The organism is Aeromonas crassostreae (assembly GCF_054052445.1).
The window spans coordinates 1-52,660 of record NZ_JBSTYM010000010.1 but is presented as its reverse complement, the minus strand read 5'-3'; the positions used below and the strand labels follow the sequence as shown (position 1 = coordinate 52,660).

Sequence of the window (52,660 nt, the reverse complement as noted above, 5' to 3'; positions counted from 1 at the left end):
GGTATCCGGGTGCAGGCTCTTGGCCTCGACGTTGAGCTCCTTGGCGGCCCGCAGCAGGAAGTGGTGGGCGAGCTGGGGGATATCTTCCCGCCGCTCCCTGAGGGCCGGAATGTGGATGCGGATGACGTTGAGGCGGTGAAACAGATCTTCCCGAAACTCGCCGTCGGCGACCCGCTTCTCCAGATTCTGGTGGGTGGCGGCGATGATGCGCACGTCCACCTGCACCGGCTGATGGCCGCCGACCCGGTAGAACTGGCCGTCCGCCAGCACCCGCAGCAGCCGGGTCTGCACGTCCAGCGGCATGTCGCCTATCTCGTCGAGAAACAGGGTGCCGCCATCGGCCTGTTCGAAGCGGCCGTGGCGTATGTTGTTGGCACCGGTGAAGGCTCCCTTCTCATGGCCGAACAGTTCGGATTCGATGAGGTCTTTCGGGATGGCCGCCATGTTGAGGGCGATGAAGTTCTTGTGGGCCCGCGGGCTGTGGCGGTGCAGGGCGTGGGCAACCAGCTCCTTGCCGGTACCGCTCTGGCCGTTGATGAGCACCGAGATGCTGGAGCGCGACAGCCGGCCGATGGCGCGAAACACCTCCTGCATGGCGGGAGCCTCGCCGATGATCTCCGGGCTGCTGCCGGCCTCCTGCTGGCGGGCCTTGCGCTTGGTGCGCTGCTCCTTGAGGTGATTCTCGGCCCGGCGCACCAGGGTGACCGCTTCCTCGATGTCGAAGGGCTTGGGCAGGTATTCGAAGGCGCCGCGCTGGTAGGCGTTGACGGCGGCGTCGAGGTCGGAATGGGCGGTCATGATGATGATGGGCAGGTCCGCCTGACGACGGTGGATCTGCTCCAGCAGGCTGAGGCCGTCTATGCCGGGCATGCGGATATCGGACAGGATCACATCCGGGGTGCGCGCTTCCAGGGAGTGCAGCAGGGCCTCGCCATCGGCGAAGCTCTCGCACTCGAACCCTTCGCTGCCGAGGGTGCGCTCCAGCACCCAGCGGATCGAGCTGTCGTCATCGACGATCCATACTTTTGCGGTCATGAAGATCCCTTATTTGCGAAGCGGTAGATAAACGGTGAACTCGGTGTGGCCCGGCCAGCTGATGCAGTCGATGCGGCCCTTGTGCTGATCGATCAGATTCTGGGCGATGGAAAGACCCAGACCCGTGCCCCCCTCCTTGCCGGTGATCATGGGGTAGAAGAGGGTGTCGCGGATGGCATCCGGGATGCCGGGGCCGTTGTCGATGATCTTGATCTCGGCCGCCAGGCGGTAGCGCTTGCCATGGATGGTGATCTGGAACACGGTGCGGGTGCGAATGCTGATGAGACCGGTCTGATTGCCCAGGGCCTCGGCGGCATTGCGCACCATGTTGAGAAACGCCTGTTGCAGCTGATCCGGCTCCATCTCGAACTCGGGGATGCTGGGGTCGTAATCCCGCTCGATGCGGATCCCACCGGGCAGCTCCAGCTCCACCAGGCGGCGCACCTGCTCCAGCACCGAGTGGACATTGTGCACCTGATGGCGGCCGGGGCGCTGGGGGCCGAGCAGCCGGTCGACCAACAGCCGCAGCCTGTCGGCCTGCTCTATGATGATGCCGGTGTATTCGCGCAGCGCCGGGTTGGGCAGCTCCTTTTGCAGCAGCTGGGCGGCGCCACGCAGGCCGCCGAGGGGGTTCTTGATCTCGTGGGCCAGGCCGCGCACCAGCTCTCTGGCCGCCTGTTGCTGGGCGTGTTGCTGCAGTTCCTGACTGATCTTCTTCTGCTGGTCTATCTTGCGCAGCTCCACCACGATCAACCTTTGTTCATGGTCGGCCAGCGGGCTGGCACTGAGCTCGACCAGGCGCGGCTCTCCTTCCACCACCAGGGTGACCTCGCTGTCGGTGAAGCCCTGACCCGATGCCAGGCACTGACGAAAGCGGTTCAGATCGAGGGAGATGTGCTCCAGCAGATGGGGCAGTTCCAGCCCGATCAGCCGACGCTGGCTGAGGGAGAGCAGCTGTTCTGCCGCCGGGTTGACGAACTGGATGCAGAGGCGCTCATCCATCAGGATGACGGCGGTCAGCAGGTTGTCGAGTAATGTCTTGGCTTGATCCGAGCGGACTGGCACAGGTTTCTCCCTAAAACGGTGCTACACACCGGCAATGCACCAATATAGTGCATTCAGTCTACCTGCATCGGTGCAAAGGATCACCCCTTGTGAGGCGTGGCGCTGGCGGCAGCGGCCTGATTGACTCTGGTCCTGTGCAGGTAGAAAGTCACTATCTCTGATTTAGCAAGGATCGTACCGTCTTTTGCCAGCAGCTCGAGTTGCACCTTATGGGTGCCCCGATCCAGGTTTTCCAGGCGGAGCATCAGGGTGTTGCTGACCCGGGCGCGTGCCTTGCCGTCGAGCAGCAGGCGCAGATCGAATTGGGGGGGAGGGGTGGGGGTGACGCGCGCCTCGAAGACGATGTTGCCCGTGTTGTCGCGCAGCGTGCTCTCCGCTTCGGGAGAGATCAGGGTGATGGTCAGTTCGGCCTGCTTGAGATCGGTGCCGGTCAGGTGGTGGTAATTGGCGACCTGTACCGACTGGGGAACCGTGCCGACCAGGGGGGCCACCCGCAGGTCGATCACCTGGCTCTGCTGGCCCGCGGGGGGGGCATTGGTGTAGTGGGTGATGCCCCGGCTATCCACCCAGGAGTAGATCTTGGCGCCATGGACGCCCAGGCTTGTCAGCAACAATAATCCGGCCAGGTGGCTGAGGTTCATGCCTCTCTCCTCGATGGGATCCCGCTTAAAGCCTAACAGAGAAAAAACCCGCCATGAGGCGGGTTTTATTATCCATTTGGTACTGACTGCGCCGATTAGACGGAGTAGTAGAGTTCGAACTCCAGCGGGTGCGGGGTCATGCGCACGCGGTCCACGTCCTGCTGCTTCAGCTCCAGGTAGGAGTTGATGAAGTCGTCGCTGAACACGCCACCACGGGTCAGGAACTCGCGATCGCTGTCCAGTGCAGACAGGGCCTCGTCCAGGGAACCGGCAACGGTCGGCACTTCGGCGGCTTCTTCCGGCGGCAGATCATACAGGTTCTTGTCCATGGCATCGCCCGGATGGATCTTGTTGATGATGCCGTCCAGGCCGGCCATCAGCTGGGCGGCGAAGGCCAGGTAGGGGTTGGCCGCCGGGTCCGGGAAGCGCACCTCGATGCGGCGAGCTTTCGGGCTCGGTACCACAGGGATACGGATGGAGGCAGAGCGGTTGCGGGCGGAGTAGGCCAGCATGACCGGTGCTTCATAGCCCGGCACCAGACGCTTGTAGGAGTTGGTAGTCGGGTTGGCGAAGGCGTTGATGGCCTTGGCGTGCTTGATGATGCCGCCGATGTAGTGCAGCGCCATCTCGGACAGACCGCCGTACAGGTCACCCGCGAACAGGTTGACGCCATCTTTGGCCAGGGACTGGTGGCAGTGCATGCCGGAGCCGTTGTCACCGAACATGGGTTTGGGCATGAAGGTGACAGTCTTGTTGTAGGCGTGGGCCACGTTGTGGATCACGTACTTCAGGACCTGCACTTCGTCAGCCTTCAGCGTAAGAGTGTTGAAGCGGGTGGCGATCTCGTTCTGACCGGCGGTGGCCACCTCGTGGTGGTGAGCCTCGACGACCTGGCCCATCTCTTCCAGCACCAGGCACATGGCGGCGCGGATGTCCTGGGAGGAGTCGACCGGTGCAACCGGGAAGTAGCCACCCTTGACGAAGGGACGGTGACCCTTGTTGCCGTGCTCGTAGGCGGTGCCGGAGTTCCAGGCCGCTTCTTCGGATTCGATCTTGACGAAGCTGTGACCCATGGTGTTCGAGAAGGTGATGTTGTCGAACATGAAGAACTCGGGTTCCGGTCCGAACAGCACGGTATCGGCGATGCCGCTGGACTTCAGGAAGTCTTCGGCACGCTTGGCGATGGAGCGCGGATCGCGGTCATAGCCCTGCATGGTGGCCGGTTCCAGGATGTCACAGACGATGTTCAGGGTGGTCTCTTCGGTGAACGGATCCAGCTTGGCGGAGGCCGGATCCGGCATCAGCACCATGTCAGACTCGTTGATGCCCTTCCAGCCGCCGATGGAGGAGCCATCGAACATCTTGCCGTCTTCGAAGAAGTCTTCGTCGATCTGGTGGGAGGGAATGGAAACGTGCTGCTCTTTACCCTTGGTGTCGGTAAAGCGCAGGTCGACAAACTTGACTTCATGTTCCTGGATCAAGGCCATTACGTTCTGAGCTGACATGCTAAGTAACCTCCGGTGTTAAAACTCTTTGGGTGAATGCGTCATCAGATTCACATAAGCGAGTATCGTGCCAAGTTTGTGACAGCTTGATTTCAGGGCAGTTGCCGCATCTTGGCGTCCCAAAACCAGCTGCTTTCGTGCCGTCGTGCATCATGTTGGTGCATTCAGGGATCTTTTTGGTGCACCAAACCAGTGCGACGGCGACTAAGCCCCATATAAACAGGCTTGTTGCCCCGGGTCCATGATCCAGATCCACTCTCGTGCGTGAATCTACTGCGATTCTGCTAGGCAGATCACAAAGGCGAGAGTACAATTAGCGCCCAATTTTACCCGGTGATTGAGGCGAGAATGTTAGAGAATTTACGCAATATTGCGATTATTGCGCACGTTGACCACGGCAAGACGACCCTGGTGGATAAGCTGCTGCAGCAGTCCGGTACTCTGGACCGCACCAGCGAAGGTCAGGAACGGATCATGGACTCCAATGATCTGGAACGGGAACGTGGCATCACCATTCTCGCCAAGAACACTGCCATCCGCTGGAACGACTACCGCATCAACATCGTGGATACCCCGGGTCACGCCGACTTCGGCGGTGAGGTTGAGCGTGTACTGTCCATGGTTGACTCCGTGCTGCTGCTGGTCGACGCCGTTGACGGCCCCATGCCGCAAACCCGTTTCGTGACCCAGAAGGCGTTCGCCCAGGGTCTGAAGCCCATCGTGGTCATCAACAAGATCGACCGTCCGGGCGCGCGTCCTGACTGGGTAATGGATCAGGTCTTCGATCTGTTCGACAACCTGGGTGCCACCGATGAGCAACTGGACTTCAAGGTTGTTTACGCCTCTGCACTGAACGGTTGGGCCACCCTGGATCAAGACGTACCGTCCGAGAACATGGAACCCCTGTTCCAGGCCATCGTCGACAACGTGGAAGCGCCTGCGGCCGATGCCGAGGGTGGTTTCCAGATGCAGATCTCCCAGCTGGACTACAACTCCTATGTGGGCGTCATCGGCATCGGTCGCATCACCCGCGGCCGCGTCAAGACCAACCAGCAGGTCACCATCGTCGGTGCCAACGGCAAGAGCCGTACCGGCAAGGTCGGTCAGGTCCTGGGCTACCTGGGTCTGTCCCGTACCGAAGTGACCGACGCGCAAGCGGGCGACATCATCGCCATCACCGGTCTGGGCGAGCTGAAGATCTCCGACACCATCTGTGACAACAACGCCGTTGAAGCGCTGCCGCCCCTCTCCGTCGACGAGCCGACCGTGAACATGACCTTCCAGGTCAACACCTCGCCGTTCGCCGGTAAAGAAGGCAAGTTCGTCACCTCCCGCAACATCCTGGAGCGTCTGAACCAGGAACTGGTCCACAACGTGGCCCTGCGCGTGGAAGAGACCGAAGATCCGGACAAGTTCCGCGTCTCCGGCCGTGGTGAACTGCACCTGTCCATCCTGATCGAAAACATGCGTCGCGAAGGCTACGAGCTGGCGGTATCCCGTCCGGAAGTTATCCTGCGCACCGTGGATGGCGTTCTGCAAGAACCGTTCGAAACCGTCACTGTCGACGTGGAAGAAGCCCACCAGGGTTCCGTCATGGAGCAACTCGGCCTGCGTAAAGGCGAGATGACCAACATGACCCCGGATGGCAAGGGCCGTGTCCGTCTGGACTTCATGATCCCGAGCCGTGGCCTGATCGGCTTCCAGACCGAGTTCCTGACCATGACCTCGGGTACCGGTCTGCTGTACCACACCTTCGACCATTACGGTCCGCACAAGGGTGGCAGCATCGGTGAGCGTCAGAACGGCGTGCTCATCTCCAACGCTACCGGCAAGGCCCTGACCTTCGCCCTGTTCGGTCTGCAGGATCGCGGTCGTCTGTTCATCGGTCACGCGACCGAGGTGTACGAAGGCCAGGTGATCGGGATCCACTCCCGCTCCAACGACCTGACCGTCAACTGCCTGAAAGGCAAGCAGCTGACCAACATGCGTGCCTCCGGTACCGACGAAGCCCAGGTGCTGACTCCGCCGATCCGCATGACCCTGGAGCAGGCTCTGGAGTTCATCGACAACGATGAACTGGTAGAGATCACGCCCAAGGCCATCCGCATCCGTAAAAAGCTGCTGACCGAGATGGATCGCAAGCGCGCCGGCCGCGCCTGATCCCTCCCTCATCGGGCCGCTGAACCGGCCCGAATGACGGCAATCAGAGTCCGAACGCCCCAGGCGTTCGGACTTTTTTTATGGGCGAAGCCTGGGAAGGGTGCGGCGCTTCACGGCCTGGATGCCGAGGGTTGTCACAGGCCAGCTCGGGCCGTCTCGGGACTCATTTCGTCCGGTATCGGGCAATCCGGGGGCTAAGCTGGCACAATAGCGTCATGATTTGTTCGTTAGGAAGCCAATATGCAGCATCACCTTCGTCGCCAGCTGGCGCATGCCTCCTCCTTCTTGCGCCATGATGGCCGCCACTTCGCCCAGTTCGTCTGGGGCCGTTTTCAGCAGGACAGGCTGACCGTCACCGCCGGCTACCTGGCCTATGTCACCCTGCTCTCCCTGGTGCCCATGATCGCCGTGGTATTCGGCATGATGTCCGCCTTTCCGGTGTTTCAGAGCCTGAAACAGGCGATGGAGCAGTTCGTCTACCACAACTTCGTACCCACCGCCGGCGAGATGCTCAAGGAGTACATAGACGGCTTCGTGGCCAACGCCACCAACACCACGGCGGTGGGCATCGGCGCCCTGGTGGTGGTGGCCCTGATGCTGATCTCGGCCATCGACAAGAACCTCAACTACATCTGGCGCTCCACCCAGAGCCGCCCCCTGGGGCAGGCCTTTGCCATGTACTGGATGATACTGACCCTGGGCCCCGTGCTGATTGGGGCCAGCATCGCCATCTCCTCCTACATACTGTCCCTGAAGCTGTTTGCCGCGGACAGCCTGTTCGGCGTCGGTTACCTGCTGCTGCGCAGCCTGCCGTTCCTGTTCTCCGTGTTCGGCTTCCTGCTGATCTATACCGTGGTGCCCAACTGCAAGGTGCGGCTGGTGCATGCGCTGATCGGGGCCCTGGTGGCGGCGGTGCTGTTTGAGCTGGCCAAGCGCGGCTTCGCGCTCTACATCACCAACTTCCCCTCCTATCAGGCCATCTATGGCGCCCTGGCGACCATTCCCATCCTGTTCGTCTGGGTCTATCTCAGCTGGCTGGTGGTCTTGCTCGGCGCCGAGACCACCGCCTGCCTCGGGGAGTACGAGAAACCGGGGCATGAGGAGCTGGCCTGAGTCATCTGAACCATCGCCTTGCCCCCCGTTTTATTGGTAGCATCGACGACCGCCCCTGAGGCGGTCGTTTCATTTCCAGGGTTGTCAGTCAGAGGAGCTGCGAGTGATTGCATTGATTCAGCGGGTCAGCGAGGCCAGCGTCACCGTCGAGGGGGAAGTCATCGGCGCCATCGGTCAGGGGCTGCTGGTGCTGCTCGGGGTGGAACAAGGGGATGACGAGGCCAAGGCCGACAAGCTGCTGCACAGGGTGAGCGGCTATCGCATCTTCCCCGATGGCGAGGGCAAGATGAACCTCAATGTGGGCCAGGTGGGAGGCAGCCTGCTGGTGGTTTCCCAGTTCACCCTGGCGGCGGATACCGGTCGGGGGATGAGGCCCAGCTTCTCCGGCGGCGCCCGCCCCGAGGAGGCGGAGCGGCTCTACGACTACTTCGTGGCCCGGGCCCGCGCCGGCGATGTGCCGACCCAAACCGGTCGGTTCGCCGCCGACATGAAGGTGGCCCTGCTCAACGAGGGGCCGACGACCTTCTGGTTGCAGGTGTAGCCCGGCTCAGCCCTGCCTGGCGTGGACTATCTGGTTGATGCAGCCGGGCACCCCCCTCAGCTGGGCCGGGCCAATCCAGCGCTCAACCAGGGTCAGCACCCGATCCAGCTCGCGGCCCGTCCTCGGCAGCAGGTTCATGATGAGCTCGCCCTCCAGCCGGGCGGCCAGGGCCTGGTAGAAGTGGGGGGAGAACAGGAGCGGGGGGTTGCCATCCTGGCTGAAGAGGTCGACCAGGATCAGGTCATGGCATCCCGGCGCCTCCATCAGGAAAGAGAGGGCATCGGCCCGATGGAGCCGCTGGCGGCCGAGGGCCTCGTCTGTCATGAAGAAGTCGCGATAGAGGCTGATCACCTCGGCATCGAGATCCACGCCGTCAAACTCGGCCTCGGGCCAGCGGGCCTGCAGGTGGCGACCCATGTCCCCGCCTCCCAGGCCCAGCTCGAGCACGCGGCTGGCTCGCGCCGGCAGCAGGGCGGCTATGGTCTGTTGATGGGGCAGGCAGAGCTGGTGGGGGGCGCTGAGTACCATGGCGGACTGCACCACGCCGTCGATCTCCAGCCAGCGATGCCGCTCGTTCTGCTGTACGCAGATGCGGCGAGCCGGACTGACTCCCAGGTGCAATAACTGTTCGGCGCGATACGTCTGTAGATTGAAGTCCATGAAATTGCACGGCAAGATGGCTTTCGACCAGTGTAACTCAAGGATGTCGCTATGTACCGGGTGGTAACCCCTCAAACGGAGTCGGAGCTGGAGGCGTATTATCAATTGCGCTGGGAACTGCTGCGCAAGCCATTCAACTTCCCCCTGGGCTCGGAGCGGGACGAATACGATTCTGTTGCCATTCATCGGATGATGCTGGCCCCCGATGGTACTCCCATCGCCGTGGGGCGGCTGTTCGTCGGAGGAGACGAGGCCCAGATCCGCTTCATGGCCATGCTGCCCGACTATCGCGGCCAGGGGCTGGGGGCGCGCATGGTGGCGGATCTGGAGCAGCTCGCCTGCCAGGAGAAGGTCAAGCGCCTGGTCATGAACGCCCGCCAGGAGGCGGTGGAGTTTTATCGCAAGTGCGGCTTTCTCGAGGTGGGCGAGGGCCCCGTCTCCTTTGGCCGCATCCCCCATCGGCAGATGATCAAGTCCCTGAGCCCCCTGCAGACCATACAGTATCGTCCCCAGTGGTGTCAGGATCTCACCACCCGCTGGTCGCGGGGCATCCCCATCAGCGAGAAGATGGGGGTGCACATCACCCACTATGACGGCCAGACCTTTCACCTCAAGGCCAACCTGGCCGCCAACCTCAACGTCCATGACACCATGTTCGCCGGCAGCATCTACAGCCAGTGCGTGCTGGCGGGTTGGGGCCTCATCTGGCTGCAACTCAAGGAGGAGGGACTGGTGGGAGACACCGTGCTGGCCCAGGGGGAGATCAAATACTACCGTCCCGTCACCGAGGAGCCGGAGGCGCGGGTCGCCCGGGAAGGCATGCCCGCCGTGCTGGCGCCACTCAAGGCGGGCCAGTCCGCCAAGTTCAGCCTCAAGATCCAGCTGTTCAGCGGCTGCCGGCTCGCCGCCGAGTTCCTCGGCCATTATGTGGTGCAGCCGGTGCGGCGCGGCTAGGGCGGGGTTTGCCCTCTGTGATCGACAAGGCCTCCTGCGGGAGGTCTTGCTGTTGATGGGCGCCCTAGCCGCCCTGAGGTGAGCCGGGGCGATGGAGGGGGCTGTTGCGCCCCTGGGCGGGATAGCTGACTCCGGGCTGCCAGTCGCAGCTGGCCTTCTCGCCCAGCAGTTGCCAGCCGAGGGTGGGGGCCTCGAGCCGGTCGCGCCACTGGCCGACCAGCTCGGCGCACCCCTCGCGGTTGAGGGCGCCGACATCGAGCTGCCAGCTGTCCGCCCCCAGATCCAGCCCGCCGCCCAGGGCCAGCAGGTGGGTGATGGTGGAGGCCCCGCCCTGCTCGATGGCGATCTTCCCCTGATCCGCCCTGGCCTCGAGTCTGATCCGATAGAAGGGGGTATCGCCCCCCTGCATCGCCTGCCAGAGCGCCTGTGGGCTCAGGGTCGGGGGCTGTGGCGCCTTGAACCAGGCATCGAGCAGAGGATCCAGCTTGACCCCATCCCAGAAGGGGTCCTTGGCATCCAGGCTCAGGCTGCCGCTCAGGCTGTGGCGCCAGTCGGCGAGGTCGGCCTGCAGCGCCAGATCCAGGTCGGCCTTGCCGGCGAAGGAGAGGGGGCTGTGCAGCAGGTCCCCCCAGAGATCCAGATCCAGCTGCTCCCCCTTGAGTCGCAGGCGGGAGGCTTGCCGGGGCTGGCGACTCCACAGGCCGCTGGCGCTCAGGCTGCCGCCGTCGGCCAGCTGGCTGGCGAGGCGCTCCAGCTGCCACTGCTGCGGCGTGGCAGTGACTACCAGTTGGCCATTGCGGGCGGAGAGGCCGTCCCACACCAGCTCTATCCAGTCGCTCTGGATGGCGCCCTGCTCGCTCAGGGCCAGGGGCTGCCCGCCCTCGAGTCCCAGCTGCGCCAGCTCCAGGTTCCAGCCGCTCAGGGAGAGGGGCAGGGCGTCGTCGAAGGAGAGGACCCTCAGCTTGTCGAAATGGAGCTGGCTTATCTCGAGCCGGGTGGGGACGGCGGCCTGCCAGGCCTGCCACCACCCCTGGGGCAGGCTGATGTCCATGCCGCTCAGGGTCAGCTGGCGCAGGGTGAGGCGCTGGCGATCGGGATCCAGGCTGAACAGGGTGTCGAAGCGGCCGTCATAGGCCTTGCCCTTGAGGGCGGCGCCGATCTGCTGGCCGGAGAAGCTCAGTTGTCCCTCTATCTCCTCCAGCTGGAACAGGCCGCGGCCCGCATCCCCCAGGCTGCCGAGCAGCTGGCCGCTGGCGGGGCTCCCCGCCTGCCACTCGAACTGATTCAGCTCGCCGTTGAAGTCGTTGAGGGCGAACTCGCCCTTCAGGGAGTTGAGGCTGACATGCTGGAAGTCACCCCGATCCAGGCTGATCCGGCGCAGGGGCCAGGGCTGATCGCCGAGATCCGCCAGCTCGATGCGCAGCCCCCGGGCCTTGAGATCCCCGAGACGCAGGCTGCGAGCGGGCCAGTCCAGCACCATGGCGCTCTCCACCACCCCATCGAACAGCCGGGTGACCAGGCGATCCGTGCTCAGCACCTGGCCTTGCAGCGTGCCGTCGAGGGCCAGCTGGCTCAGGGTCAGCGTGGGGCTCTCGAGGCGGTTGATGGTGAGGGAGAGGTCGGCTTGCACCTGCTGGCCCGGGCCGAGCAGCTGCCAGTTGCGCAGGGTGGCGCTGGCCCCCCGCAGCGTGAGGTCGTCGCTGGTCAGGTTCAGGCCATCTATCTTGCTGTCCCCTATGGTGAGGGATCGCAGCGGCAGGGCGGGGAGCTGGTTGGGCAGGGGCCAGCGGATGCTGGGCTTGATCAGATCCAGGTGGGCGAGGCGCACGTCCCGGCTCAGCCAGTCGATGCTGTCGACCTCGACATAGAGCTTCTCGACCCTGACGCCATCCCCATAACTGATCTGCTCCGCCAGCAGGGTGTAGGGGTGGAGCGGGTTGAACACCAGTCGGCCTATGGTGACCGGTACGCCGGTCTGGCGACTGAGCCAGTTGGCGGTGGGATCCTTGGCCCGCTGGGCATCGAACAGGCCGAGCCCCATCCAGACGAACAGCAGCAGGAAGGCGAAGAAGTAGAGCAGGGCACGTAACCAGGCATTCATCTGTGTGTTCCTCCTGTGGCCGGATGGGGATCAGGCGTTGGAATAGTGGTCCCGCCGCCCCGAACGTCGGCGGAGCAGCGGGTCGATATGGCGTGGCCTGGATGCGGATCCATCAGGCAGCTTGAGTATCATGATGATGGTTTTCTCCGCTCAGGCATTGGAATAGTGATCACGCAGGCCCAGCCAGCGTCGGATCAAGGGATCGACGTGACCCGGATGCCGGTCCATCAGGCAATCTGACCATCTTCTGCACATGTATGTCTCCGGGTCAGGCATTGGAGTAGTGATCTCGGAGTCCCAGCCAGCGGCGGATCAGCGGATCGACGTGACTCGGATGCTGATCCATCAGGAAACGGGCCAGCTTCTGCACCTGGGGGATGAGCGGCTGATCCCGCACCAGATCGGCGATCTTGAGATCCGCCAGCCCGGTCTGGCGGGTGCCGAGCAGTTCTCCCGGGCCGCGCAGCTCGAGATCGCGCTGGGCGATGAGGAAGCCGTCATTGGTCTCCCGCAATACCCCGAGCCGGCTCTGGGCCGTCTTGGAGAGGGGGGCGTGATAGAGCAGCACGCAGTGGGAGGCCACAGACCCCCGGCCGACCCGGCCCCGCAGCTGGTGCAGCTGGGCCAGCCCGAGCCGCTCCGGGTTTTCGATGATCATCAGGCTGGCGTTGGGCACGTCCACCCCCACCTCGATGACGGTGGTGGCGACCAGCAGCTGCAATATGCCCGCCTTGAACTCCTCCATCACCCGCTGCTTCTCGATCGGGCGCATCCGGCCGTGGACCAGGCCGATGTGCAGGCCGGGCAGCAGTGCCTGCAGCTCGGTGGCCGTGTCCTCGGCGGCCTGGCATTCGAGCACTTCGGACTCCTCGATCAGGGTGCAGACCCAGTAGGCCTGCTTGCCCTCCTCGCAGGCGAGCCTGACCCGCTCGATCACGTCCCCCCGGCGGCTGTCCGGCAGGGCGACCGTGGTGATGGGGGTGCGCCCCGGCGGCAGCTCGTCGATGACCGAGGTGTCAAGATCGGCATAGGCGGTCATCGCCAGGGTGCGGGGAATGGGGGTGGCGGTCATGATGAGCTGATGGGGATGGACGCCGTCCCGCTCTCCTTTTTCCCGCAGGGCGAGGCGCTGGTGTACCCCGAATCTGTGCTGCTCGTCGATGATCACCAGCCCGAGTCGCTCGAACACCACCTGCTCCTGGAAGATGGCGTGGGTGCCCACCACCATCTTGACGCTGCCGTCTTTGATCGCGGCGAGCGCCTCCTCCCGCGCCTTGCCCTTCTGCTTGCCCGCCAGCCAGCCGACCTTGATGCCGAGGGGCGCCAGCCAGTTGGCGAAGTTGATGGCGTGCTGCTCGGCCAGCAGTTCGGTCGGCGCCATCAGCCCCACCTGGCAGCCGTTGCCGATGGCCTGCAGGGCGGCGAGCGCCGCCACCAGGGTCTTGCCCGAGCCCACGTCCCCCTGCACCAGTCGCATCATGGGATGGCCCAGTTGCAGATCCCGGCTTATCTCATCCACCACCCGGCGCTGGGCACCGGTGGGGCTGAAGGGCAGGGCGGCCAGCAGCTGTGCCACCAGGGTCGGGGCCGGGGCCAGGGCGTGGGCATGCTGGGTCTGGGCCTGGGCGCGGACTTTCAGCACCGAGAGGTTGTGGGCCAGCAGCTCTTCGAGCACCAGACGGCGCTGGGCCGGGTGCTGACCCTGGTCGAGCTGATCCAGGGCCACGGAGGGGGGCGGGCGGTGCAGCAGCTTGAGGGCGGCGGCCAGATCGATCTGCTGGGGGTAGAGACCGGCGGGCAGCAGCTCCTCCACCCCGTGCTGGTCGAGCAGCTGCAGCGCCTGATCCGTGAGGTTGCGCAGGGTGAGCTGGCGCAGCCCCTCCGTGGTGGGGTAGACGGGGGTGAGGGCCGCCTCGGTCTGGCCGGCCTGCTCCTCGCCGAGCAGCTTGTACTCGGGGTGGGCCATCTCCAGGCCGAATTTGCCGGGACGGGCCTCGCCGAAGCAGCGGATCAGCCGCCCCTGGGCCAGGCTGTTCTTCTGGGCCGCGGTGAAATTGAAGAAACGCAGGGTCAGGCTGCCGGTACCGTCGCTGATGCGGCACACCAGCATGCGGCGGCGACCCATCACCAGCTGGGTATCCTGGATCTCCCCTTCGACGGCGCCGTGGAGACCCGGCATCAGGTCGCCGATGGGCCACACCTGGGTGCGATCCTCGTAGCGGTGGGGCAGGTGGAACAGCAGGTCCTGCACGGTGGCGAGCCCGAGCCGCTCGAACTTCTCCTGCATCTTGCTGCCGACACCCTTCAGGCTATCGAGAGGGATTTTATCCAATTTCATCAATCAGATGCCTGCGATCACTGTAAATATGTCCAGATGATAGGGTCTATTGAGGTTGCGACGCAAGCCGCGCGGACGGGGTGACAGGGCCTCGACGACAAAGGCCTGCCGAAAACGGCAGGCCTTTGCAGGGGCGGGAAGGGGTGGCGGATCAGGGCTCAGATGATGCGTTTGAGCAGCAGGTGCGCCTTGACCCTGTGGATCCGTGCCAGCAGCTTGCGCACCTGCTCCGGGTAGTCCTTGGGCTCTTCCACCTGGCCGAAGCTGTCGATACGGCTGGTATTGGCCAGTATGTTGGCCTTCTCCTCGGCGAACTGGCCGGCCAGCAGCCCATGTTCGTCGCGGATCAGCAGACCGTTCTCCAGATCCAGCGCCCAGGCGCGGGGATTGAGGTTGTTGCCGGTGAGCAGGGCCCACTCCTCATCGACGAAGATCCCCTTGAGGTGATAGGAGTTGCGCTCGTGACGCCACAGCATGAGGTCCAGCCTGCCCGCATCGATGTGATGCTGGTTGCGCTCGGCAAACTTGCGCAGGTTGGTCTCGTACAGATAGGGCAGGCCGCCTATGGTGCTGAACTTCTCGCCGGGGGGGATGAAGAAGTCGTTGGCGGTCTTGTCCCCCACCACTATGGTCACCTTGCAGCCCCGGTTGAGCAGGGACTCTATGTCCTTGCTGAGCTCCTTGGGCGGGTTGAAGTAGGGGGTGCAGATGAAGATCTCCCGCTCCGTGGTCCGCACCAGGTTGCGGATGGTGCGGTTGAGCAGGTTGTTGCGCTTGCCCAGGCCCGCCAGGGGGGTGATGGCGACCTCGGTGTCGCCCGCCTTGCTGGTGTTGAAGCGGTACTGGCTCTGGCGCAGGCTCAGCTTGAAGCGGCGGATCGGCCCCTTGAGCTGCTTGGCGGTCGGGATAGGCGTCTGATCCAGGCGCTGCACGGCGGGGTTGGCGACGAACTGATCGTCCACATAGTTGACCATGGCGCGGCACAGCTCGGCGCTCTCTATCTGGTGATAGCGGTCGAAGCGGTAGCGATCCTGCTGATGCAGGTAGATGTCGTTGAGGCTGGCCCCCGAATAGAGCAGGGTGTCATCGAAGATGAAGCCCTTGAGGTGCAGCACGCCGAGCAGCTCGCGCCCCTTGACCGGCACGCCATAGACGGCGATGGGGTCTTCATGCCGGGCGGCCATCGCCTGATACATCAGATGGTTGCCCCCCTGCTTGCCCTTGCCGATGAGGCCGCGCTGGGCCCGGTGGAAATCGACGAACAGCTTGATATCCAGCGCCGGGTTGCGCTGCTTGGCGGCGTGGAGGGCGGCCATGATCTCGCGTCCCGCCTCGTCATCTTGCAGATAGAGGGCGACCAGATAGATGCGCTGGGTGGCTTGCTGGATGAGCGAGAGGATCCGGCTCTTGAAGTCACGGGCGCTGTAGAGCGTCTGAAACTGCTGGGCGGCAACGGCAATCTGGGGCAGGCGCGCCAACAACTGTCGATAATGGGCCGATGAATGCATAGAGAAACCTGATATCACTGAGTTAAGCGTTCCACTCGGGGCGACGAATAGGCGATTCTAGCAATCTCACCCCCTCAGCCAAAGCAACAATCGTCGGAAAGGTGAAAAAGGCCTCGCGATGGAGGCCTTTCGTGGGGAGGCTTGTCCTCAGAGCAGGCTGAAGATGAGCATGGCGACCAGGCCACCCGTGGTGCCGATGATGGTTTCCATCAGGGTCCACGTTTGCAGGGTCTGCTTCTCGGTGAGGCCCAGGTAGCGGTTCGCCAGCCAGAAGCCGGAGTCGTTGACGTGGGAGAGCACGATGGAGCCCCCGCCGATGGCGACTGTGATGGCGGCGAGCTGGGCGCCGTTCAGGCCCAGGGGTTCCAGCATCGGCAGTACCAGGCCGCAGGCGGTCAGCATGGCGACCGTCGCCGAGCCCTGAATGACCCGCACCGCGGCGGCCAGGATGAAGGCCAGGGCGACGATGGGCAGACCGGAGTCGGCCAGCATGTTGCCAAGGGCCGCCCCCACGCCGGAATCCACCAGCACCTGTTTGAACACGCCGCCGGCCCCCGTCACCAGGATGATGACACCGGCAGGCTGGATGGCGCTGGAGCAGACCGCCATCACCTCGTCACGGCTCATGCCGCGGCGCACCCCCAGCAGATAGAAGGCGGCCAGGCAGGCGACCATGATGGCGGTGAAGGGGTGGCCGATGAACTCCAGCCAGCCGTGCAGGGTGGAGCCTGCCTCGACGAAGCGGCTGACGATGGTCTTGAGGCCGATCAGCAGCAGCGGCAGACCGATGAGGCCCATGGCCAGGGCGAAGGAGGGCAGCTTGTCGCCATGGTCGTGGATGCTGTTCTGGGCATCGGCGGGCAGCGGCACGTCGACCAGCTTGCTGATGAAGCTGCCGAACAGGGGGCCGGCCAGGATCAGGGCGGGCACGGCGGCGATGAGGCCGAACAGTATCATGTAGCCGAAGTCGGCGCCGAGCTGGGAGGCGACCAGGATGGGGCCCGGGGCCGGAATGAGGAAGGCCTGACAGGTGGCGATCCCCGCCAGCAGGGCGATGCCTATCTTCACCACGCTGCCGCCGCCACGACGGACGATGGCGAACGCCACCCCGATCAGCAGCACCACGGCCACGTCGAAGAACAGCGGCAGGGCGCAGACGAAGCCGGTCAGGGCGATGGCCCAGTTGGCGCGCTCCACCCCGAACTTGTTGAGCAGGGTGTGGGCGATGCGGTCCAGGGCGCCGGTGACCTCCATCACCTTGCCAAACATGGCGCCGAGTGCCACCACCACGGCGACGAAGCCCAGGGTGCCTCCCATGCCTTTCTGTATGGTGGCGGCGATGTCGGCCGGGTTCATGCCGGCGGCGAGGCCGGCCACCATGGAGACCAGGATCAGCGAGACCACCGCGTGCAGGCGGGCCTTCATCACCAGGAAGAGCAGCAGCAGGATGGAGCCTGCGGCTGTCATGATCAGGGAGAGGTCAGACATTGTTGTGCGTTCCTTATACCAAGTTCAGTGTCGACACCCTGTCGATCCATGGATAGACCATATGTAATTGATTTATTTATATATATGGTCTGAGCTGCCAAGGGAAGCCCGGGTGACTGTGTGCGATGTTCCGTCTGTGGCAGACTTCACAATTTTTGCTGTTACCGGTAACATGTTACCGGTAACGTGGTAGGTTAGAACCCATCGACAGCACGTTTTTTGAAAAATGAGATAGAGGTCAAACAATGGCGGGTAAGAGCATTATCGTGATGGGTGTGTCGGGGAGCGGCAAGTCTACCGTGGGGGCCCAGGTGGCCGAGGCGCTGGGGGCCAAGTTCATCGATGGCGATGATCTGCACCCCAGGGCCAACATCCAGAAGATGGCCGGCGGCACCCCCCTCAACGATGAGGATCGCGCCCCCTGGCTGGAGCGGATCCGCGATGCCGCCTACAGCCTGGAGCAGAAGAACGAGGTGGGCGTCATCGTCTGCTCCGCGCTCAGGCGCCGCTACCGCGACCAGATCCGCGAAGGCAACCAGGCGGTCCAGTTCCTGTTCCTCGACGGGGAATATGACCTCATCCTGGCCCGGATGAAGGCGCGCCACGGCCACTTCATGCGGGAATCCATGTTACAAAGCCAATTCGATACCCTGGAGCGCCCGGATGCAGAGCCCGGCGTCCATCGCATCGACATCGACGGCAGCCTGGATCAGGTGATCGCACGCGCCGTTCACGCCTTGGAGGAAACAGCATGACTCATCCGATCATCACCCAGGTCACGGAGCGGATCGCGGCGCGCAGCGCCAGCCGCCGGGCGGCCTACCTGGCCCGCATCAGCCGTCAGGCCGAGCAGGGCAAGACCCGCGCCGCCCTGGCCTGTGGCAACCTGGCCCATGCCGTGGCCGCCTGCAGCACGGACGAGAAGGGCCGCATCCTCGACATGACCCGGGCCAACGTCGGCATCGTCACCGCCTACAACGACATGCTCAGCGCCCATCAGCCCTACCAGGGCTACCCGGATCGGATCAAGGCCGCCCTGGCGGTGCTCGGTCACAGCGCCCAGGTGGCCGGCGGCGTGCCCGCCATGTGTGACGGCGTCACCCAGGGTCAGCCGGGCATGGACATGTCCCTCTTCTCCCGGGACCTCATCGCCCAGGCCACCGCCCTGTCCCTGTCCCACAACACCTTCGACGCCACCCTGCTGCTCGGCATCTGCGACAAGATAGCCCCGGGCCAGATCATGGGGGCCCTCTCCCATGGTCACCTGCCCACCGCCTTCGTGCCCGCCGGCCCCATGGCCAGCGGCATCAGCAACGATGACAAGGTGAAGGTGCGCCAGCAGTATGCCGCGGGGGAAGTGGGGCGTGAGGCCCTGCTGGAGATGGAGTGCGGCGCCTACCACGCCCCTGGCACCTGCACCTTCTATGGCACCGCCAACACCAACCAGCTGGTGTTCGAGGCCATGGGCCTGATGCTGCCGGGATCCGCCTTCGTCCATCCCCACAGCGCGCTGCGCCACGCCCTCACCGAGGAGGCGGCCCGTCGCATCAGCGCCCTGATCCCCGGCTCCCCGGCCTATCGTCCCCTGAGCCAGGTGCTGGATGCCCGCACCCTGGTCAACGGCCTGGTGGCCCTGCTCGCCTCAGGTGGCAGTTCCAACCACAGCATCCACATGGTGGCCCTGGCGCGGGCCGCCGGCCTGGTGCTGACCTGGGACGACTTGAGCGATCTCTCCGACGTGGTGCCGCTGCTGGTGCGCATGTACCCGAACGGCCCGGCCGACGTGAACGCCTTCCAGCAGGCGGGCGCCGTGCCCGGCCTGATGCGCCGGCTGGCGGAGCTGGACCTGCTCAACATGGATGCCATCCCCACCTTCGGCACCCTGGCGGATCACCTCACCGCCCCCGAACTGGTCGACGGCAAGTTGGTGTGGCGCCCGGTGGGCGAGAGCACGGATCCCGCCGTGCTCTCGCCGAGCGGTCAGGTGTTCCAGGCCAGCGGCGGCACCAAGGTGCTGGATGGCAACCTGGGCCGCGCCGTGATCAAGGTCTCCGCCGTGGCCCCCGAGTATCGGGTGGTCGAGGCGCCGGCCCGCATCTTCTCCTCCCAATATGCGGTGGCCGCCGCCTATCAGGCGGGCGAGCTCAACCAGGACGCCATCATAGTGGTGCGCCACAATGGCCCGGCCGCCAACGGCATGCCGGAGCTGCACATGCTGATGCCCGTGCTCGGCAACCTGCAGAAGGCGGGTCACAAGGTGGCCCTGGTCACCGATGGTCGCCTCTCCGGCGCCTCCGGCAAGATCCCGGCCGCCATCCATGTCACGCCGGAGGCGCTGCACGGCGGCGCCATCGGTCTGCTTGCCGACGGCGATCTGCTGCGCCTGGATGCCGAGACGGGCCGTCTCGACTGCCTGACCGATCTGACCGGTCGCCGCCAGGCCGAGATCGACCTCACCCTGGAACAGGAAGGGTGGGGCCGTGAACTGTTCAGCGTGATGCGTCGCGCGGTATCGAGCGCCGAGTGCGGCGCCACCATCTTCGATTGAAATCTGACTGAGGAAGAGCCATGCAAAACTGGAAAGTGACCCCCGCCGAGGTGTTTGCCGCCTCCCCCCTGGTGCCCGTGATGGTCATCAGCGACCTGGAACAGGCCCTGCCCATGGCCAAGGCGCTGCTGGACGGCGGCATCTCTGTGTTCGAGATCACCCTGCGCACCCCGGTGGCCCTCGATGCCATCGCCCTCATCGCCAAGGCGATGCCGGACGCCATGGTGGGGGCGGGTACAGTGCTCAACTGCGCTCAGTACGATGCCGCCGTGGCCGCCGGCGCCCGCTTCGTCATCTCCCCGGGCATGACCCCCGCCCTGCTGGCCCATGCCGCCAAGGGCACGGCGCCCCTGATCCCCGGGGTGGCCACCGCCTCCGAGATGATGCAGGCCCTGGAGGCGGGCTATGACCATATCAAGTTCTTCCCGGCCGAGGCGAACGGCGGCACCAAGGCGCTCGCGGCCATCACGGCGCCCCTCGCCCAGATGCGGGTCTGCCCCACCGGCGGCATAGGCCCGAACAACGTGGCCGACTATCTGGCGCTCAAATGCGTCGCCACCGTCGGCGGCTCCTGGATGCTGCCCGCCGACGCCCTCAAGCAGGGCAACTGGGCAGAGGTGACCCGCCTCTCCCGCGAGGCGGTCGAGCTGGTCCGGCGCTAAGGGCCGCGGGTTAGCCGCGACAAGAGAGGCCACCCTGGGGTGGCCTCTCTTCTTTTGGGGTGCCACGGATGCGGTCGTCACGCATCGGGTGGCGGCGGATGGGATGGCTTGGGGCGACGCTTCCCGGGATTGCACTGCCATCGTCTCGGCGTTTAGAGTCTGTGCGAGTCCCGTGAGGCCAGTGCCATGATCCATCTCTATCAATCCTATCCCGAGGGGCACCTGACCGCGCCCCATGGCCACGATCGGCCACAGTACTGCTACCTGCATGGTGGCGGTGGCGTCATCAGCAGCCGCCAACAGGGCTGTCTGCTGGTGGCGGGCCAGCTCTGTTTCCTGCCACAGGGCCAGGAACACGAGTTTCGCGTCCTGCGCCGCTCCCGCCTCAGCCTGATCTACGGCGAACGGGAGCGGGGCGCCCCCTTCGGCCGGCTGGAGGTGAGCCCCATGGTGGCGGGCCTCTTCGCCCGGCTGGCCCAGTTGGAGGAAGAAGGAGGCGATGGCGAGCCCTATCTGAGGGTGCTCGGCCTCGAACTGGGGCGAGCGCCGCCCCTGGCCGGGCAGCAGCCGTGTGCGGCGGCGCTGGATCCCCGGCTGTTGCGGGTGCTGGACAAGGTCTGCCAGGCCCCCTCCATCCAGCCGGGCCTGGCGGCGCTCGCGGCGGACTGCGGGGCGTCGGAGCGCACCCTCAACCGGCTGTTTGTCCGGCAGCTGGGCTGCACCTTCCGGCAGTGGCGCCAGCAGGTGGTGATGGGGCGAGCCCGCCAGTTGCAGCATCAGGGGTTCAGTCATGGCCGGATCGCCGAGACCCTGGGATACGGGGATCTCAGCGCCTTCTCCCATGCGTTCAACCGTTTCCTGCGGGGCGAATCAGCGCCGTGAGCCTATGTCCCTGTCCTGGGCGTCCCCTTGCAGCAAGCAGGTGAGCTCGTCGGTGTGGCAGAGGCGGCCGGCGCGAAAGGTGAACAGGCCGCTCACCTTGCAGACCAGGGTCTGCCCATCCCGGCGGCGAGCCCGGACCAGGTGGGTGGAATGAACCCGCTCCCCCTGGGCGATCAGGGCCAGAAACGTGATCTGGCACTCGGCGAGGCTCTCGCGCAGGGCGAGGATGTGCTGGCGAAAGGCGGCGTAGTCCAGCACCTTGTCGTCGACGTGCTGCAGGTAATCCGGGGTGAACCAGTGGTCGAGTTCGGCGGGGGTGAAGGCGGGATCGCAAATCACGCGGTGCAGGCAGTCTTGCAGTCGTTGCGGGTAATCCATGATGATCTCCTGGGTAAATGGCGCCGCCAGTGTAAGCCAGGAGGGGGATGGCGGGATCTGGCCCAGCCGCCATCCCCTTGGTGCTTGGCGCCAACCTGATCCCCGGGAGGGCAGGGCGCGGATCAGCCCAGGCTGCCTCCCTCAAAGAGGGAGAAGCCGAGATCCTTGCGCCGCTCGGTCAGGGGGGCGCCACCGAGGCGAGCCAGCAGCAGGGTGGCGGCCTCGCAGCCTATCTCCTTGCGTGGGGTGACTATGCTCGCCAGCTGGGGCGACATGGCCCGACCGATGTCGAGGGCGTTGCTGCCGGCGATGGCGATTTGCTGGGGCACGGCGATCCCCCTGGCCTGACAGCGCAGCAGGGCACCGACCGCGAGGTCGTCGTTGGTGCAGTAGAGGCCGTCCAGATCGGGATAGCGGGCCAGGGCCTGCTCCAGCAGTTCGCCCCCCAGGGTGAAGCTGGAGGATTGCTCGGTCAGCAGGTGGCGGCCCGCCAGGCCGGCCTGCTCCATCGCCTGGTAGTAGCCCTCCATCCGCAGCCGGGTGCGCACGTCGAGGCGCGCCCCCAGGTAGACGGGGGTGCGCCGCCCCCGGCGCAGCATCTCTGTTACCATGGCCCGGGCGGCCGCCCTGTGATCCATGCCGACCACCATGTCGATGGGCTGCTCGGGCAGATCCATGGTCTCCACCACCGGGATGCCGGCGGTGGCGATCATCTTGCGGGTACGGGCCGTGTGCTGGCTGTCGGAGAGGATCAGGCCATCGACGTGATAGGAGAGCAGGGAGGCGACCTGTTCCTCCTCCCGTTGCGGACTGTAGCCGTAGTGGGCGAGCAGGGTCTGGTAGCCGGCGGGCCGGGTGACCGACTCTATGCCGCGCACCAGGGCGGCGAACACCTGGTTGGAGAGGGAGGGGATCAGGATGCCGATCGCCTTGCTGGTGGCGTTGGAGAGGATATCCGGCGCCCGGTTGGGAATGTAGCCGAGTCGCTCCACCGCGGCGGCGATCCGCTCCCGGGTGCCTTCGGCCACGGCCTGGGGATCGCGCAGGTAGCGGCTCACCGTCATCTTGGTGACCCCGGTCAGGTCGGCGATATCCTGCAGGGTAGGGCGGCGTTTGCGGCTGTCGTTCATGGCGGGATCCTGGAAAATGTTACACGTAACATTATCGTTTTTGCGCAACAAAGTCAGCATTTGGCGCCGATGAAGAGGAGAAAATCATGGTGAGAGACAAGACCTTCCACCAGCACAGGTTCGAGGCCGATGAGGTGGCGGGGCAGCAGTTCGAACGGTGCCTCTTCCTCGCCTGCAACTTCTCCTGGCTGGATCTGCGGGAGTGCCGCTTCGTCGACTGCCGCTTCTACGACAGGGAGGAGGAGCTGACCTGCCAGCTGCAGGGCTGCGATCTGCGCGAAGCGAGTTTCCTGCGCTGCGATCTGACCCTGGCCAATCTCAGCCGCAGCGAGTGTCTGGGGCTGGAGATGCGGGACTGCCAGGCCATGGGCATCGACCTGTCCCAGGCCAGCTTCGCCAACCGGATCACCCCCAGCAGCTACTTCTGCGAGGCGTATCTGACCGGCAACAACTTCAGTTTTGCCAATCTGGCATCCTGTCTGCTGGAGCGCTGCGAGCTCCATGGCAATCGCTGGCAGAACGCGAACCTGAGGGGCGCTTCCCTGGCGGGCTCGGATCTGCGGGATGGCGAGTTCGGCCAGTTCGACTGGCAGGGGGTGACCCTGACCGGTTGCGATCTGCGGGGCTGCGATCTGCCCGGGCTGGATCTGCGCCGGGTCGACCTGAGCGGGGTGCGGATCAGCGAGTCCCAGCAGCAGGCTCTGCTGGAGGCAATCGGCCTGCAGATCTTCCCCTGAGGGCGGTCGTGACGCCGCAAACGGTGTAACTTTGCCACATTTCCCCGTGACCCGGTTCGCGGCGCACGACAAAGAGCCCGCGATGGCGGGCTCTTTGTATGGTGTTGCTTGAGGTGGGGCCTTAGCGCCGAGCCAGCCACCTGGCCGGGTTGATGGCCTCGCCTTGGTAGCGGATCTCGAAGTAGAGGCCGGATCTATCCTGGCCGCCGCTGTCTCCGACCAGGGCCACGGGTTCCCCCTGTTCCACCTTCTGTCCGGTCTGACGCAGCAGCGACTGATTGTGACCGTACAGACTCATGTAGCCCTTGCCGTGGTCGATCACCAGCAGCATGCCGAAGCCGTCGAGCCAGTCCGCATAGACCACCTGGCCCGGCGCGACCGCCTTGACCTGGGTGCCTTCACTGGCCCCGATCAGGGTGCCCTTCCACTTGAGCTGGGCGGTGCGCTGGGAGCCATAGGCGATGAGGATGGGGCCCTGCACCGGCCAACGCAGATTGCCGCCGGTGCGCAGGCCGCCATAGCCGCCGGCATTTGCCTTGGCACCCTTGTCGGCGGCGGCTTGCTGCTGCGCCACCCTGTTTTGTTGCTCGGCGACGCGCTGCTGCTGGGCGGCGAGCCGTTGCTGTTCACCGACCCTCTGCTGCTGCGCCGCGATCCGTTGCTGCTCCGCAATCCGCTTCTGTTCGGCGGCCAGGCGTTGCGCCTCCAGGCGGCGCTGGCGCTCCTGTTCGGCCTTGATCTTGGCGAGCCGTTCCCGCTCGGCCCGCTCGCGGCGCTCCTGCTCTTCCCGCTTGCGCCTGAGCTCTTCCAGTTTGGCCTTGAGGGCCTGCTCCGCCTTGACCAGCTTGCCGAGCTTCTGCTCGTCGGCCTGCACCGATTGCTGCAACTGGTTGCGCACCTTGGCGCGGCTCTGCTGGCTGGCGAGCAGAGTCTGGTGATGCTGCTGCTGTTCGCCGAGCAGGGTCTGGAGCCGCTGCTCGGTCTCTTGGGTGGCGATCTGGTTTTTCGCCAGCTTGGCGCGGGTGGCGCGCAGCGTCTCAATGGCCTCGATGCGCGCCTTGTTGAGGTAGTCGTAGTAATCGAGAGAACGGCTCAATTTGGCCGGATCCTGCTGGTTGAGCAGCAGCTTGAGGTAGTCGTGGTTGCCCGCCTGAAAGGCGCTCTCGGCCTGCTTGGCCAGCAGCTGCTTCTGGCGTCCGGCCTGCTGCTCCAGTTCGCTCTTGTCCTGTTGCAGTTCGACCAGCTTGAGCTGGTTTTGTCGCAGTCGCCCCTTGGTCTCATCGAGCTTGGCGGCGGCGGCGGAAATGGCTTGTTCGTCCTGCTTCAACTGGGCGTTGAGCTTGGCGAGTTCACTCTTGCTGAGCTTGATGGTCTGCTGCTGCGCCTTGATCTGGGATTGCATCTGACCGAGGTCGTTGGCCGCCGACGCCGGGGTCGGGACAAACGCAAAAAACAGCGCGCCTGCCAACAGGCAGACGCGACTGGTTTGGTGTGAAATAACTTCGCATCCCCGCATGGGGCAGGATTATTTCAGAATCATCAGGGGCTTGCCAGTCATTTCCGGCGGCACAGGCAGACCCATCAGAGTCAGCATGGTCGGGGCCAGATCGGACAGTTTGCCCCCTTCCAGTACCTCGGCCTTGCGACCGAAATAGATGAGGGGAACCGGCAGATTGGTGTGGGCGGTGTGGGCCTGGCCCGTCTCTTCGTCCAGCATCTTCTCGGCGTTGCCGTGGTCGGCGGTGATCAGGCACTCGCCGCCCACTTCCGCCAGGGCTTCGGTGACGCGACCGATGCAGTGGTCGACGGCTTCACAGGCCTTGACGGCCGCATCGAACACGCCGGTGTGGCCGACCATGTCGCCGTTCGGGTAGTTGCAGATGATGACGTCGTACTTGCCGCTCTTGATGGCGCCGACCAGCTTGTCGGTCAGCTCGCCCGAGCTCATCTCCGGCTGCAGATCATAGGTGGCCACTTTCGGGCTGGCGACGATCTCGCGGTCTTCGCCGGTGAAGCAGGACTCTTCGCCACCGTTGAAGAAGAAGGTGACGTGGGCGTACTTCTCGGTCTCGGAGATGCGCAGCTGGGTCTTGCCCTGCTTGGCGAGCCACTCGCCCAGGGTGTTGACCAGGGCGGTGGGCGGGTAGGCGCAGGCGGTCTTGATGTCGGCCGCGTACTCGGTCAGCATCACGAAGTTCAGGGCCGGAGTGGCGGCGCGGGCGAAGCCGGTGAAGTCGCTGTCGACGAAGGCGCGGGTGATCTCGCGGGCGCGGTCGGCACGGAAGTTCATGAAGATCAGGGCATCGCCATCCTGCATGGGGGCGGCTTCGCCGATGCGGGTGGCCTTGACGAACTCGTCGTTCTCGTCGCGGGCATAGGCGGCAGCCAGGGCGTCGCTGGCGCTGTCGGTGGTGAACTCGCCCTTGCCCTGGGTCATCAGGTCATAGGCTTGCTGCACGCGATCCCAGCGGTTGTCACGGTCCATGGCGTAGTAACGGCCGATCATGGAGGCGAAACGACCCTTGCCCAGGCGGGCGAACAGGGCATCGAACTGCTCGATGGAGGATTGGGCACTGCGCGGCGGCACGTCGCGGCCATCCAGGAAGGCGTGGAAGTAGATCTGCTCGGCGCCACGTTTGGCGGCCATCTCGATCATGCCCATGATGTGCTCTTCGTGGCTGTGCACGCCACCCGGGGACATCAGGCCCATGATGTGCACGGCCTTGCCCTGGCTGACGGCGCCATCGACGGCCTTGCCCAGCTCGACGTTGTCAAAGAAGGTGCCTTCGGCGATATCCTTGGAGATGCGGGTCAGCTCCTGATAGACGACACGACCGGCACCTATGTTGGTGTGACCCACTTCGGAGTTGCCCATCTGGCCGTCGGGCAGGCCAACGTCCAGGCCGGAGCCGGAGATCAGGGTGCTGGTGTAGTCACGGGCCAGGCGGTCCAGGTTGGGGGTCTTGGCGGCGGCGACGGCATTGTGCTCTTGCTTGGTGCTGTAGCCCCAACCGTCCATGATGACCAGAACCAGGGGTTTCTTCGCTGTTGACATAAGACTATGTCCTCTCGGATAGGAATGAACTGGGGGAAGTGAAACTAGCGTAATATTACTACATCTGCCGAAATAGTCACCTGATCCCCAAGTCCCTAAGCCCCTTAGTTTTTCTGCTGTTATCACCCGGTTTTGTGCATGTTGCCAGCTTGTCGACAGGGGACGCTGTGACGAGGCGAACGCCGGTTGGCGTTCCTCGTAGAGATCGGTTTCCCCTGCCCGGGATGGCGACGGCGCAGGGGCTCCCATCATGATGGGAGCCCGCTCCCGCTTTGCCGCCAAGATGGCTGATCTTCTCCAGGCCCCCATGTATACTCGGCCACTTGTCTCGGTCTTCGGATAGTAAAAGATGCAAGAGTATTTGGATTTTGTGACCCGCAATCCGCTGCTGTCGGCAGCCTGGCTGGGTCTGGCTGGCACCCTGGTCTACACCACGGTGCGCGCCACTCTCTCGCCGGTCAAAACGGTGAATAATCACGGCGCTACCCTGCTCATCAACCGTGAAGATGCCATCGTCATCGATACCCGCGGCCAGGACGAGTATGCCAAAGGCCACCTGGCCGGGGCCCTGCACCTGCCGCTCAGCCAGATCCAGGGCAATAACCTGGGCGCGGTTGAAAAGCATAAAGATGCCCCCATCATAGTGGTGTGCGAGTCGGGGATGACCGCCGGTGGCGCGGCCCGCCAGCTGAGCAAGGCCGGCTTCAAGCAGGTATATGTACTCGGTGGTGGCATGGCCCAGTGGCGTGCAGATAATCTGCCGGTAACCAAAAAACGCTGAATTAAGGGCGTGCGCCCAATCTTTTTATCAAAGGAATCAAACGAATGGCTGACGAAATCAACAACCAGGAAGTACAACCGGAATTCCACATCCAGCGCGTTTACACCAAGGATGTCTCCTTCGAAGCGCCCAACACGCCGCACATCTTCCAGAAAGAGTGGCAACCTGACGTCAAGCTGGACATGGATACCAAGACCAGCATCCTGGCCGATAGCGTCTACGAGGTCGTGCTGACCCTGACCGTCACCTGCAAGCTGGAAACCGAGACCGCCTTCCTGTGTGAAGTGCAGCAGGCCGGCATCTTCAGCATCGGCAACCTGCCGGAGCCGCAGCTGGCTCACTGCCTGGCGGCCTTCTGCCCGAACATCCTGTTCCCCTATGCCCGCGAAGCCGTGGCCAACCTGGTGAGCAAGGGTTCCTTCCCGCAGCTGAACCTGGCACCGGTCAACTTCGATGCCCTGCTTGCCCAGCACATGGCGCAGGCTCAGCAGGCGACAGCGGAAGCCTGATCCATGGCCAACCCGATCGCGATTTCGGTGTTGGGGGCGGGGTCTTATGGCTCCGCCCTTGCCATTTCTCTGGCCCGCAACGGCCATCCGACCCTGCTGTGGGGCCACGATCCGGCCCATGTGGCCGTGTTGGAGGCGGATCGCTGCAACAAGGCGTTTCTGCCCGATGTCCCTTTTCCTGCCGATCTGCAATTGACGGCGGATCTGCAGACCGTGGTGCAGGCGGCCCCCGTGCTGTTGCTGGTGGTGCCGAGCCATGTGTTCGGTCAGGTGCTGAACCAGGTCAAGCCCTTCCTGCGCCCGGATACCCGCATCGCCTGGGCCACCAAGGGCCTGGAGCCCGACAGCGGCCGCCTGCTGCAGGATGTCGCCCGCGAGGCATTGGGTGATGCCATCCCGCTGGCGGTGATCTCGGGCCCCACCTTCGCCCGCGAGCTGGCCGCCGGCCTGCCGACCGCCATCTCGGTGGCCTCGACCCACGACGACTTCGCCGACGATCTCTCCCATCTGCTCCACTGCGGTCGCTCGTTCCGGGTCTATACCAATCCGGACTTCATCGGCCTGCAGCTGGGGGGGGCGGTCAAGAACGTCATCGCCATCGGTGCCGGTCTCTCCGACGGGCTAGGCTTTGGAGCCAATGCCAGAACCGCGCTGATCACCCGGGGGCTGGTGGAGATGCAGCGCCTCGGTGCGGCGCTGGGTGCCGATGCCAAGACCTTCATGGGGATGGCGGGCCTGGGGGATCTGGTACTGACCTGCACCGACAACCAGTCCCGCAACCGCCGCTTCGGTCTTGCCCTCGGGGCAGGCAAGGATGTGGATACCGCCATGGCCGAGATAGGTCAGGTGGTGGAAGGGTATCGCAACACCAAGGAGGTGCATCTGCTGGCGGCCCGTTGCGGCGTCGAGATGCCCATCTGCGAGCAGATCTTCCAGGTGCTCTATCAGGGCAAGAACCCGAAAGAGGCGGCCATCGCCCTGCTGTCACGAGACAAGAAGGACGAGTGATTCGCCCGAGCATGAAAAAGGCCCCGCCAGCTGGCGGGGCCTTTTCTTTGCCGCATGTCTTTGCCACCAGGGACAACTCAATAGTAGGAGTGGTCGCCGCGCTGGTGCTCGGTGGCATCTTTGACGCCGTTGAGCTCGCCTGGGAACTTCTCAAGCAGCTGCTTCTCGATCCCCTCTTTCAGGGTGTAATCGACCATGGAGCAGCCGTTGCAACCGCCGCCAAACTGCAGGATGGCCAGCTTGTCTTCGGTCAGCTCGACCAGGGTCACCTTGCCGCCGTGACCGGCCAGCATGGGGTTGACCTCTGAGGTGAGCACGTATTCGATGCGGTCGATCAGGGGCGCATCGTCGGCCACCTTGCGCATCTTGGCATTCGGCGCCTTGAGGGTGAGCTGGGAGCCCATCTGATCGGTGACGAAATCTATGGTGGCATCGACCAGGAAGGGGGCGCTCAGGGGATCGACCAGGCAGTCGAAGCCGCTGAAGGGCAGGTGTTGATCTTCCGGGTCTACCGCATCCGGCGGGCAATAGGATACGCCGCACTCGGCATTCTGGGTTCCCGGATTGACCACAAACACCCGGATATTGGTGCCATCAGGCTGATTTTCCAGCAGCTTGCGGAAGTGGGCCTGGGCGGTGTCGGAAATGCTGATCATCACTATCCTCATAAACCTGAGTGTACGACTAGGGTATTCATGATAACGCGGTTGCCTGCCCTTGGGTAGCAAGTGTTCGCCTCGCGAGGGAGACGGCATGGCCCCGGCCCGGCGGACTCATCCCCTGGGATGGGGCAGGGTGCGACACAGGGCCCACACCTCTATCTTCTCTATGCCGCTGTGGCGCAACAGACGGCTGAGCTGGCCCGCGGTGGCCCCCGTGGTCACCACATCATCGAGCAAGGCCACGTGCCGGTATGGGTGGGGCGCCAGCGCAAAGGCGCCCTTGAGATTGCGTCGGCGCTGACCGGCGCTGAGCTGGGTCTGTTGCGGCGTGGCCCGGATGCGGCGGATCACCCCGGTGTCGAGGGGAATGCCGGTGAGGCGGCTCAGGTCGATGCCGATCTGCTGCGCCTGGTTGAAGCCTCGCCGCCATTGACGCCACCAGTGCAGGGGGACGGGCAGGATAGCCTCGGGGGGATTGTCCAGCACCAAGTGATCGGCCAGCAGCCGGGCGAGCAGGGGAGCCAGCAAGAGGTCGCCGCCATATTTCAGGCGAGGGATGAGCCAGGGGTAGGGGGCCTGATAGTCGCCTATGACTTGCAACCTATCCCAGGGGGGTGGCCGGCGCTGGCAGCGACCGCAGAGCGGCCAGGGTTGTGTGAGGGGCGCGGCGCAGAGCTGGCAGCGATGGGTGGATTGCCTGAGGCTGGCGCGGCACCAGTGACAGAGCAGGGGCTCGGTCGTGCAGGGCTGGCGGCAGAGCAGGCAGTGACCCAGCCAATCGGCGCGGGTGCCGAGCATCGGACTTGCTTTGGCGAACAGGCGCTTTAACATGCGACACCCAATAGGCTGGAGTGAGGGAGTCTGATGAGCATAGTGGTGGAGCGCCTCGGGCAGGGGCAGGATCTGGTGTTGTTGCACGGTTGGGGCATGAATGGCGCCGTCTGGCATGGGATAGTGCCCCTGCTCAGCCCCCATTTTCGGCTGCATCTGGTGGATCTGCCGGGCTTTGGCGGCAGTCCCCTTGCCGAGGGGGTCGAGTATGACCTGCCCTGGCTGGCTCGGGAGGTGGCCGCCGTGCTGCCGGCGCGGGCCCACCTGCTTGGCTGGTCCCTGGGGGGGCTGGTGGCGAGCCGCATCGCCCTGGATCACCCCGAGCGGGTGGCATCCCTGGTGACGGTGGCCAGCTCCCCCTGCTTCCTGGCCCGGGAGGAGTGGCCCGGCATAGCGCCCAAGGTGCTCGATGGCTTCATGGCTGCCCTGGGGGGGGATTTTCGCCAGACGGTGGAGCGCTTCCTCGCCATCCAGGCCATGGGCAGCGAACACGCCAGGGATGATATCCGTCAGCTCAAACAGTGGCTGGCCGAGCGGCCTGCCCCGCAATTGCCAGCCTTGACGGCGGGGCTGACCATGCTGGCCGAGGTGGATCTGCGGGACGAACTGGCGCAGCTGACGCCGCCCTGGCTGCGGGTCTATGGTCGGCTCGACTCCCTGGTGCCGAGGGCCAGCATCCCCCTGCTCGACGAGCGTTATCCCCGCAGCGAACATCAGGTGCTGGCCAAGGCGTCCCATGCGCCCTTCATCTCCCACCCGGAGACATTCGTAACCGGTTTGATGGACTGGTTTGCCAAGATGGACAAAAAATGAGCTTGTTGCTTTGATAATCGCCCCCGGCGGTGGATACTTAGCCCATCGCCAAGGAGAGCACCAGATGCAGATTGATTCCGCTTTTACCACAGGGCTGCAGGGATATCAGCGCGCCGAGCAGAGGGTCGAGGACGCCGGCACCGCCATTGCCCGCGCCACCCTCGTCCCGAGCGAGCCGCAAGCCGCTCCGGTCGAGATCACCGATGAGCTCATCAACCTCAAGCTGGGTGAGCTGCAGGCCGGTGCCTCGGCCAGGGTGATCCAGACCGCCAGCGACATGCTCGGCAGTCTGATCGACATCCGGGTCTAGGCGTCCCGGCTCCCCGGTCAGCGAACCGCCCCATGAGCCTCAACGTCACCCTTCCCCCCGGTCTGCCCACGACGCTGCAACCCCAGACGGATGCGGCGCGCAGCGACAATCGCCGCACCGAGCTGATCCCCCGGCCCCCGGAGAGCGCCGCCGCCGGGGGGAGCCAGAAGTCCGCCGGCCAGCAGGATCAGGCGAGACAGGCTCACGGCCAGGGGCCGGGACGGGAAGGGGTGGGCAAGGAGGGGGATCAGCCCTTCGGGGTGCAGCCTGGCCGGCACAGGATCGAGGAGCGTGAGTCACACTCGGGTCATGGCGACGGTCAGCAGGGGCAGGGGGAGAGGCAGGACGAGGCGGGGCGGGCTCGGGAGTCTGGGGGAGGAGCCAGAACCCAGTCGTTCGAGCCGCCCCAGACCGGATTGCAATTGCGCCCGGCCGGTCCCCCGGGGTCGGTGGCGGCCACGGGGGGCGTGTTGAATGCCTACATGGAGCTGCGCAGTCAGGCCATCGCCCGGCGTTATCGCGGCGCCAGTCGGCCTGCCGCCCCCCAGCAGCTCGAGCTGCGGATCTGACCCAGGCCATCACATTTCCGATAAACCGAAAGCCCCTCGCGGGGCTTTCGGTTTATCGGGGCTTTACTTCCTGGCCTTGGCGAAGGCGGCGGCAAAGGCATTGCCGAAGGCGCCATGCTCGGCGGGCGACTGGCCCTGGCTGGCGGGCCGTGCCGGTTTGGCCATCTTGCTCTGGGGGGGCGCGCGGCGCGGCGCCTCGCTCCTGGGCTTGCGCTCACCCGGCTCGCCCGCCTTTTGGTCGAGGCGCATGGTGAGGCTGATGCGTTTGCGCGGGGCATCCACCTCCAGCACCTTGACCCGCACCACGTCTCCCGCCTTGACCACCTCGCGGGGATCCTTGATGAAGCGGTCGGTCAGTGCGCTGATGTGGACCAGGCCATCCTGATGCACCCCGACATCGACGAAGGCGCCGAAGTTGGTGACGTTGGTGACCACCCCTTCCAGCACCATGTCGGGTACCAGATCGCTTATCTTCTCCACCCCTTCCTTGAAGGTGGCGGTCTTGAACTCGGGGCGCGGATCCCGGCCCGGCTTGTCCAGCTCCCTGATGATGTCGGTGACGGTGGGGACCCCGAACCGCTCGTCGGTATAGTCGGCAGGCCTGAGGCTGTGCAGCAGGCTGCTGTTGCCGAGCAGGGTCTCGACCTGCTGCTGGAGCCGCGCCAGGATCCGCTCCACCACGGGATAGGATTCCGGGTGGACCGCAGAGCCGTCCAGCGGGTGGCTGCCGCCGCGAATGCGCAGGAAGCCGGCGCACTGTTCGAACGCCTTGGGGCCGAGTCGGCTCACCTTGAGCAGCTGCTGGCGGCTCTGGAAGGCGCCGTGCTCGTCCCGGTAGGCCACTATGTTCTGGGCCAGGGTCTGGGAGAGGCCGGAGACTCGGGTCAGCAGCGGCACCGAGGCGGTGTTCACATCCACCCCGACCGCGTTCACGCAATCCTCCACCACGGCATCGAGCTTGCGGGCGAGCTGGCTCTGGCCGACGTCGTGCTGGTACTGGCCGACGCCTATGCTCTTGGGATCTATCTTGACCAGCTCGGCCAGGGGATCCTGCAGGCGACGGGCGATGGAGACGGCGCCGCGCAGGGAGACGTCGAGTCCCGGGAACTCCAGGGAGGCGAGTTCGGAGGCGGAGTAGACGGAGGCGCCCGCCTCGCTCACCACGATCTGCTGGGCCCTGGCCTCCGGGTAGCGCTTGAACAGCTCGGCCGTCAGGCGGTCGGTCTCGCGCGAAGCGGTGCCGTTGCCTATGCTGACCAGCTCCACCTTGTGCTTCACACACAGATCCCGCAGGGTCTTGAGGCTCTGCTCCACCTGCTTCTTGGGTTCGAACGGATAGATGGTGGCGGTGTCGACCAGCTTGCCGGTGGCGTCGACCACGGCCACCTTGACCCCGGTGCGGATGCCGGGATCCAGCCCCATGGTGGTGCGCATCCCCGCCGGGGCCGCCATCAGCAGATCCTGGAGGTTCATGGCGAACACCTTGATCGCCTCCTCTTCGGCCCGCTCGCGGATCTGGCCGATGAGTTCGGTCTCCATCTGCAGCGAGAGTTTGATCTTCCAGGTCCAGCTCACCACCCCCTGCAGCCACTTGTCGGCGGGGCGCCCCCGGACCTGGATGCCGAGCTGGTGGGCGATGATCCCCTCGCAGGGGCTGGCGTTCTCGTCGTCACCGGCGACCAGGGCCAGATTGAGTACCCCTTCGTTGCGGCCGCGCAGCATGGCCAGCACCCGGTGGGAAGGGGCCTTGTGCAATGGTTCGTCGTGCTCGAAGTAATCCTTGAACTTGGCCCCTTCCTGCTCCTTGCCCGCCACCACGCGGGCGCGCAGGGTGGCGTTGTGCCACAGGTAGTCCCGCAACCGGGCCAGCAGGGGGGCTTGCTCGGCGAAGCGCTCCATCAGGATATAGCGGGCGCCATCCAGGGCCGCCTTGGTATCGGCGATGCCCGCTTCGATATTGAGGAAGGCGGCGGCCTCCTGCTCGGGGTCCCGGGTCGGGTCGCCGAACAGGCGATCGGCCAGGGGCTCGAGGCCGGCCTCGATGGCCATCTGGCCCTTGGTGCGGCGCTTGGGTTTGTAGGGCAGGTAGAGATCTTCCAGCCGGGTCTTGGTATCGGCCTCGGCCAGTGCCCGGGCCAGCTCGGGGGTGAGTTTGCCCTGCTCCTCGATGGAGCCGAGTATGGTCCTGCGCCTCTCTTCCAGCTCGCGCAGATAGCCGAGCCGGCTCTCCAGGGTACGCAGTTGGGCATCATCGAGTCCCTGGGTCACCTCCTTGCGATAGCGGGCGATGAAGGGGACGGTGGCCCCTTCGTCCAGCAGGCGGATGGCGGCGTTCACCTGCTCGGGGCGGGCACTCAGCTCGGTGGCTATCTGTTTTTCTATGGTATGCATCTGTGCTCTCGATCCTCATGGTCACTGGCTGGCGGCTCGCGAGCCCGCCCCGCGCGGGGTTAGAATAGAACCCAAGTGGCAAGGACATGTAAAGATGAAAAAAAGCGATTATATCACCCGTGAAGGGTGGCTCGAACTGGACCGAGAACTCAAGTACCTGTGGAAGGAGGAGCGTCCCAGGGTGACACAGGCGGTCTCGGAGGCGGCGGCCCTCGGCGATCGATCCGAGAATGCCGAGTATATCTACGGCAAGAAGCGGCTGCGGGAGATAGACAGGCGCTTGCGCTTTCTCACCAAGCGGCTCGATGCCCTCACCATAGTGGATCCCAGCCCCCAGCAGGAGGGGCGGGTCTTCTTCGGGGCCTGGGTCGAGCTGGAAGACGAGGCGGGCCAGCGGGTGCGCTACCGGCTGGTGGGGCCGGACGAGTTCAACCTGGCCGAGGGCAAGCTCAGCATCGACTCCCCCCTGGCGCGGGCCCTGCTCAAGAAGCAGGTGGACGACGAGGTGGAGGTGAACACGCCCTCCGGCCTGCAGTTCTGGTATATCAACGAGATCCGCTATCGCCCCTTCGAGGCACCGGGTCAGGCCCGCACGCAATAACCGGTAACATTTTTCACCTTGGCCGGGGGCGGGGGACGACCTAGGATGAGCCCTCATGGGTAAGGAGAGGCAAGATGAGTCAGCCATACAAGGTGCTGGTGGTCGATGATGACCTCAAGCTGAGGGCCCTGCTGGAGCGCTATCTGAGCGAGCAGGGGTTCGGGGTGCGCGGTGTCGCCAATGGCGAGCAGGCCGATCGCCTGCTGGCGCGGGAAAACTTCAGCCTGATGGTGCTCGATCTCATGTTGCCGGGGGAGGATGGCCTCTCCATCTGCCGCCGCCTGCGGGAGGCGGGCAACCCTATCCCGGTGCTGATGCTCACCGCCAAGGGGGACGAGGTGGATCGCATCGTCGGCCTCGAGATGGGGGCGGATGACTATCTGCCCAAGCCGTTCAACCCCCGCGAGCTGCTGGCCCGCATCCGCGCCGTGCTGCGCCGTCACCAGGTAGAGCTGCCCGGCGCCCCCTCCGCCACCGAGAAAATGGTGAGTTTCGGTGCCTATCAACTCAACCTGGCGACCCGCGAGCTGAGCCGTGATGGCGAGCCGGTTGCCTTGACCAGCGGTGAGTTCGCCGTGCTCAAGGTGCTGGTCAGCCATCCCCGCGAGCCCCTCTCCCGGGACAAGCTGATGAACCTGGCCCGTGGTCGCGAGTACACGGCCACCGAGCGCAGCATAGACGTGCAGGTGTCGCGCCTGCGCCGCCTGCTGGAGCAGGATCCCGCCCAGCCCAGATACCTGCAGACCGTGTGGGGCCTGGGTTATGTGTTCGTGCCGGACGGGGGCAGCCGATGAGGCGTGCGACCAGCATGTTCTCTCGCACCCTCTGGTTCCTGGCCTCCGTGCTGGTGGTCTATCAGCTGGTCTCCTACCTCGCCTTCTACAATTACCTGCTGGAGCCGACGGTCAAGCAGATAAGCCATCTGCTGGCCAATCAGGTCAAGCTCATCTTCCCGGCGGAGCGCGAGGGGGGCATGCCCGAAGACGCCCAGCTCCTGGTCTATCAGGCGACCGGCATCGACATCTATCACCAGGACGAGGCCGAGCGGCACGGATTGGCCGCGGCCAAGCACTATGCCTTCCTGGAAGAGGGGATCAGCCATGAACTGGGCGGGCCCGCCAGGGTGCGGGTGGAGATCCGGGATCACTACATCATCTGGGTCCAGCCCCCCCAGGCCAGGGATGTCTGGCTGCGGGTGCCGCTCACCGAGATCGACGATGACGATATCCAGCCGCTCATCTATTACCTGACGGTGCTGCTGGCCATGATACTGTTTGCCGCCTGGTACTTTGCCCGCCAGCTGATGCGCCCCCTGGAAGAGCTGGAGGCGGGGGCCGTCGCCGTGGCCCGGGGCCAGTTCCCCGATGCCCTGGACGAGCAGGGCTCCCGGGAGCTGCGGCGCCTGACCCGCAGCTTCAACCACATGTCCCGTTCCATCAAGGAGCTGATCGAGGAGCGTAACCTGATGATGGCCGGGGTCTCCCACGACCTGCGCACCCCCTTGACCCGCATTCGGCTGGCCACCGAGATGATGTCGTCCCGGGAAGAGGGGCTCAAGGAGAGCATCAACGCCGACATAGATGAAACCAACGCCATCATCGATCAGTTCATCGACTACATCAGGCCGGCCGGCAGCGTCGAAACCCTGCCCACGGATCTGACCCGGCTGATCCACGACGTGTTGCTGCTGCAAGGGGAGCAGGGTCTGGAGCTGGAGCTGGCCCTGCCGACCGAGGCCGTGTTGGTGGAGTGTCACCCCTTGGGCATGCGACGGGTGCTCAACAACCTGTGCAGCAATGCCAAACGCTATGGTGCCAGCAGGCTGCAAGCCGAGCTGAGGGATGACGGTCACTGGGTCAGGTTGCGGCTGGCCGATGATGGCCCGGGGATCCCGGAGGCGGATCATCAGCGGGTGCTCAGGCCCTTCACTCAGGGCAATCAGGCTCGCACCGGCGGGGGCAGCGGGTTGGGGCTCGCCATCGTCGCCAAGATAGTGGCCCAGCACCATGGCACCCTCAGGCTGGGCGTCTCGGACTGGGGTGGCCTGCTGGTGGAGATCCGCCTGCCCAGGCAGCAACCCCTGGAGTGGGCCGACTGACCGCCTGGCCTCGTAGCGACCGAGCCGGCAAGCTTGGTGCGCGAATGACCCAGATAACACGGAGGGAGCCCATGGCTCCCTCCGTGCTATCTGCGGTTTCCCTCAAGACTCTGGGGCCGCCTGGCGTCGATAGCGCTTGCCATATTTGAGCTGTTGCACCAGCAGGGCCGCGATGATCAGGGTCAGGCCTATGGGGGTGGCGAGGTGGATCTCCTCGCCGATGAGCAGGTTGAGCAGTATCAGGGAGGCAAAGGGCGAGATGAAGATGAGGTTGCTCAGCGGCGCCGTATCGGTGGCGCTGCGCATGGCCATCAGCCACAAGACGAAGCCAAACCCCATCTCGAACAGGCCCACATAGATGGCGCCGGCCCATCCTTGCCAGGCCGTCATGTGAAAATCGGCCAGCCACCAGGTGGCCACCAGGATGAGCGGCAGGCTGAGCAGAAAACCGAGCAGCAGGCTGACGACGGGGTCCCCCTGATTGCGGGTGTTGAGGATCCAGTAACCGGCCCAGATCAGCGTCGAGAGCAGTGCCAGCCCGACCCCGAGGGGGCTGTCAAATTGCAGAGCGAGCAGATCTCCCCTGGTGGCGATCACCAGGGCGCCGAAGTAGCCGAGCAGGATGGCCACCCCGTCCCGGCGGCGCAGCTTCTGGCCGAGGAAGGGCACGGCCAGCAGACTCAGGCTGATGGCCCAGGTGTAGTTGAGGGTCTGTGCCTGCTGCGCCGGCAGCAGGTCATAGGCCTTGAACAGCAGCAGGTAATAGAGGAAGGGGTTGAGGGCGCCCAGGGCCAGGTAATAAAGCGGACGCTGCTTCAGGTACTGACCGAGCAGTGGCAGCTTGCCCTGCCGGATCACCAGGGCGCCGAGGGCCAGGGCCGAGGTGAGGGCGGCGACCAGCAGCAACTGCACCGGCTCGAAGTAGCGCAGGGAGATCTTGAAGGCAGTGGCCACCGTCGACCAGAGTGCAACGGCGCACAGGCCGTACTGATAGGCTTTCTGCTGACTCTTCACCATGCGGCATCTCCTTGCGTGGCCGGTTGAGGGGACAAATGGATGTTGCAGTCTATCAGCCTTGCCATCGCGCTGTCGCCGAGCAACGGGGGGTGGCCCCCTCGGAGAGCCGAGTCCTGTGGAGGATAAAAAATGCGCACTATCCCGGCCTCATGGCTTGCGCCCATTGAAAATATCCGTATAATCCTCTCCGCTTACCCATGAGGTAAGCCAGACGATATGTCTGCTGCCGAGTCGATTCGCTTGCGAGAGACCGGCCATACAGTCTCCCCGATATGGGGAGAAACGTGAAAAATCGCACCTCCGGCAGGATTAGTCCTGGTTGGGCGGTGTTGATTTATGTTCTTTTCTCTATTGGAGCTCTGTCAATGCAGAACCAAAGAATCCGTATCCGCCTGAAGGCTTTTGATCATCGCCTGATCGATCAATCCACTGCGGAAATCGTTGAAACTGCAAAGCGCACCGGCGCGCAGGTTCGCGGTCCTATTCCGCTGCCGACTCGCAAAGAGCGCTTCACCGTCCTGATCTCCCCGCACGTCAACAAAGATGCGCGTGATCAGTACGAGATCCGCACTCACAAGCGTCTGGTAGACATCGTTGAGCCGACTGACAAGACCGTAGACGCCCTGATGCGTCTGGATCTGGCAGCTGGTGTAGACGTCCAGATCAGCCTGGGTTAATTACGGAAAGAGGTTGATAACAATGACAATCGGTCTTGTAGGTCGCAAAGTGGGTATGACTCGCATCTTCACTGAAGATGGCGTTTCTATCCCGGTGACTGTTATCGAAGTTGAAGCTAACCGTGTAACTCAGGTCAAATCTGTAGAAACCGACGGCTACAACGCTATTCAGGTTACCACTGGCGCCAAGAAAGCCAGCCGTGTGACCAAGCCGGAAGCTGGCCACTTCGCCAAAGCTGGTGTTGAAGCCGGTCGCGGTCTGTGGGAATTCCGCCTGAACAACGGTGAAGCTTTCACTGTTGGTAGCGAGCTGAAAGTAGATCTTCTCGCTGACGTTAAGCTGGTAGACGTTACCGGCACATCCAAGGGTAAAGGCTTTGCTGGTACTGTTAAGCGCCACAACTTCCGCACCCAGGATATGACCCACGGTAACTCCCTGTCCCACCGTGTACCTGGCTCCATCGGTCAAAACCAGACCCCGGGCCGTGTATTCAAGGGCAAAAAGATGGCTGGTCACATGGGTGCTGAGCGTGTAACGACTCAGAACCTGGAACTGGTTCGTGTTGACGCTGAACGCAACCTGCTGCTCATCAAAGGCGCAGTACCGGGTGCAACCAACGGCAACGTGATCGTCAAACCTGCCGTCAAAGCGTAACGTCTGAGGAGATAGTAATGGAATTGGTAATGAAAGACGCCAAGAGCGCTCTTGAAGTTTCCGAGACTACCTTCGGGCGCGAATTCAACGAAGCTCTGGTTCACCAGGTCGTCGTTGCATATGCCGCTGGTGCCCGTCAGGGTACTCGTGCGCAGCTGACTCGCTCTGAAGTGTCTGGTGGCGGCAAAAAGCCGTGGCGTCAGAAGGGTACTGGTCGTGCCCGTGCTGGCTCCATCCGTTCGCCCATTTGGCGTTCCGGTGGTGTGACTTTTGCTGCTAAGCCGCAAGATCACAGCCAGAAAGTAAACAAGAAGATGTACCGCGGCGCTATCCGTAGCATCCTGTCCGAGCTGGTACGTCAAGAGCGCCTGATCGTTGTTGAGAAATTCGGCATCGAAGCGCCGAAGACCAAAGAACTGATCGCCAAGCTGAAAGAAATGGAACTGAACGACGTTCTGATCGTGACTGCTGAAGTCGATGAGAACCTGTTCCTGGCTGCTCGCAACCTGTACAAGGTCGACGTGCGTGACGTAGCCGGTATCGACCCGGTCAGCCTGATCGCTTTCGACAAGGTTCTGATGACTGCTGACGCAGTTAAGCAAATCGAGGAGATGCTGGCATGATCCGCGAAGAGCGTCTGTTGAAAGTTCTGAAGGCTCCGCATATCTCTGAAAAGAGCACCATGGTCGCCGAGAAGCAGAACACTATCGTGTTCAAAGTTGCTGTCGATGCCACCAAGGCGGAAGTCAAAGCTGCAGTTGCAAAACTGTTCGAGGTCGAAGTTGAGACCGTCCGTACCCTGAACATGAAGGGTAAAACCAAGCGCTCAGGTGCGCGCGTAGGCCGTCGTTCCGATTGGAAAAAGGCTTATGTGACCCTGAAAGCAGGTCAGGACATCGACTTCATGGGCGCAGCCGAGTAAGAGGAGTTCTCAAAAATGGCAATCGTTAAGTGCAAGCCTACTTCTCCGGGCCGCCGCCACGTCGTCAAGATCGTCAACCAAGAGCTGTACAAGGGCAAGCCCTTCGCCGCTCTGCTGGACAGCAAAAGCAAGTCCGGTGGTCGTAACAACAACGGCCGCATCACCACCCGTCATATCGGTGGTGGTCACAAGCAGCACTACCGTATCGTCGACTTCAAACGCGACAAAGACGGTATCCCGGCCAAAGTAGAGCGCCTGGAATACGATCCTAACCGTACCGCAAACATCGCCCTGGTGCTGTATGCAGACGGTGAGCGTCGTTACATCCTGGCTCCGAAAGGCCTGAAAGCTGGTGATGCAATCGCTTCTGGTGCTGATGCTGCCATCAAGGTGGGCAACGCCCTGCCGATGCGCAACATCCCGGTTGGTTCTACCGTTCACGCCGTCGAGATGAAACCTGGTAAAGGTGCCCAGCTGGCTCGTTCCGCTGGTACTTTCATCCAGATCCTGGCTCGTGAAGGTAACTATGTAACTCTGCGTCTGCGTTCCGGCGAAGTACGTAAAGTTCTGGCCGAGTGCCGTGCCACCATCGGTGAAGTCGGTAACTCCGAGCACATGTTGCGTCAACTGGGTAAAGCTGGTGCCAACCGCTGGCGTGGTATTCGTCCGACCGTTCGCGGTATGGCGATGAACCCGGTCGACCACCCGCACGGTGGTGGTGAGGGTCGTAACAAGGGCATGCAGCCTGTGTCCCCATGGGGCCAGAAGGCTAAAGGCTTCAAGACCCGTAAGAACAAGCGTACCGACAAGTACATCGTACGTCGTCGTAACAAGTAATTGTTAACATAGAGGAATCACCATGCCACGTTCTCTCAAGAAGGGTCCATTTATTGACCTGCACTTGCTGAAGAAGGTAGAGAAAGCGGTGGAAAGCGGGGATAAAAAGCCGGTTAAAACCTGGTCCCGTCGTTCAATGATCATCCCGAACATGATCGGTTTGACCATCGCTGTCCATAATGGTCGTCAGCACGTTCCGGTTTTCGTTACCGAAGAAATGATCGGTCACAAACTGGGTGAATTCGCACCGACTCGTACTTATCGCGGCCATGCTGCTGATAAGAAGGCTAAGAAGCGCTAAGGGATAAATGATGGAAGCTATCGCTAAACACCGTTATGCCCGTACTTCTGCCCAGAAAGCTCGTCTGGTAGCCGATCAAGTACGTGGTCTGTCCGTAGACAAGGCTCTGAATATCCTGACCTTCAGCCCGAAAAAGGCTGCTGCTCTGGTTAAGAAAGTGCTGGAATCTGCCATTGCAAACGCTGAGCACAACGAAGGCGCCGACATCGACGCCCTGCGTATTGCTACTATCATGGTCGACGAAGGTCCCTCCATGAAGCGTATCCGTCCTCGCGCCAAAGGTCGCGCGGATCGTATCCTCAAGCGTACCGCTCACATCACTGTGGTGGTATCCGACGCTAAGGCTGGGAGATAAGCAATGGGTCAGAAAGTACATCCTAATGGCATTCGCCTGGGTATTACCAAGCCTTGGAATTCTACCTGGTTCGCGAACACCAAAGACTTCGCTGACAACCTGTACAGCGATTTTCAAGTACGCCAGTTCCTGACCAAGGAGCTGAAAAACGCTTCCTTGTCCAAGATCACCATCGAGCGTCCGGCCAAGAGCATCCGTGTGACCATTCACACCGCTCGTCCGGGTGTCGTGATCGGCAAGAAAGGCGAAGACGTTGAGAAACTGCGCAAAGCTGTCGCCGCTATCGCTGGCGTGCCTGCTCAGATCAACATTTCCGAAGTCCGCAAGCCGGAGCTGGATGGCAAACTCGTTGCCGACAGCATCACTTCCCAGCTGGAACGTCGTGTAATGTTCCGTCGTGCCATGAAGCGCGCCGTACAGAACGCCATGCGCCTGGGTGCCAAGGGCATCAAAGTGGAAGTGTCCGGTCGTCTGGGCGGCGCTGAAATCGCGCGTACCGAATGGTACCGTGAAGGTCGTGTGCCTTTGCACACCCTGCGTGCCGACATCGACTACGCAACTTCTGAAGCCCACACCACTTACGGTGTGATCGGCGTCAAAGTTTGGATCTTCAAGGGCGAAGTTCTGGGCGGTCTGGCTGCTGTTAACGCTGCCGCTGCTCAAGAGCAAGCTCCTGCAAAGCCCAAGCGTGACAACAAGCGCCGCGCTGCTAAGTAAGGAGATTCGGTAAATGTTGCAACCTAAGCGTACTAAATTCCGCAAGACCCATAAGGGTCGTAACCGCGGTCTGGCCAACTCTGGTAACGAAGTATCCTTCGGTACCTTTGGCCTGAAGGCGACATCCCGTGGTCAGCTGACTGCTCGTCAAATCGAAGCAGCCCGTCGTGCCATGACCCGTCACGTTAAGCGTCAGGGTAAGATCTGGATCCGAGTGTTCCCGGACAAACCGATTACCGAAAAGCCCCTCGAAGTTCGTATGGGTAAAGGTAAGGGTAACGTCGAATACTGGGTATGCCCGATCCAACCTGGCAAGGTTCTGTACGAGATGGACGGTGTTCCCGAGGCTCTGGCCCGTGAAGCATTCGCCCTGGCCGCTGCTAAGCTGTCCGTTCAGACCACTTTCGTAATCAAGACGGTGATGTGATGAAAGCTCAAGATCTGCGTCAAAAGAGCGTCGAAGAACTGAACCAGGAGCTGCTGGGCCTGCTGCGTGAGCAATTCAACATGCGCATGCAAGCGTCCACCGGCCAACTGGCTCAGACTCACACTCTGAAACAAGTGCGTCGTGACGTCGCACGTATCAAGACTGTACTGACTGAGAAGGCAGGTGCGTAATGACTGACAAAATCCGTACTCTGCAAGGTCGTGTCATTAGCGACAAGATGGACAAATCCATCACCGTCGCTATCGAGCGCAAGGTAAAGCACCCGATCTACGGTAAGATCATCAAGCGCACTACCAAGCTGCACGTACACGATGAGACCAACGAGTGTAAAGCTGGCGATCTCGTGGAAATCCGCGAGTGCCGTCCGCTGTCCAAGACCAAGTCTTGGACCCTGGTCGGGATCCTGGAAAAGGCCTAATCGGTCCTTTATAGCCCAAACGGCCCCCTTTGGGGGCCGTTTGTTTTTTAGGCTACCTTTTCCAATTTTCCTGTGTTATAGTTTCGCGCCTTTTGAAGGCAGCCAGATCCCGAGAGGGATAAGAAGTAAACAAAGCGGAGCACTAAAATGATCCAGATGCAAAGTATGCTGGGTGTAGCCGACAACTCCGGCGCTCGCAGTGTAATGTGTATTAAGGTTCTGGGTGGCTCGCACCGCCGTTACGCCGGCATCGGCGACATCATCAAGGTTTCCATCAAGGAAGCCATTCCTCGCGGTAAAGTGAAGAAAGGTGATGTGTATAACGCGGTGGTCGTACGCACCCGTAAAGGCGTTCGTCGTCCGGACGGCTCAGTCATCCGTTTCGACAACAATGCGGCTGTGTTGCTTAACAACAACCAACAGCCAATCGGTACTCGTATTTTTGGCCCGGTGACCCGTGAACTGCGTAATGAGAAGTTCATGAAGATTGTGTCCCTGGCACCCGAAGTACTGTAAGGAGTCGAACGATGGCAGCTAAAATCCGTCGCGAAGACGAAGTGATTGTTCTTACCGGCAAAGACAAGGGCAAGCGTGGCAAAGTCACTCAAGTTCTGATTGCCAAGGGTAAGGTAATCGTGGAAGGCATCAACCAGGTGAAGAAACACCAGAAGCCGGTACCCGCACTGGGTCAGGCTGGCGGTATCGTCACCAAAGAAGCCCCCCTCGATGTTTCAAACGTAGCGCTGTTCAACTCTGCCACTGGCAAGGCTGATCGCGTTGGTTTCCGGATTGAAGACGGCAAAAAAGTCCGTTTCTTCAAATCCACCGGCGAACTTGTGAAGTAATTGGAGTTTAACGATGGCGAAACTGCATGATTACTACAAATCCGATGTAGTAAATGAACTGTCAAAGCAGTTCGGTTACAAGACTATCATGCAAGTCCCTCGGATCGAGAAAATCACCCTGAACATGGGTGTTGGTGAAGCGATCTCTGACAAGAAGTTGCTGGAAAATGCTGCTGCCGATATGGCTGCCATTTCCGGTCAGAAGCCGCTGATCACCAAAGCTCGCAAATCTGTTGCGGGCTTCAAGATTCGTGAAGGCTACCCGATAGGTTGTAAAGTAACCCTGCGTGGCGAGCGTATGTGGGAGTTCCTGGAACGGCTGATTTGCATCTCCGTACCGCGTATCCGTGACTTCCGTGGCCTGAACGCTAAAGCGTTCGACGGTCGTGGTAACTACTCCATGGGCGTGCGTGAGCAAATCATCTTCCCGGAAATCGACTATGACAAAGTCGATCGCGTCCGTGGTCTGGATATCACCATCACCACTTCCGCGAATACCGATGAAGAAGGCCGTGCTCTGCTGGCTGCCTTTAACTTCCCATTCCGCAAGTAAGGTTAGGGTTATGGCTAAAACATCCATGAAAGCACGTGAAGCAAAGCGTGCGAAGCTGGTAGCCAAGTTCGCCACTAAGCGAACCGAGCTGAAAGCTATCATCGTTGATATGAACGCTTCTGAAGAAGCGCGTTGGGATGCTGTCCTGCAACTGCAACAGCTGCCCCGTGATTCCAGTCCGTCCCGCCAGCGTAACCGTTGCAATATTACTGGTCGTCCGCACGGTTTCCTGCGCAAGTTTGGCCTGTCTCGCATCAAGGTGCGTGAGCATGCCATGAAGGGCGAAATTCCGGGCCTGAAGAAGGCTTCTTGGTAACGAATCTCGGGAGTTAGACTTATGAGCATGCAAGATCCGATCGCGGATATGCTGACCCGCATCCGTAACGGTCAAGCGGCGAGCAAAGTTTCGGTTTCCATGCCTTCTTCCAAGCTGAAAGTGGCTATCGCCCACGTGCTGAAAGAAGAAGGTTACATCGCTGGCTACTCCGTAGCGGGTGATGTGAAGCCGGAACTGGAAATTGAACTGAAATATTTCCAGGGCAAGCCGGTTGTAGAACTGATCCAACGCGTGAGCCGTCCCGGCCTGCGTATTTACAAGCGCACTACTGATCTGCCGAAAGTCATGGGCGGTCTCGGTGTTGCTATCGTGTCCACGTCTAAAGGTGTGATGACTGACCGTGCAGCTCGTAAAGCTTGCATGGGCGGTGAGATCATCTGCTACGTCGCTTAATAGGAGGTAGGAAATGTCTCGTGTTGCTAAGGCACCCGTCACTATTCCTGCTGGCGTAGAGGTGACTCTGAACGGTCAGGAACTGTCCATCAAAGGTGGTAAAGGTTCCCTGGTTCGTTCTATTCACGCCGGTGTAGAAGTGACCAAAGAAGACAATGTACTGAAGTTCGCCCCGCGCGACGGCTCCAATGGTGCCGACGCTCAGGCCGGTACTGCCCGTGCATTGGTCAACAACATGGTAATCGGTGTTACCCAAGGCTTTGAGCGTAAGCTGCAGCTGGTTGGTGTAGGTTACAAAGCCTCCATCAAGGGCAATGCTGTCGCGCTGGCACTGGGCTTCTCTCACCCGGTTGAGCATGCGCTGCCGGCTGGTGTGACCGCTGAATGTCCGACCGCTACAGAGATCGTTCTGCGTGGTGTGGACAAGCAGCTGGTTGGCCAAGTCGCCGCCGATATCCGTGCTTACCGCGCTCCGGAGCCCTACAAGGGCAAGGGTGTACGCTATGCCAACGAGCAAGTGCGTACTAAAGAAGCTAAGAAGAAGTAAGGTAACACTATGGACAAGAAAGCAGCTCGTCTCCGTCGTGCTACTCGTGCTCGGAAGAAGATGCAGGAACTGGGAGCTACCCGTCTGGTTGTTCACCGTACCCCGCGTCATATCTACGCGCAGGTAATCGCAGCCAACGGTTCCGAAGTTCTGGCCTCTGCTTCCACAGTAGAGAAAGCCATCAGTGAAGCAATCAAGTACTCCGGTAATGCTGATGCAGCTACCGCAGTCGGTAAGGCTATCGCTGAGCGTGCTATCGCCAAAGGCATTCAGAACGTATCTTTCGATCGTTCCGGTTTCAAGTATCACGGTCGTGTCGCCGCTCTGGCTACCGCTGCTCGTGACGCTGGTCTTCAGTTCTAAGCTAGGAGTCGAAGATGGCTAAAGTCGAATCTCAAGCCGGCGAACTGCAAGAAAAGCTGATTGCAGTAAACCGTGTTTCGAAAACTGTTAAAGGTGGTCGTATCATGTCCTTCACCGCGTTGACCGTGGTGGGTGATGGTAACGGCCGTGTAGGTTACGGTTACGGTAAGGCCCGTGAAGTTCCCGCCGCTATTCAAAAAGCGATGGAACAGGCCAAGCGTAACCTGAACAAGGTCGAACTGAACAACGGCACCCTGCACCACCCGGTGCAAGGCGTTCACTCCGGTTCCACCGTGTTCATGAAGCCGGCCTCTGAAGGTACTGGTATCATTGCAGGCGGCGCCATGCGTGCCGTGCTGGAAGTTGCCGGTATCCACAACGTGCTGGCCAAGACCTACGGTTCCACTAACCCGATCAACGTTGTTCGCGCAACTGTAGACGCTCTGGTTCAGGGTCAATCCCCGGCTCAGATCGCTGCCAAGCGTGGTCTGCGCGTTGAAGAAATTCTGGGGTAATGCGACATGGCTAACACTGTAAAAGTAACTCAAACTCGCAGCTCTATCGGCCGTCTGCCAAAGCACAAGGCGACTCTGCGTGGTCTGGGTCTGCGTCGCATTGGTCACACCGTTGAGCTGGAGGATACTCCCTGCGTACGCGGCATGATCAACCAGGTTTATTACATGGTTAAGGTGGAGGGCTAAGCATGCGTCTGAACACTCTGTCTCCGGCCCCTGGTTCCAAGTCTGTTAAGCACCGTCCGGGCCGTGGTATCGGTTCTGGTCTGGGCAAGACTGGTGGTCGTGGTGTGAAAGGTCAAACCTCTCGTTCCGGTGGCGGCAAAGTCCGCAACGGTTTCGAAGGTGGCCAGATGCCTTTGAAAATCCGTCTGCCGAAGTTCGGTTTCTTCTCTCGCAAATCTTTGGTTTCTGCCGAAGTGCGCCTGAACGAAATCGCCCTGGTAGAAGGTGATGTGGTCGATGTGAGCACTCTGAAGCAAGCCGGCGTTCTGACCAAGAACATCGTGTTCGCTAAAGTTGTTCTGTCTGGCAACATTGACCGTGCTGTGACCGTTCGTGGTCTGTCCGTCACCAAAGGTGCACGTGCAGCCATCGAGGCCGCTGGCGGTAAAATCGAGGAATAATCAGTACAATGGCTAAGAAACCAGGATTGGATGTTAAAGCGCAAGGTGGTCTGAGTGAACTGAAGAGCCGTCTGCTCTTCGTTCTCGGGGCGATTATCGTTTTCCGTGCAGGCTCTTATGTGCCTATTCCTGGTATTGACGCCGCCGTACTGGCCGAGTTGTTCCAGCAACAGAAGGGCACCATCATTGAGATGTTCAACATGTTCAGTGGTGGTGCACTCTCGCGTGCTTCTATTCTTGCGTTGGGGATCATGCCGTACATTTCGGCGTCGATCATCATCCAGTTACTGACCGTGGTTCATCCCGCTCTTGCTGAACTCAAGAAAGAAGGTGAATCCGGCCGTCGCAAGATCAATCAGTATACCCGTTGGGGTACATTGATTTTGGGAACCTTCCAGGCCATTGGTATCGCAACCGGTCTGCCGAACATGATGCAAGGACTCGTGACTCATCCGGGTTTGGGCTTCTATTTCACGGCGGTTGTGAGTCTGGTCACTGGCACCATGTTTTTGATGTGGTTGGGTGAGCAGATTACCGAGCGTGGTATCGGTAACGGCATCTCGTTGATTATTTTCACCGGGATCGTTGCCGGGCTGCCTCATGCCATTGGTGCTACGGCCGAACAGGCACGTCAAGGGGAATTGCACATCCTGCTGTTGTTGTTGCTGGGCTTGATTGTTTTCGCAGTGACTTACTTTGTGGTGTTCGTGGAGCGTGGTCAGCGTCGTATCGTCGTGAACTATGCCAAGCGTCAACAAGGCCGCCAGGTATTCGCCGCGCAAAGCACACACCTGCCATTGAAAGTGAATATGGCCGGTGTGATTCCTGCGATTTTCGCATCCAGCATCATCCTCTTCCCAGGGACCATTACCTCTTGGTTTGGTCAGGGCGAGGGCAAGGTAGCCGACATTCTGCAGCAGGTCTCTATGGTCCTGCAGCCGGGTCAGCCCTTGTATGAGATGTTGTATGCAGCAGCCATTATCTTCTTCTGTTTCTTCTACACCGCGCTGGTATTCAATCCACGCGAGACGGCAGACAACTTGAAGAAGAGTGGAGCCTTTATCCCGGGGATCCGCCCGGGCGAGCAGACAGCACGTTACATCGATAAGGTTATGACTCGCCTGACATTGGCAGGTGCGCTCTATATAACCTTTATCTGTCTGGTACCCCAGTTCTTGATGACTGCCTGGAACGTACAGTTCTACTTCGGTGGCACCTCGCTGCTGATTATCGTGGTAGTTATCATGGACTTCATGGCTCAGGTACAAACCCATATGATGTCTCATCAATATGGCGACGTCCTGAGGAAGGCCAACCTGAAGGGCTACGGCCGCTAAAGGTCGGCGTAGTTACGGAGTTAAGCAATGAAAGTTCGTGCTTCCGTTAAGGCAATCTGCCGTAACTGCAAAATCATCAAGCGTCACGGTGTGGTGCGGGTGATTTGCAGCGAGCCAAAGCATAAACAGCGCCAAGGCTAATTTTTTACGGTTAGTACTTGCAACAAATAGTTGTGCTGGCTAATATAGCCAGCCAACTTTTGTTGTGTATTGGTTGACCGCCACGTATCCGCTCACGGGCTTTGTGGTGGTCGTAATCTACTATATGTAGGAGTGAATAGTGGCCCGTATCGCTGGCATTAACATTCCTGACCATAAGCATGCAGTCATTGCTTTGACTGCGATTTATGGCGTCGGTCGTACCCGCTCCAAGGCCATCTGTGCCGCAGCCGGTATCGCTGAGAATGTGAAAATTAAAGACCTGGACGAAGCTCAGATCGAGAGTCTGCGTGAACAAGTAGGTAAATTCACCGTTGAAGGTGACCTGCGTCGTCAGATTTCCATGAACATCAAACGCTTGATGGATCTGGGTTGCTACCGTGGTTTGCGTCACCGTCGTAGCCTGCCTGTTCGTGGTCAACGTACCAAGACCAACGCTCGTACCCGTAAGGGTCCGCGCAAGGCTATCAAGAAGTAACGGGAAGGTAGAAAATGGCTAAAACTCCGACTCGTGCTCGCAAGCGCGTTAAAAAGCAAGTGAGCGACGGTATTGCGCACGTTCATGCATCTTTCAACAACACAATCGTGACCATTACTGACCGTCAGGGCAATGCTCTGTCATGGGCTACCTCCGGTGGTTCAGGTTTCCGTGGTTCCCGTAAGTCCACTCCGTTTGCTGCCCAGGTAGCTGCTGAGCGTGCTGGTGAGATCGCCAAAGAATACGGCGTGAAGAACCTGGAAGTCATGGTTAAAGGTCCGGGTCCCGGTCGTGAGTCCTCCATCCGCGCGCTGAACGCGGCTGGTTTCCGCATCACTAACATTACTGATGTGACTCCGATCCCGCACAACGGTTGTCGTCCTCCCAAGAAGCGCCGCGTGTAACGCTGGTAGCTTATTGGTCTAGGATTGTTGGAGAAAGAAGATGGCAAGATATATCGGTCCTAAGCTTAAGCTTAGCCGTCGTGAGGGCACCGACCTCTTCCTGAAGTCAGGTGTTCGTGCGATAGATTCCAAGTGCAAGATTGACACTGCTCCTGGTCAACACGGTGCGCGTAAAGCGCGTCTGTCCGACTACGGCGTGCAACTGCGCGAGAAACAAAAAGTTCGTCGTATCTACGGCGTATTGGAAAAACAGTTCCGCAACTACTACCGTGACGCTGCCCGTCAAAAAGGCAACACCGGCGAAAACCTGTTGCAGCTGCTGGAAGGTCGTCTGGATAACGTCGTTTATCGCATGGGCTTCGGTGCTACCCGCGCTGAATCTCGCCAGCTGGTGAGCCATAAGGCTATCCTGGTAAACGGTCGCGTTGTTAACATTCCTTCTTTCCAGGTTTCCCCTGAGGACGTGATCTGCGTTCGTGAGAAGGCTAAGAAGCAAGCGCGTATCAAAGCTTCCCTGGAAGTTGCTGGTCAGCGCGAGAAGCCGACTTGGGTAGAGGTTGACGCCGCTAAAATGGAAGGTGCCTTCAAGCGCCTGCCGGAGCGTTCTGACCTGTCTGCCGACATTAACGAACAGCTGATCGTCGAGCTTTACTCCAAGTAAAGCTAGCTTCTAAAGAGAGGACACAATGCTGGGTTCTGTAACAGATTTTCTTAAGCCGCGGCTAGTTGACATCGAGCAAGTTAGCCCGACTCACGCAAAAGTGACTCTTGAGCCGCTTGAGCGTGGTTTTGGTCACACGCTGGGTAATGCCCTGCGTCGTATTTTGCTGTCATCTATGCCCGGTTGTGCAGTCACTGAAGTCGAGATCGACGGCGTACTGCACGAGTACAGCAGCAAAGAAGGTGTACAGGAAGACATTCTTGAAATCCTGCTCAACCTGAAAGGTATCGCTGTGAAGCTGGAAGGCAAGGACGAGGTAACTCTGTCCCTGACCAAGTCTGGAACAGGCCCCGTTACCGCAGGTGATATCACTCACGGTGATGAAGTCGAGATTGTTAACCCGGAGCACGTAATCTGCCACCTGACTGGCGCCAATGCTGAGATCAGCATGCGTCTGAAAGTTCAGCGCGGTCGTGGTTATGTGCCTGCTTCTGCTCGTGTTCACAACGATGATGAAGAGCGTCCTATCGGTCGCCTGCTGCTGGACTCCGCGTTCAGCCCCATCGTTCGTATTGCCTACAATGTTGAGGCAGCACGTGTGGAACAGCGCACCGACTTGGACAAGCTGGTCATCGACATGGAGACCAATGGTACCCTGGATCCTGAAGAAGCCATCCGTCGTTCCGCCACTATCTTGGCCGAGCAATTGGAAGCCTTCGTGGACCTGCGCGATGTCAGCGTGCCCGAGAAGAAAGAAGAGAAGCCCGAGTTCGATCCGATCCTGCTGCGTCCTGTCGATGATTTGGAGCTGACAGTTCGTTCTGCGAACTGTCTGAAGGCAGAAGCTATCCACTATATTGGTGATCTGGTACAGCGTACCGAGGTTGAGTTGCTTAAGACTCCCAACCTCGGTAAGAAGTCCCTGACTGAGATCAAGGACGTGTTGGCCTCCCGTGGTCTGTCTCTTGGCATGCGCCTTGAGAACTGGCCGCCCGCCAGCATCGCTGACGAGTAATCCAGATTACGGGTTTCACAGATTTAGTTAGAAGGATAAGGTCATGCGCCATCGTTTGAGTGGTCGTCAACTGAACCGGAACAGCAGCCACCGTCAGGCTATGTTCCGCAACATGGCCAGCTCCCTGGTTCGTCATGAGATCATCAAGACGACTCTGCCTAAGGCAAAAGAGCTGCGTCGTGTCGTTGAACCGCTGATCACCCTTGCCAAGACCGATAGCGTTGCTAATCGTCGTCTGGCATTTGCCCGCACTCGCGACAACGCGATCGTGGCTAAGCTGTTCAATGAACTGGGCCCGCGCTACCTGGAGCGCGCCGGCGGTTATACTCGCATTCTGAAATGCGGTTTCCGTGCCGGCGACAACGCTCCGATGGCTTACATCGAGCTGGTAGACCGCCCGGCCGCTGCTGAAGCAGCTGCTGAGTGATAAAGAAAAAGCCGGGCTTGTCCCGGCTTTTCTCTTAATGGATTCTGATACTGCTTCAACTGCTTCAACTGCTTCAACTGCTTCAACTGCTTCAACTGCTTCAACTGCTTCAACTGCTTCAACTGCTTCAACTGCTTCAACTGCCTCAACTGCCTCAACTGCCTCAGTCGTATCGCATCGTTCCTTATATAGGTATTTCTTATCTTAGAGGAGACGTTCGATTTACCTGGTACCGAGATACCCCCAATCAACACTGGGGCCTGTTCTACTTATAGGAAAGTGCCGATTTAGCCTTGGTTGAGGCACTGTCTGTGGATAAGTTTGTATAAAAGCTGTGGTTGGCTATGAATAACTAAAAAAGTGCCGATTTTTGCTGTTTTATTGCGATCTAGGGCTTGCCAGAAAATTTCAGCTCCCTATAATGCGCCTCCATCGACAGGGCAAGCGGCAACGCAAACAACCTCGTCGATAGCCTCGAAAAGCCTTACAAAATAAGGCTTGACTCGAGAAGGCGGTTGAGTAGAATTCCACTCCCGCAGCAGCCAAAAGCTGCGTCGCTCTTTAACAATTTGAATCAAG

Annotated in this window: 63 protein-coding genes (1 of these 63 cut by a window edge); 46 read left to right on the top strand and 17 right to left on the bottom strand. The window is 61.6% G+C overall.

Annotated features, from left to right (window positions below):
• The 4 genes from glnG to glnA all read right to left on the bottom strand — a co-directional run.
• Positions 1–1,035 carry the 5' portion of a nitrogen regulation protein NR(I) gene (gene glnG, locus ACW5W4_RS09905; RefSeq protein ID WP_456689242.1) on the bottom strand. The gene continues 384 nt to the left of window position 1, outside the view, so only the first 1,035 of its 1,419 coding nucleotides appear in the window; the start codon lies at positions 1,033–1,035; its stop codon lies off the left edge, out of view.
• A gap of 9 nt (positions 1,036–1,044) precedes the next feature.
• Entirely contained in the window at positions 1,045–2,100 is a 1,056-nt protein-coding gene (gene glnL, locus ACW5W4_RS09900) for a nitrogen regulation protein NR(II) (protein WP_408796830.1), read from the bottom strand.
• A gap of 80 nt (positions 2,101–2,180) precedes the next feature.
• Positions 2,181–2,741 carry a DUF4124 domain-containing protein gene (locus ACW5W4_RS09895; RefSeq protein WP_456689241.1) on the bottom strand — a complete coding sequence of 187 codons (561 nt, stop codon included), beginning with the start codon at positions 2,739–2,741 and terminating at the stop codon, positions 2,181–2,183.
• A 95-nt stretch (positions 2,742–2,836) separates the two neighbouring features.
• Positions 2,837–4,246 carry a glutamate--ammonia ligase gene (gene glnA / locus ACW5W4_RS09890; RefSeq protein WP_408796828.1) on the bottom strand — a complete coding sequence of 470 codons (1,410 nt, stop codon included), beginning with the start codon at positions 4,244–4,246 and terminating at the stop codon, positions 2,837–2,839.
• A 348-nt stretch (positions 4,247–4,594) separates the two neighbouring features.
• On the opposite strand from glnA, the gene typA reads away from it, so the two are divergent.
• The 3 genes from typA to dtd all read left to right on the top strand — a co-directional run bounded on the left by typA (position 4,595) and on the right by dtd (position 8,060).
• A complete protein-coding gene (typA, locus tag ACW5W4_RS09885; protein WP_456689240.1) occupies positions 4,595–6,406 on the top strand; it encodes a translational GTPase TypA in 1,812 nt (603 codons plus the stop codon).
• A gap of 240 nt (positions 6,407–6,646) precedes the next feature.
• Entirely contained in the window at positions 6,647–7,519 is an 873-nt protein-coding gene (locus ACW5W4_RS09880) for a virulence factor BrkB family protein (RefSeq protein WP_427263074.1), read from the top strand.
• A gap of 103 nt (positions 7,520–7,622) precedes the next feature.
• On the top strand, positions 7,623–8,060 hold the full coding sequence (dtd, locus tag ACW5W4_RS09875) for a D-aminoacyl-tRNA deacylase (RefSeq protein ID WP_408796825.1): 438 nt from the start codon (positions 7,623–7,625) through the stop codon (positions 8,058–8,060).
• Between the two features lie 6 nt (positions 8,061–8,066).
• Here the strand turns inward: dtd and ACW5W4_RS09870 are convergent, their stop codons facing one another.
• Entirely contained in the window at positions 8,067–8,720 is a 654-nt protein-coding gene (locus ACW5W4_RS09870) for a spermidine synthase (protein ID WP_408796824.1), read from the bottom strand.
• Between the two features lie 51 nt (positions 8,721–8,771).
• On the opposite strand from ACW5W4_RS09870, the gene ACW5W4_RS09865 reads away from it, so the two are divergent.
• Positions 8,772–9,674, top strand: coding sequence for a bifunctional GNAT family N-acetyltransferase/hotdog fold thioesterase (locus tag ACW5W4_RS09865; RefSeq protein WP_408796823.1), 903 nt, complete (start codon positions 8,772–8,774; stop codon positions 9,672–9,674).
• Between the two features lie 64 nt (positions 9,675–9,738).
• Here ACW5W4_RS09865 and ACW5W4_RS09860 read toward each other — a convergent pair whose 3' ends face one another.
• From ACW5W4_RS09860 to gntU, 4 genes are all read right to left on the bottom strand, one after another.
• Positions 9,739–11,775: a membrane assembly protein AsmA gene (locus ACW5W4_RS09860; RefSeq protein ID WP_456689239.1), complete on the bottom strand. Its 2,037-nt coding sequence runs from the start codon at positions 11,773–11,775 to the stop codon at positions 9,739–9,741.
• Between the two features lie 268 nt (positions 11,776–12,043).
• Positions 12,044–14,113 (bottom strand): ATP-dependent DNA helicase RecG, encoded by a 2,070-nt coding sequence (gene recG, locus ACW5W4_RS09855; RefSeq protein ID WP_456689238.1) that lies wholly within the window; start codon positions 14,111–14,113, stop codon positions 12,044–12,046.
• A 158-nt stretch (positions 14,114–14,271) separates the two neighbouring features.
• Entirely contained in the window at positions 14,272–15,621 is a 1,350-nt protein-coding gene (gene pssA, locus ACW5W4_RS09850) for a CDP-diacylglycerol--serine O-phosphatidyltransferase (protein WP_456689237.1), read from the bottom strand.
• 147 nt (positions 15,622–15,768) lie between these two features.
• Positions 15,769–17,109, bottom strand: a complete 1,341-nt coding sequence (gene gntU / locus ACW5W4_RS09845) for a gluconate transporter (RefSeq protein WP_111874180.1) — start codon at positions 17,107–17,109, stop codon at positions 15,769–15,771.
• 245 nt (positions 17,110–17,354) lie between these two features.
• Between gntU and ACW5W4_RS09840 the strand changes: the two genes are divergently transcribed.
• The 4 genes from ACW5W4_RS09840 to ACW5W4_RS09825 all read left to right on the top strand — a co-directional run bounded on the left by ACW5W4_RS09840 (position 17,355) and on the right by ACW5W4_RS09825 (position 21,201).
• Entirely contained in the window at positions 17,355–17,864 is a 510-nt protein-coding gene (locus tag ACW5W4_RS09840; protein WP_427263067.1) for a gluconokinase, read from the top strand.
• Positions 17,861–19,657 (top strand): phosphogluconate dehydratase, encoded by a 1,797-nt coding sequence (gene edd, locus ACW5W4_RS09835; protein WP_456689236.1) that lies wholly within the window; start codon positions 17,861–17,863, stop codon positions 19,655–19,657. The genes ACW5W4_RS09840 and edd overlap by 4 nt, the downstream gene beginning before the upstream one ends.
• A gap of 20 nt (positions 19,658–19,677) precedes the next feature.
• Positions 19,678–20,319 (top strand): bifunctional 4-hydroxy-2-oxoglutarate aldolase/2-dehydro-3-deoxy-phosphogluconate aldolase, encoded by a 642-nt coding sequence (locus tag ACW5W4_RS09830; RefSeq protein ID WP_427263065.1) that lies wholly within the window; start codon positions 19,678–19,680, stop codon positions 20,317–20,319.
• A 186-nt stretch (positions 20,320–20,505) separates the two neighbouring features.
• Positions 20,506–21,201 (top strand): helix-turn-helix domain-containing protein, encoded by a 696-nt coding sequence (locus tag ACW5W4_RS09825; RefSeq protein WP_456689235.1) that lies wholly within the window; start codon positions 20,506–20,508, stop codon positions 21,199–21,201.
• On the opposite strand, the gene ACW5W4_RS09820 is transcribed toward ACW5W4_RS09825, so the two are convergent.
• Both ACW5W4_RS09820 and ACW5W4_RS09815 read right to left on the bottom strand, forming a co-directional pair.
• The gene (locus tag ACW5W4_RS09820) at positions 21,190–21,579 is read right to left on the bottom strand and encodes a nuclear transport factor 2 family protein (RefSeq protein WP_456689234.1); all 390 of its coding nucleotides are present in this window, start codon (positions 21,577–21,579) and stop codon (positions 21,190–21,192) included. The two genes, ACW5W4_RS09825 and ACW5W4_RS09820, sit on opposite strands and share 12 nt — an antisense overlap.
• Positions 21,580–21,701: 122 nt before the next feature.
• Positions 21,702–22,709, bottom strand: coding sequence for a substrate-binding domain-containing protein (locus tag ACW5W4_RS09815; protein WP_427263062.1), 1,008 nt, complete (start codon positions 22,707–22,709; stop codon positions 21,702–21,704).
• Between the two features lie 86 nt (positions 22,710–22,795).
• Between ACW5W4_RS09815 and ACW5W4_RS09810 the strand changes: the two genes are divergently transcribed.
• Positions 22,796–23,446: a Qnr family pentapeptide repeat protein gene (locus ACW5W4_RS09810; protein ID WP_456689233.1), complete on the top strand. Its 651-nt coding sequence runs from the start codon at positions 22,796–22,798 to the stop codon at positions 23,444–23,446.
• A gap of 121 nt (positions 23,447–23,567) precedes the next feature.
• Here the strand turns inward: ACW5W4_RS09810 and ACW5W4_RS09805 are convergent, their stop codons facing one another.
• Positions 23,568–24,962, bottom strand: a complete 1,395-nt coding sequence (locus ACW5W4_RS09805; RefSeq protein ID WP_456689232.1) for a peptidoglycan DD-metalloendopeptidase family protein — start codon at positions 24,960–24,962, stop codon at positions 23,568–23,570.
• Positions 24,963–24,971: 9 nt separating this feature from the next.
• Positions 24,972–26,501, bottom strand: coding sequence for a 2,3-bisphosphoglycerate-independent phosphoglycerate mutase (gene gpmM, locus ACW5W4_RS09800; protein ID WP_427263059.1), 1,530 nt, complete (start codon positions 26,499–26,501; stop codon positions 24,972–24,974).
• A 349-nt stretch (positions 26,502–26,850) separates the two neighbouring features.
• Here gpmM and ACW5W4_RS09795 point away from each other — a divergent pair, with 349 nt between their 5' ends.
• From ACW5W4_RS09795 to gpsA, 3 genes are read left to right on the top strand one after another with little or no spacing between them, the layout of a single operon-like run.
• Positions 26,851–27,282, top strand: a complete 432-nt coding sequence (locus ACW5W4_RS09795; RefSeq protein WP_456689231.1) for a rhodanese-like domain-containing protein — start codon at positions 26,851–26,853, stop codon at positions 27,280–27,282.
• Positions 27,283–27,326: 44 nt separating this feature from the next.
• Positions 27,327–27,791: a protein-export chaperone SecB gene (gene secB, locus ACW5W4_RS09790; protein ID WP_456689230.1), complete on the top strand. Its 465-nt coding sequence runs from the start codon at positions 27,327–27,329 to the stop codon at positions 27,789–27,791.
• Positions 27,792–27,794: 3 nt separating this feature from the next.
• Positions 27,795–28,799 (top strand): NAD(P)H-dependent glycerol-3-phosphate dehydrogenase, encoded by a 1,005-nt coding sequence (gpsA, locus tag ACW5W4_RS09785; RefSeq protein ID WP_456689229.1) that lies wholly within the window; start codon positions 27,795–27,797, stop codon positions 28,797–28,799.
• Between the two features lie 77 nt (positions 28,800–28,876).
• On the opposite strand, the gene nfuA is transcribed toward gpsA, so the two are convergent.
• Both nfuA and ACW5W4_RS09775 read right to left on the bottom strand, forming a co-directional pair.
• A complete protein-coding gene (nfuA, locus tag ACW5W4_RS09780; protein WP_041999196.1) occupies positions 28,877–29,455 on the bottom strand; it encodes a Fe-S biogenesis protein NfuA in 579 nt (192 codons plus the stop codon).
• A 117-nt stretch (positions 29,456–29,572) separates the two neighbouring features.
• A complete protein-coding gene (locus ACW5W4_RS09775) occupies positions 29,573–30,292 on the bottom strand; it encodes a ComF family protein (RefSeq protein WP_456689228.1) in 720 nt (239 codons plus the stop codon).
• Positions 30,293–30,325: 33 nt separating this feature from the next.
• On the opposite strand from ACW5W4_RS09775, the gene bioH reads away from it, so the two are divergent.
• The 3 genes from bioH to ACW5W4_RS09760 all read left to right on the top strand — a co-directional run bounded on the left by bioH (position 30,326) and on the right by ACW5W4_RS09760 (position 31,984).
• The gene (bioH, locus tag ACW5W4_RS09770) at positions 30,326–31,105 is read left to right on the top strand and encodes a pimeloyl-ACP methyl ester esterase BioH (RefSeq protein WP_456689227.1); all 780 of its coding nucleotides are present in this window, start codon (positions 30,326–30,328) and stop codon (positions 31,103–31,105) included.
• A 64-nt stretch (positions 31,106–31,169) separates the two neighbouring features.
• A complete protein-coding gene (locus ACW5W4_RS09765; protein WP_427263055.1) occupies positions 31,170–31,415 on the top strand; it encodes a flagellar biosynthesis protein FlgE in 246 nt (81 codons plus the stop codon).
• A 32-nt stretch (positions 31,416–31,447) separates the two neighbouring features.
• Positions 31,448–31,984, top strand: a complete 537-nt coding sequence (locus tag ACW5W4_RS09760) for a hypothetical protein (protein WP_456689226.1) — start codon at positions 31,448–31,450, stop codon at positions 31,982–31,984.
• A 63-nt stretch (positions 31,985–32,047) separates the two neighbouring features.
• Here the strand turns inward: ACW5W4_RS09760 and ACW5W4_RS09755 are convergent, their stop codons facing one another.
• Complete coding sequence (locus tag ACW5W4_RS09755) at positions 32,048–34,375, bottom strand: Tex family protein (protein ID WP_456689225.1); 2,328 nt, start codon at positions 34,373–34,375, stop codon at positions 32,048–32,050.
• A 94-nt stretch (positions 34,376–34,469) separates the two neighbouring features.
• On the opposite strand from ACW5W4_RS09755, the gene greB reads away from it, so the two are divergent.
• The 3 genes from greB (at position 34,470) to envZ (ending at position 37,074) form a co-directional block, all read left to right on the top strand.
• Positions 34,470–34,976 (top strand): transcription elongation factor GreB, encoded by a 507-nt coding sequence (gene greB / locus ACW5W4_RS09750; RefSeq protein ID WP_427263052.1) that lies wholly within the window; start codon positions 34,470–34,472, stop codon positions 34,974–34,976.
• A gap of 74 nt (positions 34,977–35,050) precedes the next feature.
• Positions 35,051–35,770 (top strand): osmolarity response regulator transcription factor OmpR, encoded by a 720-nt coding sequence (ompR, locus tag ACW5W4_RS09745; RefSeq protein WP_456689224.1) that lies wholly within the window; start codon positions 35,051–35,053, stop codon positions 35,768–35,770.
• Positions 35,767–37,074 carry a two-component system sensor histidine kinase EnvZ gene (gene envZ, locus ACW5W4_RS09740; RefSeq protein WP_456689223.1) on the top strand — a complete coding sequence of 436 codons (1,308 nt, stop codon included), beginning with the start codon at positions 35,767–35,769 and terminating at the stop codon, positions 37,072–37,074. The genes ompR and envZ overlap by 4 nt, the downstream gene beginning before the upstream one ends.
• A gap of 102 nt (positions 37,075–37,176) precedes the next feature.
• Here envZ and ACW5W4_RS09735 read toward each other — a convergent pair whose 3' ends face one another.
• A complete protein-coding gene (locus ACW5W4_RS09735) occupies positions 37,177–38,091 on the bottom strand; it encodes a DMT family transporter (protein ID WP_456689222.1) in 915 nt (304 codons plus the stop codon).
• 365 nt (positions 38,092–38,456) lie between these two features.
• Here ACW5W4_RS09735 and rpsJ point away from each other — a divergent pair, with 365 nt between their 5' ends.
• The 28 genes from rpsJ (at position 38,457) to rplQ (ending at position 52,081) form a co-directional block, all read left to right on the top strand.
• Positions 38,457–38,768, top strand: a complete 312-nt coding sequence (gene rpsJ, locus ACW5W4_RS09730) for a 30S ribosomal protein S10 (protein ID WP_005307944.1) — start codon at positions 38,457–38,459, stop codon at positions 38,766–38,768.
• Between the two features lie 22 nt (positions 38,769–38,790).
• Entirely contained in the window at positions 38,791–39,423 is a 633-nt protein-coding gene (gene rplC / locus ACW5W4_RS09725) for a 50S ribosomal protein L3 (protein ID WP_041999225.1), read from the top strand.
• A gap of 17 nt (positions 39,424–39,440) precedes the next feature.
• The gene (gene rplD / locus ACW5W4_RS09720) at positions 39,441–40,046 is read left to right on the top strand and encodes a 50S ribosomal protein L4 (RefSeq protein WP_041999227.1); all 606 of its coding nucleotides are present in this window, start codon (positions 39,441–39,443) and stop codon (positions 40,044–40,046) included.
• The gene (gene rplW / locus ACW5W4_RS09715; protein WP_005331199.1) at positions 40,043–40,345 is read left to right on the top strand and encodes a 50S ribosomal protein L23; all 303 of its coding nucleotides are present in this window, start codon (positions 40,043–40,045) and stop codon (positions 40,343–40,345) included. The genes rplD and rplW overlap by 4 nt, the downstream gene beginning before the upstream one ends.
• A 15-nt stretch (positions 40,346–40,360) precedes the next feature.
• Entirely contained in the window at positions 40,361–41,182 is an 822-nt protein-coding gene (rplB, locus tag ACW5W4_RS09710) for a 50S ribosomal protein L2 (protein WP_005340614.1), read from the top strand.
• A 22-nt stretch (positions 41,183–41,204) separates the two neighbouring features.
• On the top strand, positions 41,205–41,483 hold the full coding sequence (gene rpsS, locus ACW5W4_RS09705) for a 30S ribosomal protein S19 (protein WP_005307960.1): 279 nt from the start codon (positions 41,205–41,207) through the stop codon (positions 41,481–41,483).
• Positions 41,484–41,493: 10 nt separating this feature from the next.
• Positions 41,494–41,838 (top strand): 50S ribosomal protein L22, encoded by a 345-nt coding sequence (gene rplV, locus ACW5W4_RS09700; protein ID WP_041999233.1) that lies wholly within the window; start codon positions 41,494–41,496, stop codon positions 41,836–41,838.
• A 3-nt stretch (positions 41,839–41,841) separates the two neighbouring features.
• Positions 41,842–42,555, top strand: a complete 714-nt coding sequence (rpsC, locus tag ACW5W4_RS09695) for a 30S ribosomal protein S3 (RefSeq protein ID WP_005331168.1) — start codon at positions 41,842–41,844, stop codon at positions 42,553–42,555.
• A gap of 13 nt (positions 42,556–42,568) precedes the next feature.
• Positions 42,569–42,982, top strand: a complete 414-nt coding sequence (rplP, locus tag ACW5W4_RS09690; protein WP_005307963.1) for a 50S ribosomal protein L16 — start codon at positions 42,569–42,571, stop codon at positions 42,980–42,982.
• Positions 42,982–43,173 (top strand): 50S ribosomal protein L29, encoded by a 192-nt coding sequence (gene rpmC, locus ACW5W4_RS09685; RefSeq protein WP_005307965.1) that lies wholly within the window; start codon positions 42,982–42,984, stop codon positions 43,171–43,173. The genes rplP and rpmC overlap by 1 nt, the downstream gene beginning before the upstream one ends.
• Positions 43,173–43,421 (top strand): 30S ribosomal protein S17, encoded by a 249-nt coding sequence (gene rpsQ, locus ACW5W4_RS09680; RefSeq protein ID WP_005890905.1) that lies wholly within the window; start codon positions 43,173–43,175, stop codon positions 43,419–43,421. The genes rpmC and rpsQ overlap by 1 nt, the downstream gene beginning before the upstream one ends.
• A 147-nt stretch (positions 43,422–43,568) precedes the next feature.
• The gene (gene rplN / locus ACW5W4_RS09675; RefSeq protein WP_005307975.1) at positions 43,569–43,937 is read left to right on the top strand and encodes a 50S ribosomal protein L14; all 369 of its coding nucleotides are present in this window, start codon (positions 43,569–43,571) and stop codon (positions 43,935–43,937) included.
• A gap of 11 nt (positions 43,938–43,948) precedes the next feature.
• Complete coding sequence (gene rplX / locus ACW5W4_RS09670) at positions 43,949–44,266, top strand: 50S ribosomal protein L24 (RefSeq protein ID WP_041999241.1); 318 nt, start codon at positions 43,949–43,951, stop codon at positions 44,264–44,266.
• A 13-nt stretch (positions 44,267–44,279) separates the two neighbouring features.
• Positions 44,280–44,819 (top strand): 50S ribosomal protein L5, encoded by a 540-nt coding sequence (gene rplE, locus ACW5W4_RS09665; protein ID WP_005331162.1) that lies wholly within the window; start codon positions 44,280–44,282, stop codon positions 44,817–44,819.
• Positions 44,820–44,829: 10 nt separating this feature from the next.
• Positions 44,830–45,135, top strand: a complete 306-nt coding sequence (gene rpsN, locus ACW5W4_RS09660) for a 30S ribosomal protein S14 (protein WP_005319722.1) — start codon at positions 44,830–44,832, stop codon at positions 45,133–45,135.
• Between the two features lie 21 nt (positions 45,136–45,156).
• Positions 45,157–45,549 (top strand): 30S ribosomal protein S8, encoded by a 393-nt coding sequence (rpsH, locus tag ACW5W4_RS09655; protein ID WP_041999248.1) that lies wholly within the window; start codon positions 45,157–45,159, stop codon positions 45,547–45,549.
• A 13-nt stretch (positions 45,550–45,562) separates the two neighbouring features.
• The gene (rplF, locus tag ACW5W4_RS09650; RefSeq protein WP_041999251.1) at positions 45,563–46,096 is read left to right on the top strand and encodes a 50S ribosomal protein L6; all 534 of its coding nucleotides are present in this window, start codon (positions 45,563–45,565) and stop codon (positions 46,094–46,096) included.
• Positions 46,097–46,105: 9 nt separating this feature from the next.
• Positions 46,106–46,459: a 50S ribosomal protein L18 gene (gene rplR / locus ACW5W4_RS09645; protein WP_005890919.1), complete on the top strand. Its 354-nt coding sequence runs from the start codon at positions 46,106–46,108 to the stop codon at positions 46,457–46,459.
• Between the two features lie 14 nt (positions 46,460–46,473).
• Entirely contained in the window at positions 46,474–46,974 is a 501-nt protein-coding gene (gene rpsE, locus ACW5W4_RS09640) for a 30S ribosomal protein S5 (RefSeq protein WP_041999255.1), read from the top strand.
• A 6-nt stretch (positions 46,975–46,980) separates the two neighbouring features.
• Positions 46,981–47,160 (top strand): 50S ribosomal protein L30, encoded by a 180-nt coding sequence (gene rpmD / locus ACW5W4_RS09635; RefSeq protein ID WP_005307985.1) that lies wholly within the window; start codon positions 46,981–46,983, stop codon positions 47,158–47,160.
• Positions 47,161–47,162: 2 nt separating this feature from the next.
• Positions 47,163–47,600, top strand: a complete 438-nt coding sequence (gene rplO, locus ACW5W4_RS09630; RefSeq protein WP_041999258.1) for a 50S ribosomal protein L15 — start codon at positions 47,163–47,165, stop codon at positions 47,598–47,600.
• An 8-nt stretch (positions 47,601–47,608) separates the two neighbouring features.
• Positions 47,609–48,937, top strand: coding sequence for a preprotein translocase subunit SecY (gene secY, locus ACW5W4_RS09625; RefSeq protein WP_041999261.1), 1,329 nt, complete (start codon positions 47,609–47,611; stop codon positions 48,935–48,937).
• 27 nt (positions 48,938–48,964) lie between these two features.
• Positions 48,965–49,078, top strand: coding sequence for a 50S ribosomal protein L36 (rpmJ, locus tag ACW5W4_RS09620; protein WP_005319705.1), 114 nt, complete (start codon positions 48,965–48,967; stop codon positions 49,076–49,078).
• 139 nt (positions 49,079–49,217) lie between these two features.
• Positions 49,218–49,574, top strand: a complete 357-nt coding sequence (gene rpsM / locus ACW5W4_RS09615; RefSeq protein ID WP_005307991.1) for a 30S ribosomal protein S13 — start codon at positions 49,218–49,220, stop codon at positions 49,572–49,574.
• A gap of 14 nt (positions 49,575–49,588) precedes the next feature.
• Positions 49,589–49,978 carry a 30S ribosomal protein S11 gene (gene rpsK / locus ACW5W4_RS09610; RefSeq protein ID WP_005319702.1) on the top strand — a complete coding sequence of 130 codons (390 nt, stop codon included), beginning with the start codon at positions 49,589–49,591 and terminating at the stop codon, positions 49,976–49,978.
• A 40-nt stretch (positions 49,979–50,018) separates the two neighbouring features.
• Positions 50,019–50,639 carry a 30S ribosomal protein S4 gene (rpsD, locus tag ACW5W4_RS09605; RefSeq protein ID WP_041999264.1) on the top strand — a complete coding sequence of 207 codons (621 nt, stop codon included), beginning with the start codon at positions 50,019–50,021 and terminating at the stop codon, positions 50,637–50,639.
• Positions 50,640–50,664: 25 nt separating this feature from the next.
• On the top strand, positions 50,665–51,654 hold the full coding sequence (locus ACW5W4_RS09600) for a DNA-directed RNA polymerase subunit alpha (RefSeq protein WP_005307997.1): 990 nt from the start codon (positions 50,665–50,667) through the stop codon (positions 51,652–51,654).
• Positions 51,655–51,697: 43 nt separating this feature from the next.
• Positions 51,698–52,081 (top strand): 50S ribosomal protein L17, encoded by a 384-nt coding sequence (rplQ, locus tag ACW5W4_RS09595; protein ID WP_005307999.1) that lies wholly within the window; start codon positions 51,698–51,700, stop codon positions 52,079–52,081.
• The last annotated feature ends 579 nt before the right edge of the window (positions 52,082–52,660 follow it).

What these genes read in the sequence shown, in the direction of transcription:
- ACW5W4_RS09870 (WP_408796824.1), bottom strand. Translation starts at nt 8,720, where the DNA reads ATGGACTTCAATCTACAGACGTATCGCGCCGAACAGTTATTGCACCTG.
- secY (WP_041999261.1), top strand. Translation starts at nt 47,609, where the DNA reads ATGGCTAAGAAACCAGGATTGGATGTTAAAGCGCAAGGTGGTCTGAGT.
- ACW5W4_RS09810 (WP_456689233.1), top strand. Translation starts at nt 22,796, where the DNA reads ATGGTGAGAGACAAGACCTTCCACCAGCACAGGTTCGAGGCCGATGAG.
- rpsK (WP_005319702.1), top strand. Translation starts at nt 49,589, where the DNA reads ATGGCTAAAACTCCGACTCGTGCTCGCAAGCGCGTTAAAAAGCAAGTG.
- ACW5W4_RS09865 (WP_408796823.1), top strand. Translation starts at nt 8,772, where the DNA reads ATGTACCGGGTGGTAACCCCTCAAACGGAGTCGGAGCTGGAGGCGTAT.
- rpsS (WP_005307960.1), top strand. Translation starts at nt 41,205, where the DNA reads ATGCCACGTTCTCTCAAGAAGGGTCCATTTATTGACCTGCACTTGCTG.
- ACW5W4_RS09825 (WP_456689235.1), top strand. Translation starts at nt 20,506, where the DNA reads ATGATCCATCTCTATCAATCCTATCCCGAGGGGCACCTGACCGCGCCC.
- rpsE (WP_041999255.1), top strand. Translation starts at nt 46,474, where the DNA reads ATGGCTAAAGTCGAATCTCAAGCCGGCGAACTGCAAGAAAAGCTGATT.
- envZ (WP_456689223.1), top strand. Translation starts at nt 35,767, where the DNA reads ATGAGGCGTGCGACCAGCATGTTCTCTCGCACCCTCTGGTTCCTGGCC.
- rplD (WP_041999227.1), top strand. Translation starts at nt 39,441, where the DNA reads ATGGAATTGGTAATGAAAGACGCCAAGAGCGCTCTTGAAGTTTCCGAG.
- ACW5W4_RS09815 (WP_427263062.1), bottom strand. Translation starts at nt 22,709, where the DNA reads ATGAACGACAGCCGCAAACGCCGCCCTACCCTGCAGGATATCGCCGAC.
- rplQ (WP_005307999.1), top strand. Translation starts at nt 51,698, where the DNA reads ATGCGCCATCGTTTGAGTGGTCGTCAACTGAACCGGAACAGCAGCCAC.
- rplW (WP_005331199.1), top strand. Translation starts at nt 40,043, where the DNA reads ATGATCCGCGAAGAGCGTCTGTTGAAAGTTCTGAAGGCTCCGCATATC.
- edd (WP_456689236.1), top strand. Translation starts at nt 17,861, where the DNA reads ATGACTCATCCGATCATCACCCAGGTCACGGAGCGGATCGCGGCGCGC.
- rpsD (WP_041999264.1), top strand. Translation starts at nt 50,019, where the DNA reads ATGGCAAGATATATCGGTCCTAAGCTTAAGCTTAGCCGTCGTGAGGGC.
- typA (WP_456689240.1), top strand. Translation starts at nt 4,595, where the DNA reads ATGTTAGAGAATTTACGCAATATTGCGATTATTGCGCACGTTGACCAC.
- glnA (WP_408796828.1), bottom strand. Translation starts at nt 4,246, where the DNA reads ATGTCAGCTCAGAACGTAATGGCCTTGATCCAGGAACATGAAGTCAAG.
- rplN (WP_005307975.1), top strand. Translation starts at nt 43,569, where the DNA reads ATGATCCAGATGCAAAGTATGCTGGGTGTAGCCGACAACTCCGGCGCT.
- pssA (WP_456689237.1), bottom strand. Translation starts at nt 15,621, where the DNA reads ATGCATTCATCGGCCCATTATCGACAGTTGTTGGCGCGCCTGCCCCAG.
- rpsN (WP_005319722.1), top strand. Translation starts at nt 44,830, where the DNA reads ATGGCTAAAACATCCATGAAAGCACGTGAAGCAAAGCGTGCGAAGCTG.
- rplV (WP_041999233.1), top strand. Translation starts at nt 41,494, where the DNA reads ATGGAAGCTATCGCTAAACACCGTTATGCCCGTACTTCTGCCCAGAAA.
- rpmD (WP_005307985.1), top strand. Translation starts at nt 46,981, where the DNA reads ATGGCTAACACTGTAAAAGTAACTCAAACTCGCAGCTCTATCGGCCGT.
- ACW5W4_RS09760 (WP_456689226.1), top strand. Translation starts at nt 31,448, where the DNA reads ATGAGCCTCAACGTCACCCTTCCCCCCGGTCTGCCCACGACGCTGCAA.
- rplP (WP_005307963.1), top strand. Translation starts at nt 42,569, where the DNA reads ATGTTGCAACCTAAGCGTACTAAATTCCGCAAGACCCATAAGGGTCGT.
- rplX (WP_041999241.1), top strand. Translation starts at nt 43,949, where the DNA reads ATGGCAGCTAAAATCCGTCGCGAAGACGAAGTGATTGTTCTTACCGGC.
- rplO (WP_041999258.1), top strand. Translation starts at nt 47,163, where the DNA reads ATGCGTCTGAACACTCTGTCTCCGGCCCCTGGTTCCAAGTCTGTTAAG.
- gntU (WP_111874180.1), bottom strand. Translation starts at nt 17,109, where the DNA reads ATGTCTGACCTCTCCCTGATCATGACAGCCGCAGGCTCCATCCTGCTG.
- nfuA (WP_041999196.1), bottom strand. Translation starts at nt 29,455, where the DNA reads ATGATCAGCATTTCCGACACCGCCCAGGCCCACTTCCGCAAGCTGCTG.
- ACW5W4_RS09820 (WP_456689234.1), bottom strand. Translation starts at nt 21,579, where the DNA reads ATGGATTACCCGCAACGACTGCAAGACTGCCTGCACCGCGTGATTTGC.
- ACW5W4_RS09775 (WP_456689228.1), bottom strand. Translation starts at nt 30,292, where the DNA reads ATGTTAAAGCGCCTGTTCGCCAAAGCAAGTCCGATGCTCGGCACCCGC.
- ACW5W4_RS09880 (WP_427263074.1), top strand. Translation starts at nt 6,647, where the DNA reads ATGCAGCATCACCTTCGTCGCCAGCTGGCGCATGCCTCCTCCTTCTTG.
- rplB (WP_005340614.1), top strand. Translation starts at nt 40,361, where the DNA reads ATGGCAATCGTTAAGTGCAAGCCTACTTCTCCGGGCCGCCGCCACGTC.
- rplR (WP_005890919.1), top strand. Translation starts at nt 46,106, where the DNA reads ATGGACAAGAAAGCAGCTCGTCTCCGTCGTGCTACTCGTGCTCGGAAG.
- ACW5W4_RS09600 (WP_005307997.1), top strand. Translation starts at nt 50,665, where the DNA reads ATGCTGGGTTCTGTAACAGATTTTCTTAAGCCGCGGCTAGTTGACATC.
- ACW5W4_RS09765 (WP_427263055.1), top strand. Translation starts at nt 31,170, where the DNA reads ATGCAGATTGATTCCGCTTTTACCACAGGGCTGCAGGGATATCAGCGC.
- recG (WP_456689238.1), bottom strand. Translation starts at nt 14,113, where the DNA reads ATGAAATTGGATAAAATCCCTCTCGATAGCCTGAAGGGTGTCGGCAGC.
- ACW5W4_RS09895 (WP_456689241.1), bottom strand. Translation starts at nt 2,741, where the DNA reads ATGAACCTCAGCCACCTGGCCGGATTATTGTTGCTGACAAGCCTGGGC.
- bioH (WP_456689227.1), top strand. Translation starts at nt 30,326, where the DNA reads ATGAGCATAGTGGTGGAGCGCCTCGGGCAGGGGCAGGATCTGGTGTTG.
- ACW5W4_RS09755 (WP_456689225.1), bottom strand. Translation starts at nt 34,375, where the DNA reads ATGCATACCATAGAAAAACAGATAGCCACCGAGCTGAGTGCCCGCCCC.
- rpmJ (WP_005319705.1), top strand. Translation starts at nt 48,965, where the DNA reads ATGAAAGTTCGTGCTTCCGTTAAGGCAATCTGCCGTAACTGCAAAATC.
- rplE (WP_005331162.1), top strand. Translation starts at nt 44,280, where the DNA reads ATGGCGAAACTGCATGATTACTACAAATCCGATGTAGTAAATGAACTG.
- rpmC (WP_005307965.1), top strand. Translation starts at nt 42,982, where the DNA reads ATGAAAGCTCAAGATCTGCGTCAAAAGAGCGTCGAAGAACTGAACCAG.
- rpsH (WP_041999248.1), top strand. Translation starts at nt 45,157, where the DNA reads ATGAGCATGCAAGATCCGATCGCGGATATGCTGACCCGCATCCGTAAC.
- rplF (WP_041999251.1), top strand. Translation starts at nt 45,563, where the DNA reads ATGTCTCGTGTTGCTAAGGCACCCGTCACTATTCCTGCTGGCGTAGAG.
- ACW5W4_RS09805 (WP_456689232.1), bottom strand. Translation starts at nt 24,962, where the DNA reads ATGCGGGGATGCGAAGTTATTTCACACCAAACCAGTCGCGTCTGCCTG.
- ACW5W4_RS09735 (WP_456689222.1), bottom strand. Translation starts at nt 38,091, where the DNA reads ATGGTGAAGAGTCAGCAGAAAGCCTATCAGTACGGCCTGTGCGCCGTT.
- gpmM (WP_427263059.1), bottom strand. Translation starts at nt 26,501, where the DNA reads ATGTCAACAGCGAAGAAACCCCTGGTTCTGGTCATCATGGACGGTTGG.
- ACW5W4_RS09830 (WP_427263065.1), top strand. Translation starts at nt 19,678, where the DNA reads ATGCAAAACTGGAAAGTGACCCCCGCCGAGGTGTTTGCCGCCTCCCCC.
- greB (WP_427263052.1), top strand. Translation starts at nt 34,470, where the DNA reads ATGAAAAAAAGCGATTATATCACCCGTGAAGGGTGGCTCGAACTGGAC.
- rpsC (WP_005331168.1), top strand. Translation starts at nt 41,842, where the DNA reads ATGGGTCAGAAAGTACATCCTAATGGCATTCGCCTGGGTATTACCAAG.
- gpsA (WP_456689229.1), top strand. Translation starts at nt 27,795, where the DNA reads ATGGCCAACCCGATCGCGATTTCGGTGTTGGGGGCGGGGTCTTATGGC.
- rpsJ (WP_005307944.1), top strand. Translation starts at nt 38,457, where the DNA reads ATGCAGAACCAAAGAATCCGTATCCGCCTGAAGGCTTTTGATCATCGC.
- ACW5W4_RS09795 (WP_456689231.1), top strand. Translation starts at nt 26,851, where the DNA reads ATGCAAGAGTATTTGGATTTTGTGACCCGCAATCCGCTGCTGTCGGCA.
- rplC (WP_041999225.1), top strand. Translation starts at nt 38,791, where the DNA reads ATGACAATCGGTCTTGTAGGTCGCAAAGTGGGTATGACTCGCATCTTC.
- ompR (WP_456689224.1), top strand. Translation starts at nt 35,051, where the DNA reads ATGAGTCAGCCATACAAGGTGCTGGTGGTCGATGATGACCTCAAGCTG.
- ACW5W4_RS09860 (WP_456689239.1), bottom strand. Translation starts at nt 11,775, where the DNA reads ATGAATGCCTGGTTACGTGCCCTGCTCTACTTCTTCGCCTTCCTGCTG.
- rpsQ (WP_005890905.1), top strand. Translation starts at nt 43,173, where the DNA reads ATGACTGACAAAATCCGTACTCTGCAAGGTCGTGTCATTAGCGACAAG.
- secB (WP_456689230.1), top strand. Translation starts at nt 27,327, where the DNA reads ATGGCTGACGAAATCAACAACCAGGAAGTACAACCGGAATTCCACATC.
- ACW5W4_RS09840 (WP_427263067.1), top strand. Translation starts at nt 17,355, where the DNA reads ATGGCGGGTAAGAGCATTATCGTGATGGGTGTGTCGGGGAGCGGCAAG.